Source organism: Sphingopyxis sp. PET50, from assembly GCF_025244705.1.
Classification (GTDB): Bacteria; Pseudomonadota; Alphaproteobacteria; order Sphingomonadales; family Sphingomonadaceae; genus Sphingopyxis.
In genome coordinates this window covers 1016294-1072299 of sequence record NZ_CP104207.1, presented here as the reverse complement: position 1 = coordinate 1072299, position 56006 = coordinate 1016294, and the positions used below count along the sequence as shown (strand labels likewise).

Here is a 56006-nt window from a genome sequence, read left to right as displayed (position 1 = left end):
CCGCCGAACACCTGCTGCGCGTTGGTCGCGACCTCATAGCCCTTGTCGGTGCCATAGCCCTTGATGACGGGGGTGAGCAGGCTGACGAGGTCATCGGCCTGCTGGCGTTCCTCTTCGGTTTCGGCGACATGCGCGAGGTCGACCTGCAGCGCGCCCCACAGGCAGAGCGCGCGCAGCCCCTCGACCGTCGCCTTGCCGTCCATCAGCATGCGGCGGACGTCGGGGTGAACGAACAAGGGATCAGCCTTTTCCTGCGGATCGGCGGGGCCGGTCAGCGCGCGGCCCTGGCGGCGGTCCTGCGCATATTGCACGGCGTTCTGGAACGCGATTTCGGCCTGCCCCAGCCCCTGGATGCCGACGCCGAGCCGCGCGGCGTTCATCATCACGAACATCGCGGCGAGGCCCTTGTTCTCCTCGCCGACCATCCAGCCGGTGGCGCCGTCGTAATTCATCACGCAGGTCGAATTGGCGTGGATGCCCATCTTGTGCTCGATCGAGCCGCATTGCAGCGTGTTGCGCGCGCCGAGCGAGCCGTCCGCATTGACGAGAAACTTGGGCACGATGAACAGCGAGATGCCCTTCACGCTGTCGGGCGCGTCGGGGGTCTTTGCCAGCACGAGGTGGACGATATTGTCGGTGAGGTCGTGCTCGCCCGACGAGATGAAGATCTTCGTGCCGGTCACCGCATAGCTGCCGTCGCCGTTCGGCACCGCGCGGGTACGGATGAGGCCGAGGTCGGTGCCGCAATGCGGCTCGGTCAGGTTCATCGTCCCGCCCCATTCGCCCGAGATCATCTTGGGGACATAGGTCGCCTTCTGCTCGTCGCTGCCCTTGACCAGGATCGCCGCGACCGCAGCCTGCGTCAGCCCCGGATACATGGAGAAGGCCTGGTTCGCGGCCATGCGGAACTCCTCGACCGGGAAGCCGACGACATGCGGCAGGCCCTGCCCGCCGAATTCTTCGGGCTGGGTGAGCAGGGTCCAGCCGGCGTCGCAATAGGCCTTGTACGCTTCCTTGAAGCCCTTGGGCGTCGTCACGCTGCCGTCGTCGTGGCGCGTGCAGCCTTCCTGATCGCCCGAATAGTTGATCGGGAACAGCACTTCCTCGCAGAATTTGCCCGCTTCGGTCAGCACCGCCTCGACCATGTCGGGGCTGGCGTTGGCGAAGCCGGGCAGATCCGCATAGCGCTCGATCCCGAGCACTTCGTTGATGAGGAACAGCGTGTCTTGGACGGGAGCGCGATAGACGGGCATACGGAATCTTTCCGAAAATCAGAGGGGTAATGACATCTTTGCCGGGGAGGCCGGAATCGAAGGGTCAGTTCGCCTTCTGGCGGGCGTCGACCTTTTTCACCATGTCGATGAAGCGTGACAGCTCATCTACAGCGCTGTCAATATCGTCGCGCTGGCGGCGCAGCAAGGCGATGCGCTGCTGGCATTTCTCGATCGTCACCTGGCGCTGGGTCTTGCGCCCGTCGCCGACGTCGTAAAGGTCGATCATCTCGCGAATGTCGGCGAGGCTGAAACCCGTGCGCTTGGCGCGCAGGATCCAGGCGAGCCGGGCGCGGTCGCGCTTCGAATAGATGCGCGACAAGCCCTTGCGCGAGGGGCTGATCAGCCCCTCGTCCTCATAGAAGCGCAGCGCGCGCGCCGTGACGCCGAATTCGGACGACAGATCGGTGATGCTGAACTGTTCGCGCCCCAAATGATCGGGCGTGTCGATATGGGCGTGGCCGTAATCGTCGGTCATCGGGGCAGAATAGTTTCCGTTGACGTGAACGTCAAGCGGGCCAAAGGCGAGAAAGGACGGCGGATCAGGAGCCGCACGGCATCGTCATATTGCCGTCATCCCCCTTCATCCGCAAGCGCTTTGCATCGCCCGCGGACCAGCTCGCGCGAGGCAGGCGCAGCCCCGACAGTGACGCCCGGCTCGGGCACAGGCTGTCGCATTGCGACGGCAGGCTGCCAGGCAGGCGCAGCTCGTCCTCCTCCTCATGCACCAGCGCATTGCACCCTTCGACCCCGGCGAAATCGAGCCGCCACCCTTCGCCGTCGCGCACGATCGTCCCGCGCGCCTCGCACGACAGTCCGGCGCCGAAGGCGGCGGTGAGCGCAAAGCGCCACTTGCCGTCGCCGTCGGGCACGACGCACATCGCGTCGCGCCCCAGATCGTGGCGGCGCTCGAACACGCCGGTGGGCTCGGCCGCCTCGGGCCGCACGATCCCGCGCTCGCGCGCGGCCGTTTCGAGCGGGTTGTCCTCGTCGACCGCCGCATCGGGTGCGGGCCGTCCGCACGCCGCGAGCAGGAGCACCAGTCCGAACGCGGCCCTATGCATCGTCATCGAGAAAGATCAGCCGCCCGTCGGGCTCGACCCGGCGATAGAAACAGCTGCGCCGCCCGGTGTGGCACGCCGGTCCCATGCCGGCTGTCACGCGCAGCAGCAGCGCGTCCTGATCGCAATCGACGCGCATCTCGACCAAGGTCAGCCCGTTGCCCGACGTCTCGCCCTTGCGCCAAAGCGACTGGCGCGAGCGCGACCAGAAATGCGCCTGCCCGGTTTCCTGCGTCAGCCGGATCGCCTCCGCGTTCATATGCGCAACCATCAGCAAAATCCCGCTGCCGGCATCGGTGACGATCGCGGTCACCAGCCCGGCGGCGTCGAAGCGCGGGTCGAAACGGTCGATGCTGTCGCGGGGATCGGTCATGACGCGCGCTTTAGAGCAGGTCGAAGGCCGCTGTCACGCAAGAGTCAAATTGGGGGGGCGACAATCGCGATTCCCCTCCCTATATGCGCCGCAGTCACTGCCCCGCACAGCTGGACCAAAATGCTCACCACCAACCCGTTCGATGACGACAAGCTCCGCGAGGAGTGCGGCGTCTTTGGTATTCATGGCGCCGAGAGCGCCGCCGCGGTGGTCGCGCTGGGGCTCCATGCGCTCCAGCATCGCGGCCAGGAAGCGGCGGGCATCACCGCCTTCGACGGCAAGGAATTCCACACCCACCGCGCAATGGGTCATGTCGCGGGCAATTTCGACCGCGACGATATCATGCGCCAGCTCGGCGGCGCGTCGGCGATCGGGCATGTCCGTTACTCGACGACCGGCGAAACCGCCCTGCGCAACGTGCAGCCGCTCTACGCCGACCTGTCGACCGGCGGCTTCGCGGTCGCGCACAACGGCAATATTTCCAACGCCACGGCGCTGAAGAAGGTCCTCGTCCGCCGCGGATCGATCTTCCAGTCGACCAGCGATACCGAGGTCATCATCCACCTCGTCGCGACGTCGAACTATCGCACCCTGCTCGACCGCTTCATCGACGCGCTCAAACAGCTCGAGGGCGCCTATTCGCTGATCTGCCTGACCGCCGAGGGCATGATCGGCTGCCGCGATCCGCTCGGCATCCGTCCGCTCGTCATCGGCAAGCTCGGCGACGCGCATATCCTGGCGTCGGAGACGGTCGCGCTCGACGTCGTCGGCGCCGAATTCGTCCGCTCGGTCGATCCGGGGGAACTGGTGATCGTGCGCGACGGCACCCTCACCTCGCACCGCCCCTTTGCCGAGCGTCCCGCGCGCCCGTGTATCTTCGAATATGTCTATTTCTCGCGCCCCGATTCGATCGTCGACGGCACGAGCGTCTATTCGGTGCGCAAGGCGATCGGCGCCGAACTGGCGCGCGAGAATGGCGTCGAGGCCGACCTGGTCATCCCCGTCCCCGATTCGGGCACGCCAGCAGCGATCGGCTATGCGCAGGAATCGGGCATCCCGTTCGAACTCGGCATCATCCGGTCGCACTATGTCGGACGCACCTTCATCCAGCCGGGCGACAAGGTCCGCCACCTGGGCGTGAAGCTGAAGCACAACGCCAACAAGGCGCTGATCGCGGGCAAGCGCATCGTGCTGATCGACGATTCGATCGTGCGCGGCACGACCAGCCTGAAAATCGTCCAGATGATGCGCGATGCCGGCGCCGCCGAAGTCCACATGCGGATCGCCAGCCCGCCGACCCAGCATAGCTGCTTCTATGGCGTCGACACGCCCGAGCGCGCCAAGCTGCTGGCGGCGCAGATGACGATCGGGCAGATGACGAATTTCATCAACGCCGACAGCCTCGCCTTCCTGACCATCGACGGGCTCTACCGCGCGCTGGGCGAGGCCGAGCGCAGCGACCGCGCGCCGCAATATTGCGACGCCTGCTTCACCGGCGACTATCCGACGACGCTGACCGATTTCGACGAGCATAGTCTGGAAGATCAATTTTCACTGCTTGCCGAACGGGTTGTCTGACATCATGACTATCAGGTCTGAAAAACTGGCGGGCCAGGTCGCGCTCGTCACCGGGGCGAGCCGCGGGATCGGCGAAGCGATCGCCGAGGCGCTCGCGGCGCGCGGTGCCCATGTCGTCATCACCGCGCGCACCGCGGGCGGGCTCGAAGAGCTGGAAGACCGCATCCACGAAGCCGGCGGCAGCGCGACGATCGCACCGCTCGACCTCACCGACGGCGACAGCATCGCCCGCCTCGCGAGCGCGATGGCCGAACGCTGGCAAAAGCTCGACATGCTGGTGCTCAATGCCGCGATGCTCGGCACGCTGACCCCGGTCGCGGCGATCGACGGCAAGGAATTCAACCGGCTGCTGACGCTCAACCTGATCGCGCAGCAGGCGCTGATCGCCAATTTCGACCCGCTGCTGCGCCGCGCCGCGAGCGGCCGGCTGGTCGCGCTGTCGACCGGTGTCGCGCGCGAACCCCGCGCTTATTGGGGCGCCTATGCCGCGACCAAGGCGGCATTCGAGACGCTGGTGACGAGCTATGGTGCCGAAATGCGCAATATTTCGGGCGTGCGCACCGCGATCCTCGACCCCGGCGGCACCCGCACCCAGATGCGCGCGCGCGCCTATCCGGGCGAGGATCCGCAGAGCATCAAGGAACCCGCGGCGGTCGGTGCCTTCGTCGCGCAGCTGATGGTCGACGGGTTCGACAGCACCGCCTACCATGCGTTGCCCAAGGTGATGGCGGACGCTTAACGCGATCTTTGCTTTCGCGTTCTAGAAGGTCCGGCCATACGGATTTTCACAAGGGCGCCCAAATGACCCAGGGACTTGTTCGGTCGATCATCGCGACCATCGTTGGCATCGTCGTCGCCTTCGGCCTTGTCTATCTCTTCCAGATCGGGGGAAACAACCTGTCCCCCGCCGAATATGATCTGGAAACCGGCGAAATCCTGATCCCGCTCGGCTCGACGATCGCGCTGATCGTCGGGTGGTTCGTCGGGACTTTCGCCGGAAGCTGGCTCGCGATGCGCGCGTCGGGCGGCAACGGCGCGGGCTGGATTGTCGCGGGCGCCGTGATCGGCGCCGCGCTCTATCGCGCCATCACGCTTGCCGACGCCTGGTGGATCATGGCGCTGGCGGTGCTGCTGCCCGCGGCGGCGGCCTGGATCGCGCAGCGCGCGACTGGGATGGCGGAGCCGGTGACGGCGTAACACGCCCCCTATTCCATTGGATAATGTTCTCTCCCCTTCAGGGGAGAGATACGCAGGCTTGGCAGTCCTGAGCTTGTCGAAGGGCTGCCTAGCCGGAGTTGAGAGGGGTTTCCGCACGCTGGCGGCCTTGCCCCTCTCCAAGCTTCGCTAGCTCCTGACGGAGCAAGCTGCGCTATCCTCTCCCCTGAAGGGGAGAGGGCAAAAGGCCGATTCCTGACAAGCGACGCTATTCCGCTTCCCTGTCCACCGCCGCCTGCACCGCCTTGTAAAAGGCTTCCCGCGCCGCGCCGACGCCTTCGGGGTCGGTGGCGGTCGGCCAGTTGCCGTTCGACGCGATCACCAGCTTGCGTTTGGGATCGATGAAGATCCCCTGCCCGAAAATGCCCTGCGCGGCGAAGCTGCCGTCGTCATTGGTCCACCATTGATAGCCGTAACCGCGGCCCGGCCAGTCGATATCGGCCTGTTTGGTCGTGCCCATGCCGGCAACCAGTCGTCGGGCAGCACCTTCTTTCCGTCGGCGACGCCGCCGTTCAGGATGAACTGGCCGAAGCGCGCATAATCCTTCAGGCTGGCCGACATGCAGCAGCCGCTGATCTCGTGCCCGGTGGCGCCGAGCATCCACACCGCGTCCCGCTCCATGCCGAAGGGTTTCCAGATCTTTTCGGACAGATAGGCCGACAGCGTCTTGCCCGTCGCGCTCGACACCAAAACGCCGATCAGATTGGTCTCGCCGGTCTTGTACACCCACTTCGACCCGGCGGGCGCTTCGCGCGGCAAGGTCTTCATATAACTGACCGTTATATCCTCGCCCGCAACCGGTTTCTGAAGGTTGAACAGCGCGACGTCGGATTTGGGGTCGGTATAATCCTCGTTCCATTTGACGCCCGAGGTCATCGTCAGCAGCTGGCGCACCGACACATCGTCATAGGCCGAGCCCTTGAGCGTCGGGATATAGGTCGTGACCTTGTCGTCGAGGCTCTTGATATAGCCGTCCTTCACCGCCGCCCCGACGAGGGTCGAGGTGAAGCTCTTGGCGACCGAAAAGCTGGTCCAGCGGTCAGCGGCGCCATAGCCGAGCGCATATTTTTCGAGCCGGACCTTGCCGTCCTGAACGATGATGAGCCCCGCGTTGCGCTGTTTCGCCATATAGGCGTCGATGTCGGTTCCGACGTCGATCGGCTGCCCCTGCGGCAGCGGATAGATATTGCCCCCGGCCTCGATCCTGTTGACGACCACCTTGGGCATCGTCTCCATCGTGCGGAAGGCGGCGTCGCGTTGATCCTGGGTCCAGAACAGCACATTCAGATCCTTTGGCAGAGTGTCGGTCGTGGTTTGCGCGAGGGCAGCGCCCCCGGTCGCCGTGCACAGCAGTGCCGCCGCCAAAAATCTTCGCATCTGATCCTCCCCTGTTTGGTATTGTCAGGCCGGTTTTTCGAGCGTGACCTGCGCGACGTCGATGCCGCCGCCGCGAAAGCCCCCCTCGCAATATTGCAGATAATAGCGCCAGAGCCGCACGAAACGCTCGTCGAAGCCGTGCGGCAGCCCGCCTTCGCCGACCGCGGCGTCGAAACGTTCGCGCCATTGCCGCAACGTCTCGGCATAATCGCGCCCGAAGCGGCGTACGTCGCGCCAGACGAGCCCGCGTTCCTCGGCCAGCGCGCGGAACCGGCTTTCGGAGATCAGGCAGCCGCCCGGAAAGACATAGGCCTGGATGAAATCGCTGCTCGCGGCATAGCGTTCGAACAGCGCATCGTCGATCATGATGTACTGGATCGCCGCGCGGCCGCCGGGGCGCAACAGCCGTGCGATCGTGTCGAGATAGGCGGGCCAATAGGCTTGGCCCACCGCCTCGACCATTTCGACGCTGGCGATCGCGTCATAGGGGCCCCTGGCGTCTCGATAGTCGCAGAGTTCGATCGTACCGCGCCCCGACAGATCGACCGCCGCCAGCCGCGCGTCGGCAACCTCGGCCTGTGCGGACGACAGGGTGATACCGGTGTAGAGCACATCGTGCCGCTCGACCGCGCGTTCGGCGAGCGCGCCCCAGCCGCAGCCGATTTCGAGCAGTGCGGCTGCCCGAGCGCAGATCGAGCCGGTCGAGGATCGCGTCGAGCTTTTCGGTCTGCGCCTCTTCGAGCGACTGGCCGGAGTCGGTGAACAGCGCGCTCGAATAATTCATCCCCGCATCGAGCCACAGGCGATAGAAATCATTGCCCAGATCATAATGGGCGTGGATGTTTCGCCGTGCCCCCCGGCGGCTGTTGCGGTTGAAGAAATGCGCCGTGCGGTTGACCCAGCGCCACGGCCCGCGCGCGCGCGCCGCATTTCCCAGCGACTCGCCGTTGCGCATGAACAGGTCGAACAGCGGCACCGGATCGGGCGACGACCATTCGCCATTGTCCCAGGCACGGTACCAGCCGACCGACCCGGAGAGCGCGAGGCGCACCAGCGCCGCCCAACTGTGGACATGGACGACCGCCACCGGCCCCTTGCCGCGCCCGCCGAGGATCCGCACGCTGTCGTCGGGCAAATGGCCTTCGAGCGTGCCGTGCTCCAGCCCGGCGTCGATCTTGTCTAGACGGCCGTGAAAGAAAGCCGCGGGCGCGCGCGCCATCAGCCGCGCCAGCAGACCGCCCGACCGAAAGGCCCGGTCGGCCTGCAGCAGCCGTCGTCCCCGTCCCGTCCTGACATGCGTGTTCATAGTGCCATCACTGCCGCAAAGCGCCGCGCCTGACAATCAATTGTCGTGCGCCTTCATGACGTCGCGCGACCGCGCCCGTACCGGCACCGCGCGTGGTCTTCGCCGCGCGTCGGTTTCCCGAAACCGGCTGGCCTACACTGCCGTCAGGGCACGGGCTCGACGATAAGTTCAAACTGCCCACGGCTGAGCGGGTTCCCGAACCGCTGGTCGGAGAGGATCAGGCGGCCCCTGGCGTCGAACCCGGCGACGGGCATGCGCGACCAGAACAGAAAGGCCTTTGCCACCGGGCTGGCTTCGACCATCGGCGCGACGCGCGGGTCATCCATTCCCGTCGGCGCACCCGTGATATCGACCTCACCGCCCGAACCGATGTCGAAGCTTGCGCTGCCGTAGCGGTCCGCGGTGCGCCAGAAGACGTCGCGTTTCCAGAACATCAGCGGCGGCGGGCTGGCGACGACGAGCGCGTCGGCATGGCCGCCTCCGCGCAGCACCGCGCCGATCTCGCGCTCGGCAATGCCGGTGATCGCCCCGTTGAAGAGGATATAGCCGCACACTGCCGTGAGGCCGACCCATGCGGGACGCGTCCATCGGGCGACCTTCGCGCGCTCGCGGCGGAGCGAGAGCCAGACCGACAGGCCGAGCGCGATCCAGATCCACAGGTCGATGATGAAGATGCTGTCGCCGTAGAACCAGCGATGGCTGAACGGTTCGAGAAGGCGAATGCCGTAATTGTTGAGCCAGTCGAGCGCGGGGTGACTGAGACAGCCGATATAGGCGAGCGCGAGCAGCCAGCCCTTGTGGACGGCCAAGCGATTTTCGGGGCGCTTGCCGCGTCCGGTCTGCCAGCGGTCGAAGCCAATCATCACGGCCCAGAGCAGGATCGGCAGCAGGATCAGCGCGATCGGGCCGTGGGTGATGCCGCGGCGCATCGACAGCGAAAGCTGGCCATAGACGGTGCAGGCGGCGTCGATATCGGGCAGGTTCGCGGCGATGATCAGCGTCGGCATCGCGAGCCCGGTCTTTTTCTTGAGCCCCATCTGGCCGAGCACGGCACCGACGAGGCTGTGGGTCAGGTTGTCCATGGTTTTCGCCGCTGGGAAAGAAAAAGAAGAAGAAACTGTTTCGCGCAAAGACGCAAAGGCACAAAGAAGAAAAGAAAATCAGGTACTTTGGACATAGTTGTTCACGACGCGGCGAACTCCTTCCTTGAAGGTCGCCGTTCCGAAATTCATGAGCAATCCGAGCGGCATGCGCATCAGTCGCAGATAGGTGAGCAACTGCTTCGCATGGACAGGAGCATGCTGCTCGGTCGATTTGACTTCGATGAGCAGCGTGTGATCGACAATCAGATCGGCCCGAAAGGCATTGTCGATGACAATGCCATTGGCGCTGAGCGGAACCGAAACCTGACGCTCGACGGACAATCCTCGCGAAGCAAGGCTTTCAGCCAGCAGCAATTCATATGCCGATTCCAGCAACCCTGGCCCGATGTCACGGTGGATATGAAAACCACAATCGACCGCGACATTTGCCAAGGACTCGATATCGACCGGCAATCCCCACCCTCCTTCGTGTCTTTGCGTCTTTGCGCGAAACTCTTTTTAGCGCGACGCTAAAGCTCCGGACCGCCCTCGGTCACCGTCCAGGTCTGGCCCTTGCTGAGCAGGCTTTGCAGGTCCGCCTTCTTGCCCTCCGCCGCGGCCTTGTTCTGGCGCCAGACATCGGCTTCGAAGGTCGGGCGCGGGTCGTCGTAGAGGACGCCGAGCGCCATCGGGAATTCGCCGAAGCGCATTTCGACGAGCATGTGCGCGACGCTGCGGTTGGTGACGTCATGGACGATCACGCCCGCCGCCTGCCAGTCGCCGTCGACCACGTCGACGACCTTGAGGTGCAGCTCCTCCTTGTCGAGCGCGATACCCTTGGCGCCCTTGGCGAAGAGCATCGGTTCGCCGTTCTGGAGCCAGAGCTGGCGGTCCTCGGCGCCCTTCGGCGCGGCGAAGTCCTGGAACACATCCTTGTTGTAGACGATACAGTTCTGGAAAATCTCGATGAAGGCCGCGCCCTTGTGGGCATGGGCAGCCTTCAGCACGTTCGGCAGTTCCTTCGACACGTCGAAGCCGCGCGCGACGAAGCGGGCGCCGGCGCCGAGCGCGAAGGCCAGCCGGCTGCGCGGGGCGATCGACCGAGCCGTAAGGCGTCGAGGGGCTGGAGGTGCCGACGCGGCTGGTCGGCGAATATTGCCCCTTGGTCAGCCCGTAGATCTCGTTGTTGAACAGCATGATCTGGCAGTCGAGATTGCGGCGGATCAGGTGCATCGTGTGATTGCCGCCGATCGACAGGCCGTCGCCGTCGCCGGTGACGATCCAGATGTCGAGGTCCGGATTGGCGAGCTTCAACCCCGTCGCGAACGCCGGCGCGCGGCCGTGGATCGTGTGGAAGCCATAGGTTTCCATATAATAGGGAAAGCGCGACGAGCAGCCGATGCCGCTGACGAACACGGTGTTCTCGGGCGTCGTGCCGATCTCGGGCATGGTGCGCTGCACCGCCTTCAGGATCGCATAGTCGCCGCAGCCGGGGCACCAGCGGACTTCCTGATCGGTTTCCCAATCCTTGAGCGTCGTCGGGCGAGCGATGGTGGTCATCTCGTTCATTATGCGATCCCTAAAACCCGTTCGCCCTGAGCTTGTCGAAGGGCTGTCTTTTTCTGCGGACGTTGAAAGGAAGTACGGTCCTTCGACAAGCTCAGGACGAACGGAAAAAGAGTGGGCGTCATCATTGCAGCGCCTCCTCGATCGCGGCTTCGATTTCGGCGATGGTGAAGGGCTGGCCCGACACCTTGTTCACCGGCTTGGCGTCAACCAGATACTGGTCGCGCAGCACGGTCTTCAATTGGCCGGTGTTCATTTCGGGCACGATCACCCTGTCATAGCTCTTGAGCAGGTCGCCGAGATTGGCGGGCAGCGGCCAGATGTGGCGGATGTGGATATGGCTGACGTCCGCCCCCTCGGCGCGCTTGCGGCGCACCGCCTGGTGAATCGGGCCGAAGGTCGAGCCCCAGCCGACGACTGCGAGCCTGCCGCCCTCGGCGCCGAGTTCGACGAGTTGGCCGGGCACCTTGATGCCGTCGATCTTGTCCTTGCGGATGTCGGTCATCGCCTGGTGGTTGGCGGGCGCATAGTTGATGTGGCCGGTGTCGACCTCCTTCTCGATCCCGCCGATGCGGTGGAGCAGGCCGGGGGTGCCGGGCTTGACCCACGGGCGCGCGAGCTTTTCGTCGCGGCCATAAGGCTTGAAGCCGCCCTCGGGCACCTCGGTCAGGAACTGGACCGGGAAATCCGCATGGCTGGTAAGGTCGGGAACCGCCCAGGGTTCGGCGGCGTTGGCGATATAGCCGTCGGTGAGCAGCATCACCGGGGTCATATACTGGACCGCGATGCGCACCGCCTCGATCGCGCATTCGAACGCGTCGCCGGGCGAGCGGGCGGCGATGACCGGCATCGGCGCGTCGCCGTTGCGGCCGTAGACCGCCTGATAGAGGTCCGACTGTTCGGTCTTGGTCGGCAGGCCGGTCGAGGGGCCGCCGCGCTGCGAATTGACAATGACGAGCGGCAGCTCGGTCATGATCGCGAGGCCCATCGCCTCGCCCTTCAGCGCGATGCCGGGCCCCGACGAGCTGGTCACGCCAAGCGCGCCGCCGTAGCTCGCGCCGATCGCCGAACAGATGGCGGCGATTTCGTCCTCGGCCTGGAAGGTCGTGACGTCATATTCCTTGAGCCGCGACAGGTGATGCAGGATCGCCGACGCGGGCGTGATCGGATAGCCGCCGAAGAACATCGGCAGCTTCGCAAGCTGTGCGCCCGCGACAAGGCCGAGCGCAACACCCTCGGCACCGGTCAGCGTGCGGTACAGGCCCGGCGCAACGGGCGCGGGATCGACATGATGCTGCTTAAGCGGCCCAGCGAGTTCAGCGGTCTCGCCATAGGCGTGACCCGCGTTGAGCGCGGCGACGTTCGCGGCGGCGAGGTTCGGATCCTTGGCGAATTTCGCCTCGAGCCAGTCGATCAGCGGCTGGCGGTCGCGGTCGAACATCCAGAGCGCGAGCCCCAGCGTCCACATATTCTTGCAGCGCAAGGCTTCCTTGTTGCCGAGCCCGAAGGGCTTGACCGCATCCATGGTGAGCTGGCTGATGTTGAGCTTCAGAAGCTGCCATTTCGCGAGGCTGCCGTCCTCGAGCGGATTGCCGTCATATTTCGCCTTGGCTAGGTTGCGGTCGTTGAACTCGCCCTCGTCGGCGATGATGAGGCCACCCTGCTTGAGCGCCGGAACATTGGTTTTCAGCGCCGCCGGGTTCATCGCGACGAGCACATCGGGGGCGTCGCCCGCGGTCTCGATCGCCGACGAGCCGAAATTGATCTGGAAGGCTGAGACACCGAAGAGCGTCCCCTGCGGCGCGCGAATCTCGGCCGGAAAGTCGGGGAAGGTCGCAAAGTCGTTGCCCGCGAGCGCCGACGAAAGAGTGAACTGACCGCCGGTCAGCTGCATCCCGTCGCCACTGTCGCCTGCAAATCGAACCACCACTGCGTCGGAAAGGGGGGACTGCCGCTCGTCGGCCCGGTCCTCTACCGCTGTCGCCATTTTCTGTATCTGCCTTTGAATCTTGCGAACCTGTCACTTTGGCCTAGGCCCCTCGCGCCAAAGCCGCAATTCAGAAAAAATTGTGCGCTGCAAAGGACAAGCGCGCGAATGCCCGCCCGATCGGTTGTCAATTGCCATTGAATTATCGCCGCCGATGCCGAATAGCAGCGGCAACAACAAACGCGCAAAGAGCAAAAGGGACCCACAGGATGACCGACGGCACCACCCATTATACCCGCCCCGATGTGGCGGCCTTTCTTGCCTTCCTGAACGCGCAGGAAGGTCCGAAGATGGAGGAACTGCCCGCAGAGGGTGCGCGCGAGATGTTCCGGGTGATGACGCAGATGGCCGACAGCCCGCGGGGCGAGATCGCGCATGTCGAGGATCGCGTCATTCCCGGCCCGGCGGGCGACATTCCGATCCGCCTCTATGACAATCGCCCCGATCGCGACGTGGGACCGGTGCTGGTCTTTTACCACGGCGGCGGCTGGGTGATCGGCGACCTCGACACGCACGACGGCTGGTGTGCCGAGGCGGCGCGCCAGCTCGATCTGCCGGTGATCGCGGTCGATTACCGGCTGGCGCCCGAGCATCCCTTCCCTGCCGCGCCCGAGGATTGCGAAGCGGCGACGCGCTGGGTCGCAGACAATGTGCCGTGCACCGGGCTGGTGCTGGCGGGCGAGAGCGCGGGCGGCAATTTGACCATCGTCACGGCGCTGACGCTGCGCGACAAACCGGCGTCGAAGCCGGTGCTGGCGATCCATCCCATCTATCCCGCGGTGACGACGCACGACGACTGGCAGAGCTATCGCGATTTCGGCGAAGGGCATTTGCTCACCGAGGGCAGCATGACCTGGTTCGGCAATCATTATGCCGCCGATCCGGCCGACTATCGCGCCTCGCCGCTCGATTTTCCGGCCGAGGGCCTGCCGGCGACGGTGCTGGTGACCGCGGGGCTGGACCCGCTGCGCGACCAGGGCCGCGCCTATGCGGCGAAGCTGGTCGAGGCCGGGGTGACCACCGTCTATCGCGAAGGCGCGGGAACGATCCACGGCTATATCAACCTGTCGCAGGCGATCCCGAGCGCGAAGGACGACATCAAGGGCGCGCTGACGATCCTGAAGGCGCTGGTCGCCGAGGCGGCCGCGGCGGCATGATCGACCACAGCACCCTTCCCTATCGCCCCTGCGCGGGCGTGATGCTCGCGAACCGCGACGGCCGCGTTTTCGTCGGCCAGCGGCTCGATACGACGAGCGAGGCGTGGCAGATGCCGCAAGGCGGGATCGACCCCGGCGAGAGTGCCGAAGAGGCGGCGATCCGCGAACTGGGCGAGGAAACCGGCGTGCATGGCGGGCTGGTCGAGATCATCGCGCGCAGCCGCGAGGAATATTTCTATGACCTGCCCGATCATCTGATTGGCAAGATGTGGGGCGGCCGATATCGCGGGCAACGCCAGCACTGGTTCCTGATGCGCTTCATGGGGCAAGACAGCGACGTCAACATTCACACAAAGCACCAGGAATTCCGCGCCTGGCGCTGGGCCCAGCTCGATGAGATCGAGAAGCTGATCGTGCCGTTCAAGCGGGTGCTTTATCGCGGATTGGTCGAGGAATTCGGGCCGCTGGTCTGATCGCGGAGCGCCACCGCCGCCCGAAAGACGTCGCGGAACATTTCGGGCGTCAGTCGCCCGGTATTCGTGTTGTAGCGCGAGCAATGGTAGCTATCGACAAGATGGGAGCCGAGCGGGCAGCAGGTGAACTGCGCCATGCGCAAAAGGATAGGCCGCCAACCTTCCGCCGAACGACCGAACCGCCGCGTCATGCGCAATCTTGCCGAGCGCGATGACGACGCGCATCTTGGGCAACACCGCCATCTGTTTTTCGAAAAAGGGGCGGCAGGCGGCAATTTCCTTCGGCGCCGGCTTGTTCTGCGGCGGCAGGCATTTGACGCTGTTGACGATGATCGCGCCGTCGAGGGTCAGGCCATCGTCGATCCGCGCATCGTAGCAGCCCCGAGTGAAGCCGAATTCGGCGAGCGTCGCGAACAGCAGGTCGCCGGCATAGTCGCCGGTAAAAGGCCGTCCGGTGCGGTTGGCGCCGTGCTTGCCGGGGGCGAGACCGGCGAGCGCCAGCCAAGCGTCCGGATCACCGAACGCATAGACCGGCGCATTCCACCAGTCCGGATATTCGGCGCGGCATTGCTCGCGGAACGCGACCAGCCGCGGACAGCGCAGGCAATCGCGCGGCGGCTCGGTGCCGGGCAAGGGGCTGTCAATCTCCACCGCGCTGCGTTAGGCGCTCGCGCATGGCAAATGCAACGCCCCTGCCCCTTTACGCCATCGGCCTCGGCTCGAACCGCCGCCACGCGCGCTTCGGCGATCCGCGCAGGGTGCTGCTGGCGGCGCTCGCCGCGCTCGAAAGCGACGATATCGAGCCGGTCGATGCGAGTCCGATCATCGCGAGCGACCCCGTCGGCCCCTCGCGGCGGCGCTACGCCAACGCCGTCGCGCTCGTCGCCTCGCCGCTGTCGCCGCCCGAGATGCTCGACCGGCTCCAGACAATCGAAGCCGCATTCGGCCGCCGCACCGGCCAGCGCTGGAGCGCGCGCACGCTCGACCTCGATATCCTGCTCTGGTCGGGCGGGGCGTGGAGCGATGGCGCGCTGACCATCCCGCACCCCGCGATGGCGACGCGCGCCTTCGTGCTCGGCCCCTTGCGCGCGGTCGCGCCCGGCTGGCCGCACCCGCTGCTCGGCCGCACCGTCCGCCAGCTTGCCGCACAGCTTGTACGGGCAAAGCCGGTTGACCGCAGCGCATCGGCGCACTAGGGCGGCGGCTCACTTCGAGGGCGCCCTCCGCAGCGCCGCGATGGGCCCTTAGCTCAGTCGGTAGAGCAACTGACTTTTAATCAGTAGGTCGCTGGTTCGAACCCAGCAGGGCTCACCACTTCACCTTTCGTCACCCAGGAAATATCGGCGCCTTGCTGACCATTGCGGGCAATGGGCGGCCCATGACACCGGTGAGCCACGACGCGGCATCGATGACGGCGGACAGATCCAGCCGCGTCGCCACGCCGCCGCGTTCGAGCATGTAGACGACATCCTCGGTCGGGACATTGCCCGCCGCGCCGGGAGCGAAGGGACAGCCTCCGAGACCGCCGAGCGAGGCGTCGACCGTGGCAGCACCCTCGGCGACCGCCGCCCAGACATTGGCAAGGCCCGTGTTGCGCGTGTTGTGGAAATGAACGCGAACGGGGAGATCGCCGACGGCCTCGCGCACGCGGCCGACCGTTTCGGCGACCTGTGAGGGAACGCCGACGCCGATGGTGTCGGCGAGCGCGATTTCGCGCGGGCCAGCATCGGCGGCGCGTTTCGCTATTTCGACGACGCGGGTGAGCGCGATCTCGCCCTCGAACGGGCAGCCGAAGGCGGTGGCGATGGTGATCTGGCTGCTGCGGCCCGCCGATTTCGCGAGCGCGACGATGTCGATCGCGGCAGCGAGCGAATCGTCGGCGCTCTGGCCCTGGTTGCGGATGCCGAAGCTGTCGCTGGTGACGCAGACCGCGCCGAGTTCGTCGATCCGGCCCATCGCGAGCGCACGTTCGGCGCCGCGCCGGTTGAGGACGAGGCCGATGTAGGTGACGTCGTCGCGATCGGGGAGCCCCAGGGCCAGATCCTCGGCGTCGGCGAGTTGCGGGACCTTTTTCGGGTTGACGAAGCTGGTCACCTCGATGCGGCGCGCGCCATAGGCGATGGCGCGTTCGATCAGCGCGAGCTTGTCGGCGGTGGCGACCGCGAGCGATTCATTCTGCAGGCCGTCGCGGGGGCCGACTTCGACGATTTCGATGCTGTTTCGCTTCACGATCTTGCCTATCTTCGCGCATATCCGAGATTGCGGTTGATAATTACATAGCATTCTAAGTATATTATGGCCACAGGGATCGGGATGCCGGACCGTATGCGGCCCGTTTCTATGCGAAAGACACGCCCGAAGGGAATGATTATGGTGAACGCAGGCGGCGGGGGAGCGCTGGAGGGCATCCGGGTCGTCGAAATGGGGCAACTGATCGCGGGCCCCTTTTGCGGCCAGTTGCTCGGCGACATGGGCGCCGAGATCGTCAAGCTCGAACCGCCGGAGGGCGGCGACCAGATGCGCAACTGGGGCCAGGGCGAGCGCCCAAGCTGGTGGCGCGTCATCGCGCGCAACAAATATTCGGTCGCGCTCGATTTGCGCGGCGAAGAGGGCCAGCAACTGGCGCGCGAACTGATCGCCAAGGCCGACATATTGATCGAGAATTTTCGCCCCGGCACGCTGGAGAAATGGAATCTCGACCCGGCCGAACTGCGCAAGGCCAATCCCGGCCTTATCGTCGTGCGCGTGTCGGGATACGGCCAGACCGGTCCCTATTCGTCGCGCGCGGGGTTCGGCGGGATCGGCGAGGCGATGGGCGGATGGCGCGGCATCGTCGGCTATCCCGAGCTGCCGCCCGCGCGCATGGGGGTGTCGATCGGCGACACGCTGGCGGCCACTTACGGCTGCCTGGGCGCCCTCGCGGCACTCCATCATCGCGGCAAGACCGGCGAAGGCCAGGTCGTCGATTCGGCGCTGTACGAGGCGGTGCTGCAGGTGATGGAATCGACCGTGTCGGATTATTCGGCGAGCGGCACCAAGCGGCGACGGACCGGATCGACCCTGCCCGCGATCGCACCGTCGAACGTCTATCCGTGCCGGGATGGCGAATATCTGATCGGCGCCAACCAGGACGGCGTCTTCGCGCGGCTGGCGGCGGCGATGGGGCAGCCCGAACTGGCGAGCGACCCGCGCTACGCGACGCACCGCGCGCGCGGGGAACGGCAGGAGGAGCTCGACGCGCTGATCGGCGAATGGACGAGCACGCTGACCATCGCCGAACTGGAGACCAGGATGGTCGATGCGGCGGTGCCCGCGGGGCGCGTCTATGACGCCGAGGACATGATGGCCGATCCGCATTTCGCTGCACGCGAGGCGCTGGTGACGGTGGCCGACGCCGAGCTGGGCGAAATCACGATGCAGGGCGTGTTCCCGAAACTGTCGGACACACCGGGCAGCGTCCGCCGCCCTGCCCCGCTGGTCGTCGGTCAGGATGGGGATGAGGTGCTGAAACGATGGCTGGGGCGGGAGGGCTGAGGCGCGCTAGGCAGGTGGATGATGGGCGATACAGGTTTCGCGGTGAAGTGCGGGCGTTGCCGATCCTCCCCGGCACGGGGAGGGGGACCAGCGAAGCTGGTGGGGGGGCACAGTCGGTTTGCGTTGCCGGCGAGATCGTGAACGCCAGACTTCTTTGCCGGAAACGAGAGTCCTCACGATCTGGCGCCGTGTGAACCTCGCGTGCCCCTCCACCACCCTTCGGGTGGTCCCCCTCCCCCGTTGGGGGAGGATCGCTTTTGGCCGCCCTCGCCCGAAGCCGGCAGCACCGCAATTCATCAGACGATCTCGTAGATCCGGTGCCGCACGCCGAAGTCGGTGCGTTCGCCGACTCCCACCGCGAGCAGGCCGTTGAGCCAGTCGTATCTGGCGCTCGCGGTTTCGAACACGGGCGCGATTCGCAGATAGTAGCGCGACGGATCGACGGGCGGCGCAGCGGGATCGGCGAATTCGGCGCGGACATCATCGGGGACGATGCTGCGGCCGCTGTAGCTCAGATAGACGAGGTCGTCATCGTCGGTCCGCCATACCGCACGGGCATCGAAGGTACCGACCGCCGCGCCCGAGGCGAGACGGCCGAGCGCGCGACCAGTTGCCGCCGCCCGGCAACACCACACCATTGATTCGCGGACCGAAAAAGCGGCCGCCCGAGATATAGCCGACACGCTGGTCGCCGAAAGGCGACGCGCCGACCGCAAAGATGCCGCCGCCGACCTCGAACTCCACCGTGCACAGGAAGCGGCTCGAAAGCCCGGCTAAGCGCGTCTGTTGAAAAATCCTGCTCCACATTTCGACTCCTGCTTGTGAGGCTCTGGACAAGCATAAAACAATTAGTATACTAAGGGTCAATCAGATTGACGGATGCGGTAGGCGTTTTCGACGCCCGCTACCGTCGGCATAATCACTCAAGGGAGGGTGCGCATGAAGGGCTTCCATCAATTTCTGCTGTCGGGTGTCGCGGTCGCCGCGATGATCGGCTGCGCCGCGTCGGCGATGGCGCAGGATGCGCCGGTCGCCGACGAGGGCGGCAGTGACGAAATCATCGTCACCGCGCAGAAGCGCGAACAGAGCTTGCAGGATGTTCCGATCTCGATGGAGGTGGTGAGCGGCGAGCGCCTCGCCGATTTCGCCGCGGTGGATTTCAAGGCGGTGCAGAATTATGTCCCGAACGTCTTTGTCCAGCAGACCAACGGCAACGACACCATCTATATCCGCGGCTTCGGGTCGCCGCCGCAGAATTTCTCGTTCGATCAGGCGGTCAGCGTCTATATGGACGGCATCTATGCCGGCAAGATGCGCCAGGCGCTCAACCCCTTCTTCGACGTTGCGCGCGTCGAGGTGATGCGCGGGCCGCAGGGCGCGCTCTATGGCAAGAACACGCCCGCGGGCGCGGTGAGCGTCGTCAGCGCCAGCCCGACCTCGATCTTCGAGGGCGCGGTCACGGCCAATTACAACTTCGACCTCGAAGGCTATGACCTGACCGCCTATGTCTCCGGCCCCGTTTCGGACACGCTGAGCCTGCGCCTCGCGACGCGGTTGCAGAATCAGGACGGCTATATCGAGAATCTGGGCACCGGCCGCGACGATCCGCGCAACAAGCTGCAGCTCGTCCGCCTGAGCGCGCTGTGGGAGCCCGCCGACGGCTTCGACCTGTCGGCCAAGCTCGAATATTCCAATTACGACCGCATCGGCGGGCTGGGCGTGTCGAGCCCGGTCGACACCGGGCAGCAGCCCAAGCTGACGCGCTTCACCGAGGAGAATCCGCTCGGCCGCGAAGGATACAGCAACGAGTCGGTCCTCGCCTCGGTCAACGCCAATGTCGAGATCGGTTCGCACACGCTGACCTCGATCACCGGCTATAGCTGGTTCAAGGGCCATGTGACCAATTATTTCGACCAGCAGACGCCGACCGGCACCATCGTCGAAAATTCGGTCGCGAACAAATATCCCGAGAATTTCCGCCAGTTTTCGCAGGAGGTCCGCCTGCTGTCGCCGACCGGCGGCACTCTGGAATATGTGGTGGGCGCTTATTACGACACGGCGCGCTACAATGTGAATCCGTTTCTCTATTACAATGTGCTGGCGTTCAACATCGTCTCGCTGAACCAGCTTTATTTCCACCAGGAATCGCGCACGTTGTCGGCGTTCGGCCAGGCGACGCTGCGTCCGTTCGACGGCCTGCGCATCATCGGCAGCCTGCGCCACACCAACACGCACAAGGACGGCACGTTCAGCGGCAAGCTGATCAGCGGGCAGATCTTCCGGGCGCTGACCTCGGCGAGCGGGTCGATCCGCGAGAGCCTGACCGATCCGTCGATCACGGTTCAGTACGATCTCTCGCGCGACCTGATGGTCTATGCGGTCTATGGCCGGGGATCGAAATCGGGCGGCTTCGTGTCCAACACGCTCGGCACGATCAATTCCACCTTCATCTACAAGCCCGAACGCTCGCGCAACTGGGAGGCGGGCATCAAGTCGACGCTGTGGGACGGGCGGGCGACCTTCAACGTGTCGCTGTACAACACGAAATTCAAGAATCTCCAGACCTCGGGCTACGATCCCGATACCTCGTCCTACATCACCAAGAATGCGGCGTCGGCGACCGCCAAGGGGATCGAAGGATCGCTGCGTATTGCGCCCAGCCGCTATTTCGACATCACCGGGTCGGCCGCCTATCAGGACATCAAGTACGACAGCTATCCCGACGCGCCATGCCTTGCCGGCATGACCGGAACGATCTGCGACCAAAGCGGCGGTCGCCTGCCCTACACGTCGAAGTTCACCGGCAATGTCGCGGTCCACGGGCGCGTCGACGTCAGCGATTACAAGCTCGACGGAACGGCGGTGCTGGGCGGGCGGTCGGGGTTCTTCGACTCCGACGACCAGAGCCCGCTCTATGGTTATCAGAAAGGCTATGCGAAACTCGACCTGCGCATCCAGTTCGCGCCGCAGGACGAACGCTGGCACGTCGCGCTGGTCGGCAAGAATCTGACCGACAAGCTGACCACGGGCAGCGCCTTCCGCCTGCCGGTGCCGATCACCACCTCGACGCGCGCGATCCTGTTCGTCGAACCGCCGCGCAACATCGCGATCGAGGCGGGGGTGAAATTCTAGGGGTCCCACGACGGCGGGCCGCTCGAAGCGAGCGGTCCGCCGCAATTTCATATGCCGCGGAACGGGCGATACAGCCGCCGCGGCCACAAAGGAACGACATGACGCAAGCCTCCGCCTCTCCCCTCGACGGCGGCGCCATGACGGCGGGGCTGGCGCTCCGCCGCAACGTCGCGCTGGCGATGCTGTTCCTCGTCGGCACGATCAATTTCGTCGACCGGCAATTGCTGTCGGTGCTGGTCGAGCCGATCCGCGCCGAGATGGATTTCAGCGATACCCAATTCGGGCTGCTGACCGGCTTCGCCTTCGCGCTCTTCTATGCCGCCGCCGGGGTGCCGGTGGCGATGATCGCCGACCGCTGGAACCGGGTGAAGCTGATCGGCATCGCCTGCGTCGTGTGGAGCGGCTTCACCGCGGCTTGCGGCATGGTGTCCAATTTCTGGCAGCTCGCGGCGATGCGGTTCGGCGTCGGCGCGGGCGAAGCGGGCGGCACGGCGCCGTCGCTGTCGGTGCTCGCCGACTATTATCCGCCGGCGCAGCGGCCCCTGATCTCCGGCATCTTCACGCTCAACGGCCCCTTCGGCGTCTTCGTCGGCACCGCCTTTGGCGCCTGGGCGGCGGCGGCGATCGGGTGGCGCAGCGCCTTTCTGGCCGTCGGGCTGGCCGGGCTGATCGTCGCGCCGCTGCTGGTGTGGCTGGTCCGCGAGCCGCCGCGCGGGCAGATGGACGCACGAGCGGCGACGGAAGAAAGCCCGGGCTTTCTCGATTGCTTCGCCGCCTTCGTCCGCCTGCCCTCGCTGCGGCTGGTGATGATCGGCAGCGGCCTCGCGGCCTTCGTCAGCTATGGGATGCTCAACTGGATTCCCGCCTTTCTGATGCGCACGCAAAAGATGCCGCTGGAGGCGATGGCGAGCTGGTATGCGGCGAGCGCTCGGCATCACCTATGGCATCGGCATAGTGGGCGGGGGATGGCTGGTCAGCCGCTTCGCCGCCCGTTCGCCGCGCGCCTATGGCGCCATGCCCGCGCTCGCCACCGCGGTGCTGGTGCCGAGCCTGATCGCCGCGCTGCTCGTCGACAGCTGGCAGCTCTCGCTGGCGCTGATGCTCGTGCCGATGGTGGCCTGCACCGTCTATATCGCTCCCGCCCTCGCGCTGGTGCAGAATTTGACGCAGCCGCGCTCGCGCGCCACCTCGGTCGCGCTGCTGATGCTGATGTTCAACATCGTCGGATTGGGCGGCGGGCCGCTCTTCGCGGGGGCGGTCAGCGATGCGCTGAAACCCCTCCATGGCGACGACAGTTTGCGTTGGGCGCTGATGGCGCTGGTTCCCGTCGCCGTGGCGGCGGGGCTCGCGCAGTTCGCGATGACGCGGCATCTGGAAAATGATTTCGCGGGACAGGCGGGAGAATAGGCATATGGACGGCGAAGCCGATATCCGCGCGATGGCGACGCGCTTTTTCGACGCGATCGAGGCGGGCGATATCGAGACGATGCGCGAGAGCTTCGCGCCCGGCGCCGAGATCTGGCACAACACGGACGAGACGATCGTCACGCGCGACCAGACCGCAGCGACGCTGACAGGCATGGTGGCGCGGATCAGGGGCCGCGAATATGCCGACCGGCGGCTGACCGTCTTTCCGGGCGGTTTCGTGCAGCAGCATGTGCTGAAAGGCTAAGCGCACGCATGACGATGTCGCGGTGCGCCTGCCCTGCGCGATCGTCTGCAAGGTCGAGGATGGCAGAATCGTGCGGCTCGACGAATATTTCGACAGCGCGCATGTCGCCGAGTTCCGCAAGTTCGCCAGTGCATGAGGAGTTTTTGATGCCCGTCCTGCGCCAGGTTCCCCGTTCGGACGTCACCGACGAGACCGTTCTCGCCTATTACAACCGGCTGTTCGGCGACCGCGACCCCGTCGCCGAGCCCGGCACCGCGACCGGCACGCCGGGCGACTGGTGGACGGTGTTCGCGCTGTCGCCCGACATTTTCGACCATGCGGTCAAGGGCTTCGCCGTCTATCGCAATCCGGCGCGCACGATCGATCCGGTGCTGCGCGAGCTGGGCCAGACGCGCGCGGGCTGGGTCAAGGGCAGCCAGTTCGTTTTCTCGCAGCATTGCAAGTCGCTGCGCGGGCTGGGCGTGGGCGAGGAGAAGATCGCGGCGATCGCTTATTGGACCGTCGCCGACTGCTATGACGAGCGGGAGCGCGCGGTGCTGGCCTATGCCGACTGCCTGAGCCAGGCGGGCGGGCGCGTGCCGCTGGAGGTGTTCGACAAATTGAGGACCTTCTGGAACGACGAGCAGATTTTCGAATTCACCTACATCACCTGCCTGTACGACATGCACGCGGTGATCACCCGCGCGCTGCGCCTGGAATATGACGCGCGCGAGGACCCGATCGTCGAGGTCGCGGCGCCCGAGGGATTCGATGCCGCCGACTTCCTGAGCGCGCCGCGCCCGGCGGCCGGGAAACCGTCAACTTAATTGACCATTATCGCGATCGGTGATAGGAACGACAGCATAAGGAAAGGCGGGAACCCTGAGGGTCCGCCGGGGACTGAAAGGAGAAGGATCATGGCAGCGACGAACAGCGAGTTCGAATTCCGCGGCGTCAACCATCTGGCGCTGGTGTGCAAGGATATGGCGAAGACGGTCGAATTCTATCGCGACATATTGGGCATGCCGCTGGTCAAGACGATCGACCTGCCGGGCGGGCGCGGGCAGCATTTCTTCTTCGACCTGGGCAATGGCGACAGCCTCGCCTTTTTCTGGTTCCCCGAAGCGCCCGAGGCGGCGCCCGGCATCGCGGCGCCCGCGGCGCTGCCGACGCGCGGCAATTTCATGTCGGCGCATGGCTCGATGAATCACATCGCCTTCAACGTGCTCGGCGAAAAAGTTCGAGGAATATTATCAGCGGCTGGTCGCCAAGGGCATCGACGCGACGCCGATCATGAACCACGACAATTCGCCGAACCAGGCGTCGCCCGAAATGAACGACGACGTCTATGTCCGGTCGGTCTATTTCTTCGACCCCGACGGCGTGTGCCTCGAGTTCGCGGCATGGACGCGGGCGCTCGACGAAAACGACATCGCGCACGACCCGGTGCAGGCCGACGGCACGAAGCGCGAAGGCATGATCCTGCGCAACACGGCGTTCGCCGCCAACGACGCGGCGCTGGCGGGCACGATGGCGCCGGCCGAATAGAGATTCATCGAGAGGGACCCTCATGGCCCGGTGCGTGCGCCGGGCTTTTTTGTGTCGATGCCAGTTCGTGTGCTGGCGACGGCTTTGGGGTGGATTGCAGTCATTCCCCTCCCTTTTAGGGAGGGGTTAGGGGTGGGTAGCGAGCGCAGCGAGCAAGAAGGAAGAGCGCCGCCTTCGGCGGCCACCCACCCCCAGCCCCTCCCTTGCAGGGAGGGGAGATAAATGACCGCAACCGCCCGAAATCCGCTGACCGCCATCAATAGCGGTCGTCGGCACCGCCGCCGCCGCCCGAACCGCCGCCGCTGTCGAAACCCGAATCATAGCCACTGTCCCAACCGCCGCCGCCCGAATCCTGATTGTAGCGGTCGTACCAGTTCGACGACGGCTCGTTCGAATATCGCGAGGCGCGCAGCCGTTCCTGCTCCTCGATCGCGCGCTGGTTGGCCGCGGCGATTTTGGCGATCTTGCGGTCGCGTTCGGCGAGCTTTTCGGTTTCGTGCAGTTCGAGGATGCGCTTCTCGAACGGGCACCAGCGCGGGTGCCGGTCATAGCCCTTGCCATAGCGTTCGCGCAGCGCGGCGCGCTCGGCCCTTTCGGCCTTTTTCCTTTCGGCCTCGCGCGCCGCCCATTGCTTGCGCTCGGCCTCCGCTTTCGCGGCGGCTTCGGCGGCGCGCTGCTTTCGCCCCGCCTCCTCCTCCGCGCGCCGTTCGCGCTCGGCCTGCCGCCTGGCGCGCGACCGCGCCGCCGGTTCCGGAAAGAGCAGCGGGAGCGGCCACAGATAGACCCAGTAGCGGTCGCAGAGGCGCGCGAAAAAGCGCGACACCGCCACGACGCCGCGCCACAGCCCGCGCGCGATCGCGATCAGCATCCGGCCGCCCCACCACAGGAGAAGACCGGTCACCGCGAGCAGGAAGAGCAGAAAGACCACGCCGATGATGCTGTTGGTGAGACTGAAGCCGGACTCCGGCGGCGGCGACACCAAAGGCACGGGCGCTTCTGGCGCCGCGAGCACGGCCATGATCCGGTCCGCCCCCGCACCGAGCGCGCCGGCAATGTCGCCCCGGCGCAGCGCGGGCCGGATCGTTTCGGCGATGATCCGCCCCGATGCGGCGTCGGTCAGTTGCGCTTCGAGGCCATAGCCGACCTCGATCCGGACCTCGCGTTCGGTGGGCGCGAGGAGGAGGATGACTCCGTCGTCGGCATCGGCCCGCCCCAAGCCCCAGTGCCGGAGCAGTTGATAGCCATAGTCGGAAATCGGCCGTCCCTGCAGGCTGGGGACGGTGGCGACGACGAACTGGTGTCCGGTCGCGCGGTTCCAGGCGACGATGCGGGCATCGAGCGCGGCCTCGGCGTCGTCGGGGATGACCGCGGCGGCATCGACGACCGCCCGCCGCTCGCGATCCGGAAAAGCGAGCGTCGCCATCGCCGGTACCGCGAGCAACGGAAACAGGATGCAGATGGCCGCCAACCAGCCGAGCGCGCCGGCGACGATAGGGCGGGAAGCCCGATTCCGACCGCGCCGGACCGACCGCACGGGAGATTCGAAGCCCTGCATCTCCTTCCCCTCAAGCCACCGCGACGTCCGCCCCTTGCCGCGGCGGGATCCTAGTGCCGCTCAGCCGCGCATTGTCTTGGCCTGTGGCGCAGCGGCGATTGCCCGGAAGCGAAAGGCGGGGCCTTAGGCATCCCTATTCCTCGTCATTGCAAGCGAAGCGAAACAATGACGAAGGGACAGGACCAACGGGATCGCCGCCCATCCCAAAGGGCTGGCGGATTTCCATGCCCCGCGCGCCCGGCCGATTTCGTTTGCCGACAAACCATCGTTGCGCGGTGGACCAAGACGGCCCGCCGCCCACCGGTTCAAGATGATGGCCGTTCGAGGATTGTCATCCAAGGGGGATTTTGTCCGATGTCGCGACTTATGCTCATTTCGATCACGCTCGCCGCCGTGGCGACGCTCACCGCCTGTTCGGGGTCCACGGACAAGGAGGCGGGGGACGGCGCGAAAGGGGCGACCGATGCCGCCCCGTCGGCGCTGTCGGGCGAGTCGGGCCTGGCGCTCGCCGCCGATTGCTCGGCCAAGCTCAAATCGGTGTCGAAACTCTATGGCATCCTCGCGAAGCAGAGCAGCGGCAGCGATGCCGAAGACCTCGCCACCCGCGCGACCCAGCGCGAGGCCGCGGCGACGGCCTTTGCCGGGATGGCCGAGCAGATCGCCGGCACGATCGGCAAGACCCCCGGCGATGCCGCGCAGGCGGTCCGCGACGCCGACGCCGCGGTGCAGGCCGAGTTCGACAAGCGCGAGTTCGAGGATTTCGCGACCTGGGTTACCGGCGAGGTCGACGGCAAGTGCCGCGAGGCGCTGGCAAGCCAGAGCTGATCCGCCTAGCGGCGCCCGCCCATCGCTTTGTGGCGAGCGTCCGACGGCGTCTCGCCATAGGCGGAGCGAAAGCTGCGCGTGAAATAGCTGAGGTCGCCGAAGCCGCAGCCATAAGCGATTTCGCTGATCGTCCGCCCCGCGAAACCCGGCGCCGCGAGACGATGCCGGGCGAGCGCCAGCCGCTCGCGCAGCACATAGGCGGTGAAGGTTGTTCCGTCCTGTTCGAACAACAGCTGCACCGACCGGGGGCTGAGCCGCACCGCCGCCGCCGCCTGCGCGACGCCGAGGTCGGGCGAGGCGAGCCGGGCGAGCACCCAGCGCTTCACCGCGTCGAGCCGCGCCGCGCGCAGGCCGCGCCGCGAAGCCTGTTCGGCGGCATCGCGGTTCGTCCCGACCGCCAGCGCGACGAGATCGACGATGTGCGTCGCCACGACATGGTCGAGTTCCGGCGCCGGGCTGTCGAGCGACCGGAAGCTGGCGATATAGGAGGCGAGCAGGCGCAGCGCGTCGTTGTCGGCGGCGACCGGCCGGGTGAGCATCGCCTCGACGTCGGGAAGCAGCGGCGACAGCGCCGCGCGCTGCATCTTGACGGTCACATGATGAAAGGTCTCGCGCGTATCGGCGGTCATCCGGTCGGCGCAGGAAATCAGCACCCCGGATCCGTCGGCGGGATGATCCTTGCCGAACTGGCTCATCATCCCGCGCGCGGGCGAACTGCTCCAGACAAGCGCGAAATCGTCGCTGTCGCGCGACCGGTCATAGCCGGTATCCGCCCGGTGCCCCGAAATCCATGCGTCGGTGATCGTCACGCCGGGCAGCAGCCGTCCTTCGATCTCCATCGACAGGCTCTCGGTGAAGGGCACGAAATCCATGTTCATCATGGCGCGCCCGACGACCTCCCGCATCGTTTCATGACGCAGGGGAGCCGGCACGTCCCGGAGCGAGAAGCGGAAGGATCTGGACGGCATGGCGCGACCTCCGGCTCAATGGGGATCGCCGATTGATGACGCAGTCGAGGCCGCGACGCAAGGCGCCGGATATCAGCCCACCGCCCGGCCCTTGCCCTCCCAATAGGGCGCGCGCAGTTCGCGGCGGAGGACCTTGCCCGACGGATTGCGCGGCAGCGCGTCGATGAAGTCGATGCTCTTGGGCGCCTTGTACGCCGCGATGCGTTCGCGCGCCCAGGCGATGACGGCGGAGGGATCGGGAGAACCGTCGGCGGACGGCACCACCAGCGCCTTCACCGACTCCCCCCATTTGTCGTCGGGGACGCCGATCACCGCGACGTCGGCGACGCCGGGACAGCCCATGATCGCGCTTTCGACCTCGGCTGGATAGACATTCTCGCCCCCCGACACGATCATGTCCTTGATGCGGTCGTGGACGAAATAGAAGCCGTCGGCGTCGCGGTAACCCACGTCGCCGGTGTGGAGCCAGCCGCCCGCGAGCGTTTCCTCGGTCGCGGCGGCGCGGTTCCAATATTCCTTCATCACGATGCCGCCGCGGATCGCGATCTCGCCGATCGCGCCGTCGCCGAGTTCCCTGCCCTCGCCGTCGAGGATCGCGAGGTCGACGCCGGGCCAGGCCTTGCCGCACGAGGTGAGCTTGCCGGGCAGGTCATGCGCGCTCGGCGAGAGATAGGAACCCCCGCCGGCGGATTCGGTCATGCCGTAGAATTGCACGAAATCGCAGCCGAAGGTCGCCCGCGCGCGGCGCAGCACATCCTCGGCGATCGGCGAGGCGCCATAGGCGATCGACTGGAGCGCCGGATAGGAGCCCGAATTCGCGTCGGGCTGCATCAGCATCATCTGGATCATCGCGGGGGCGAGGAAGGCGTGGGCGACCTTTTCCTCGCGCAGCATGCGTATCGCATCGGCGGGCGTAAAATCCTTGACGAGTAGTAGGCGGCCGCCCTGCGCCAACCCCGAAAAGCTGACATTGGTGCCCGCGACGTGGAACAGCGGCATGACGATGATGACCGTCTCGTCCTCGCCATAGGCGAAGCCGTCGACCTCGGTCGCGGCCTCGAGGAAGGCGCGGTAATTGCGGTGGGTCAGCACGACGCCCTTGGGCTTAGCCGGTGGTGCCGCTGGTGTAGAGTTGCAGCACGTCGTCGGTCAATTCGGGACCGGGCAGCGCCGCGTCGGACGCTTCGCCGAGCCACTGGTCGAAGGGCTCGAACGCGGGATGCTCGCCGTAGAGCGCGACGAGGCGCGGCGGGTTCGCGAGGCCCGCGACGGCGGCGAGCGCGCAGTCGAAGAAATCCTCGCCCACGAAGAGATATTTCGGCGCCGCGTCGCCGACGATGAAGCCGACTTCGGCCGCGACGAGGCGGTTGTTGATCGGCGCGAAACAGGCGCGGGAAAGCGCGGTGCCGAAGAAGAGCGGGTACCAGGCGTCGTGGTTCTTGGTGAGCGTCGAAATGCGGTCGCCGGGCCGGATGCCCGACGCGATCAGCGCGTTCGCGACGCGGTTCGATTGCCGGTCGAGATCGGCGAAGCTCGTTTCGCGGTCGCCGAACTTCACGGCGATCGCGTCGCCGCGCGCACGCGCCTGCGCGCCCGGGATATGGGCCAGGGTCCGGATGGCATCCAGATCGATCATTTCGCTCTCCATCAGGTCGATTTCTGGTCAATTTCTCTTGAATTAGATAGAATACTAAGCAAATGTTTGGCCAGCCCAAAAATCGAGAGGATTGGCCTTGTTCGACCACCCCATATTGCCGACAACGATCGTTGGAAGCTACCCCCAGCCCGACTGGCTGATCGACCGCGAGCGGCTGAAGGCAAGCCTGCCGCCGCGGGTCCGCGCCGAGACGCTGTGGCGCATCCCCGAACCCTGGCTGGCCGAGGCGCAGGAGGCCGCGACGCTGATGGCGATCCGCGATCAGGAGGAGATCGGCATCGACATCGTCGGCGACGGCGAGATGCGCCGCGAAAGCTATTCGAACCGGCTGGCGACCGCGCTGTCGGGGATCGATACGGAGAAGCACGGGACGGCGATCGACCGCACGGGCAACGCCAATCCGGTGCCGCTGGTGTCGGGGCCGATCCGGCGCGTGGCGCCGATCGAGGCGCAGGACGCCGCCTTCCTCCGCCGCCATTCGACGAAGCCGGTGAAACTCACCCTGCCCGGCCCCTTCACGATGACGCAGCAGGCCGAGAATGGCTGGTACCCCGACGCCAAATCGCTCGCGATGGACTATGCCGATGCGGTCAATGCCGAGGTGAAGGATCTGTTCGCGGCGGGGGTCGATGTCGTCCAGCTCGACGAACCCTATCTGCAGGCGCGCGCCGACGAGGCGCAATATTATGCGATCGAGGCGATCAACCGCGCGCTCGACGGGGTCGGCGGGACGACCGCACTGCACGTCTGCTTCGGATATGCGATGGTGCACCACGGCGCGGGGGCGACGGGGCCCAAGCCCAAGGCCTATGACTTCCTCGCCGAGTTGGAAGCCTCCAACATTGACGTGATCTCGATCGAGGCGGCGCAGCCGGGGCTCGACCCTGCGATCCTGGCCGAACTGCCCACCAAGACGATCATGTACGGCGTGCTCGATCTGTCGGTCCCCGAGGTGGAGACACCCGAGGTCGTCGCGGGGCGCATTCGCGAGGCTTTGCGTTACGTCGATGCGGAGCGGCTGTGGATCGCGCCCGATTGCGGGATGAAATATCACAGCCGGGAGCATTCACAGGCCAAGCTGCAAGCGATGGTCGACGGCGCGGCGATTGTGAGGGGGGAGTTGAAGTAACTCTCTCCCGTTTCCGTTCGTGCTGAGCTTGTCGAAGCACCGTCCTTCTTTTGGCAACGCTGAAAGAAAGAACGGCCCTTCGACAAGCTCAGGGCGAACGGGATTTCTTGCTGGCTATGAAGCGATAAATTCCGTCAGCAACGGCACCACCAGCTCCGGCGCCTCGACCGTCGGCAAATGCCCTGCCCCGGCGATCACCTCGAGCCGGGCACCGGGGATCGCAGCCGCAATCTCGTCATGATGCGCGCGGCTGGTGATGCCGTCCTTTTCGCCCCAGATCAGCAGCACCGGCACCGCGATCTCGCCGAGGCGCGGGCGGCTGTCGATGCGCGCCATGATCGCACGCTGCTGGGCAAGGAAGGTGTCGGCGCCGGTATCCGACGCCATCTGCCGCGCGATGCCGAGCAGGCGTTCGTCATTCCGTTTCTCTTCCGGGAAGAGGATCGGGATGCGCTCCTCGACGACCTGGTCGAACTTCCCGCTCTCGACAAGGTCGATATAGCCCTGCCGCCGCGCGGTCTGCGCGGGGCCGTCGGCGGAGGCGAGCGTCGCGATGAGTGCGAGTTTGGCGACGCGCTCAGGGGCGCGGCGCATCACCTCGAAAGCGATGAAGCCGCCCATCGCATGACCGACGAGGATGAATTTGGGCGGCGCATCGGCGAGCAGGCGCTCAGCGAAGCCCTCGATCGTGTCGTCGCTTTGATTGTCGGCGACGATGACCTCGCGGTCGAACCAGGCGTCGAGAAGCGGCCGCCAGACGGCTTTGGTGAGGAGCTGGCCGGTGATGAGGACGATGGGGAGCGACGACATGAGAGCACTTTCGTTTCGGTCATCCGTTCGCCCTGAGCTTGTCGAAGGGTCGTCCTTGCTCTGCGGCAAGAAAGACCAGTGCTTCGACAAGCTCAGCACGAACGGCAAAGAGGGTAGCGCTTAAACCACCCGATGCAGCAGGTCTTCACCGGCAACGAGGCGGCGGCAGTTTTCGTGCGCGACGGTCAGGCTGCGCACGAGCGTTTCGGGGGTGAGCCAGGCGATGTGCGGCGCAAGCACCGCATTGGGCAGGCCGAGCAGCGGATTGCCGGGCGGGAGCGGTTCCTCGGCGAAGACGTCGAGGCCGGCTGCCCCGCAAATGGCCCGAGGCGAACGCGTCGGCCAATTTCGCCTGATCGACCAGTTCGCCGCGCGCGGTATTCACCAGCACCGCGCCCTTCTTCATCGCGAAGGGATCGATGCTGGCGCGCGTTTCGTCGGTCAAAGGCATGTGCAGCGATACGATGTCGCTTGTGGCGAGCAGTTCGTCGAGCGGCAGAAATTCATAGGGCACGTCGCGCGGGCCGCGCGCGGTATAAACGATCCTCGCGCCGAGTGCCGCGAGCGCGGGGGCGAGCAGCCGCGCCGAATGGCCGAAGCCGACGAGGCCGATGGTGCGCCCGCCGATCTCGCCTACCTGATCGAGTTCCGACGGGTCGGCGGTCCAGCCCTCCCCGGCGCGCGTGCGCGCATCGAAGAAGCAGGTGCGGCGCAGCACCGCCATCATCAGCGACAGCGCCATTTCGGCGACCGCCTGACTGTTGGTGCCGGGCATGTTGCACACCGCGACGCCATGCTCCCGCGCCGCGCTGAGCGCGATAGTGTTCACCCCGACGCCGAGCTTCTGGATCAATTTGAGGTTCGGCGCCGAGGCGATGAACTCGGGCGTCACCGGGGTCAGCACATGGAGCAGCGCGGTGATGTCGGGCGCGACCGCGTCGAGCGGCGCGGCCTCGTCGACATGCGTCACGACGCCCGGACCGAATATCTTATCGACCGCCTCGCGGAATCCCGGGCTCGGACGCGCGTGGAGGACGATCATGCCGCGACCGCGCCGATCGAACCCGCGAAGGCCGAGAAGCCGGCGAAAATCGCGTCATCGCCCATGGCTTCCTCGATGCGCAGCATTTCGTTCCATTTCGCCATGCGTTCGGAGCGGGTGAAGCTGCCGACCTTCAATTGCCCCGCGTTCCAGCCGGTCGCGAGATGCGCGATGGTGACGTCCTCGCTCTCGCCCGAGCGCGCCGAGACGATCGCGCCCCAGCCGCGCGCCACGGCGGCGTCGAGCGCGGCCTTGGCTTCGGTGACGGTGCCGACCTGGTTGACCTTGATCAGCGCCGCGTTGCACACCCCCGCGTCGCCCGCGCGGGCGACGCGCTCGGCATTGGTGACGAGCACATCGTCGCCGATGATCTGGACGCGGTCGCCGACCGCGGCGGTGACCGCGGCCATTGCGGTCCAGTCGTCCTGCCCCGCGGGATCCTCGATCGACAAGATCGGATAGCGGCCCGCCCATTCGATGATGCGCGCGGCCATCGCTTCACTCGTCAGGCGCCCGTCGTCGAGCGCGAGGCTGTAGCCCGAGGAGTCGCCGAGTTCGTTGGCGGCGATGTCGAGCGAGATGAAGACATCCTCGCCGGCGCGGTGGCCGCTCGCCTCGATCGCTTTCGTCAGTGTATCGAGCGCATCCTCGTTCGACGCGAAATTGGGCCACCAGCCGCCCTCGTCTGCGACGCCGGACAGCGGCCCTTTGGCTTCCATCAGCCTGCCTGCGGCGCGATAGACATCGTCGGTTATTTCGAGCGCGCGGCGAAAGCTGCCTGCATTCGGGCACATGATCATGAAGTCCTGCACGTCGGTGCGCCGCCCGGCATGCGCGCCGCCGCCGAAAATCTGGATTTCGGGGAGTGGGATGCGGACTTTCGCGTCGCCCGCGAGATAGCGCCACAGGGGCAGCCGCGCATCGGCGGCGGCGGCGTGGAGCACCGCCATCGAGACGGCGACGACGGCGTTGGCGCCGAGGCGCGCCTTGTTCGGGGTGTTGTCGAGCGCGCAGAGCGCCGCGTCGACCGCGGCCTGATCGTGCGAGTCCATGCCGATGATCGCAGGCGCGATCTCGGCGCCGATGCCCGCGACCGCGCGCGCGACGCCATAGCCGCCGAAGGCGGTGCCGCCGTCGCGCAGGTCGATCGCCTCATGCGCGCCGCGCGAGGCGCCTGCGGGCGCGATGGCACGGCCGATGGCGCCCGAGGCGAGCGTGACCTCGGCCTCGACCGTGGGGCGGCCGCGCGAATCCCAGAGCTGGCGGCCGGTGACGGAGGCGATGGGCGATGGCATTCTATGTCCTTTTCCAATTGGCGACGAGCGCGTCGATCGGTTGCGGCGCGCGGATCAGCGCGCGCGCCTGATCGCGCACGATATGTTTGTGATCGGGGTCGGTGAGATAGGGTGCGGGCGACTTGCCCTCGACGCGCGCGAGGAGCAGCGCGGCGGTGAGCTTGCCCGCGCGGAGCAGCACGTCCTCCGCATCCTCCCAGTCGATGCCGGGACGATAGGCCGCGACGAGCGCGGCGGCCGCCGCGTTCAGCCGCGCGTCGCCCGACCACACCGCCTTGAGCAGCAAATGCGTGGTGCAGAAGGCGAGGTCGAAGGCGGGGTCGCCATAGACCGCGCATTCGGCGTCGAGGAAGACCGGGCCGTCGGCGCTGACGAGGATATTCTTGGGGCTGACGTCGCCATGGACGAGCGCGATCTTGCGCGCCGAGAGATCGCCGGCGAGCGCGGTCAGCGCGGGCGCGAGTTCGGCGTCATGCTGCGCAACATAGAGCAGGAAGGGGTCGACGCGCAGCGCGCGGAACATCTCGTCATTGGGGAAGTCGGCGCGGTCACCATCATTATACGCGGTCGCGGCGTGGACCGCGGCGATTCCCTTCCCCACCTGTGCAGCAAAGTGGCTATCGATGTGGCTTGGCCATCAGCTCGTCCTTCCACACCGGGCAGCCGGGGAGGAAGCGCATCGCGAAGGCGTGGCCGGTCGGCAGTTCGGCGAGCACTTCGGGCGCAATATGCGGATCGACGCCGCGCGCGCGGCGCAGCCAGCGCACCTCGCTGGTCCCGCGCTCGACGGGGGCGAGCCACTCGGCGGCGACGCGGAGTTGCGGCAGCGGACGCTTGACGACGATCGGGCCGGACGGCGTCTCGACCTTCCACACGTCGCACGATACGCCGCCGGTCAGCGGCTGGAGGACGATCTCGCCCTCCCCCGCCAGCCCGGCGTCGCGCAGCGCGTCGATGATGTCGGCTTCTACCGTTTCCATTTGCGGCTATCCTGGCGTGTTCAAGACAACTCCACCTTCACCCTTCCCACCGGCTTTGCCGGCGGGCCCCTTCCCTCTCCCCGTGGGAGAGGGAGGGAGGCGCGCAGCGCCGGAAGGGTGAGGGTAGCAGGTGGTGGATCAACCCTATCCCGCACTATAATTTTTCCTTGATCCACGCGCCGACAAGATCGGCGGCATTCTGACGTTCGGCGATCGAGTCCTCGAAATAATGCGCGCCGGGGATCAGTTCGATCTTTTTGTCGGTCGAGCCGAGGAAGTCGAAGATCTTGCGCGCGTCGCTGGGGAAGACGCCGGTGTCGGCGAGCCCCTGAACCACGAGCGCGGGCGTGTCGTGCTTGGCGAGATGCGGTTCGCCCTGGCACGGCGAAGTTTCGAGGCTCCACATGTTGAGCCAGGTCTTGAGCGTGTTGGCGCGGCCGATGCTGGGGGTGCGGTTGGCGATGGCGGGATCGCCGCGATAGCACCAGTTGGGCTTGCGATCCGACGGGTCGATCGCCGGATCGACGCAGCGGATGTCGCCCCAGCAGCGGAACATCGGAAAGATGCGGTCGGGGATGCCCGCGGCGTTGAGGCGCGCGAGTTCGGCCTTCGCCCAGTCGGTGATGCGCTGGTTGCGGGCGCGCTGCGCGGCGCGATATTTTTCGATGAAGGCTTCCGAATAGGGCGGACCATTGTCGGGATTGAACGGGTCGAGTTCGGGGTCGGTGGCGACCGGATCATTCTCGTCGAGCACCGAGGCGTCCATCCAGTCGGTCAGGACTTCGGGGCGGCCCTGGTGGGCGTTGAAGCTGATGTAGAGGTCGCCCTTCACGAGGCTTGCGAGCGCATCTTGACCGACCGATGGTAGCCGGTCGGTGAGCGTCGGCGCGATGGCTTCGGCCTGATAGGCGCCCATCAGCGAGCCACCACCCGAATTGCCGAGGATGACGATCTGCTCGACCCCGGCCTCTTCCTTCAGCCATTTCATGCCGACGCCAATGTCGAGCACCGCATGTTCGAGCAGGAACTGGTCCTCGAAACCGCGATAGCGGGTGTTCCAGCCGAGGAAGCCGAAGCCCTGGCGCGCAAAATAGGGCGCGATATAATGTTCGGAGAAATCGACGTTATAATGGGTGGCGATGATCGCGACCTTGGGCCGCTTGCCCGCCTCGGTCCAATAGATTCCCTGGCACGGGTGACCGCCCGCCTGGATGCGCGGCGCGGTCGGCGGCGCACGACCGATGAATTGCGCGTCGAGTCCCTCGATGCCGTTGGGGTCCATCAGTTTCTCTCCTGTTTGTCATGTCTCATCGTCGTCATCCCGGACTTGATCCGGGATGACGACAGCGGGGAACATATTAGCGGCTGACCTCGAAGGGCAGCTTGTACCCCTCCAGCCCGGCGCGAATCGCCTTCTTGTCGATCTTGCCCGTCGGGCCGAGCGGGATGTCGTCGACGAAGAGGACGTCGTCGGGCATCCACCATCTGGCGATCTTGCCGTCGAGATATCGGGTCAGGTCGGCTGCCGTGGCGCTGGCGCCGGGCTTGAGCTGGCAGAGCAGGATCGGGCGCTCGTCCCATTTGGGGTGCGCGACGCCGACGACCGCGGCGTTGGCCACCGCGTCATGCCCCATGGCGATATTTTCGATCTCGATCGAGCTGATCCATTCGCCGCCCGACTTGACCACATCCTTGGCGCGGTCGGTGATCTGCATATAGCCTTCGGCGTCGATCGTGCTGACGTCGCCGGTGTCGAAAAAGCCCTCGGCATCGAGCACGTCGCCGCCCTCGCCGCCGAAATAGGCACCGGCGATCGTCGGGCCCTTGATCATCAGCTCGGCCCGGGGTCCTGCCGTCGTGCGGCAGGCGGTTGCCCATATCGTCGACGAGCTTCATCTCCAGCCCGCAAAGCAGGCGCCCCTGCTTGAGCTTGTATGCCATCTGCTCGGGCTCGGATTTCGCCGCGACCGAGGCGTTGGGAACCGACACGGTGCCGAGCGGCGAGGTTTCGGTCATGCCCCAGCCCTGGATGACATCGACGCCATAATCGTCGCGGAAGGTGCGGATGATCGATTCGGGGCATGCCGAGCCGCCGATCGTGACGCGCTCCAATGTCGTGAAGCGCTTGCCATTCTCCTGCATGTACTGGAGCAGCATCTGCCACACGGTCGGCACCGCCGCCGAGTAAGTAACGCCCTCCCGCTCGATCAGATTGTAGATCGATTCGCCGTCCATGCGCTGGCCCGGCAGCACGAGCTTGGCGCCGACCGCGGGCGCCGAATAGACGACGCCCCAGGCGTTGGCGTGGTACATCGGGACGACGAGCAGCACCGTATCGCGCGCTGACAGGCCGAGCGCGTCGCGCTGGAGGGTCATCAGCGCGTGGATATAGTTGGAGCGGTGCGAATAGAGCACGCCCTTGGGATTGCCCGTGGTGCCGCTGGTGTAGCAGAGGCCGCAGGCGGCGTTCTCGTCGAAGCCGCCCCAGGCGTAATCGGCGGCCTGCCCGGCAATCCAGTCGTCAAAGGCGATGGCGGGAAAGCCGGTCTTGGGCAGCGAGGCGGTGTCGCAGAAGAAGATCACCTTTTCGATGCCCGGCACTTGCGGCAGCAATTCTTCGACCAGGTCGGCGGTCGCGGGATCGGCGATCAGCAGCCGATCGCCGGCGTGGTTGGCGATATAGGCGATCTGTTCGAGGAACAGCCGCGGATTGAGCGTGTGGAGCACGACGCCCATGCCCGCCGCGCCGTACCAGGCCGCCAGGTGGCGCGCGCTGTTCCAGCCCATCGTCGCGACACGATCGCCGGGCCGGATGCCCTCGGCGGCGAGCGCGTTCGAGACGCGCTTCGCATCGGCGTGGACGTTGGCATAGGTCGATCGGGTAACACGGCCTTCGGCATCGCGCGAGACGATCTCGCGGCCGCCGTGCCAGTTCGCCGCATGGTCGAGGATACGGTCGACCGTCAGCGGCACATCCTGCATCAGCCCCATCATCGTCGATTCTCTCCCTTGCCTTGCGCCCGCCTGTACAGTCGGTTTCGCACAAAAGATAGTATACTAAGCATTATGACATTGCAACGGCGGGCCACCTTGCTTCGCTTCGCCCCTTCTTCTAGCGTGAGCGGCGGCAAACGGGGACTTTTCAAGCGATTATGCGCACCAACGAGTTGATCATCGCCTTGTTCCAGCGTTTCTGCTGGCTCGACGAAGGCCTGCAGGCACGGCTGCACGACCGCGGCTGGCCCGATGTCAGCCGTCCGCAGTCGATGATCATGACCAATATCGTCAGCGGCATCGTGCGCCCGTCGGACATCGCGCGCAACATCGGCGTGTCGCGGCAGGCGATCCACAACACGATCGGCCAGATGGTGAAGCTGGGGATCGTCCAGCTCGAGCCCGACCCCGACGACCGGCGCCACATGATCGTTGCGCTGACCGACCTCGGCGCGCGGATGCGCAAGGACGCGCAGCGCGCGATGGACGCGCTGACCGCGCAGATCGCCGACGTGCTGGGACAGGACAAGTTCGATACGCTGCTCGCCGCGCTCGAGGCCGACTGGGGCGACAATATCGCACGGACGCCGAAACCGGCGAGGAAGAAGCGCGCCTAGGCCTTCACGTCGGACAGGACCGACAGGTTGCGCGTCTCGTCGGCGAGGTTGCCGATCACACGGCGCATCAGCGTCTGCAGTTGCTCGACCTCCTCGTCGCTCATTCCGCGCGTCGCGATCTCGTGAATGTCGGCGTTCATCGGGGCGAGCACGAGTTCGAGCTTCTTGGCGTGCGGGGTCAGGAAGATGAAGGTCTTGCGGCGATCCTCGCTCGTCTTCTTGCGGGTGATGAAGCCGACCTTTTCGAGCCCCTTGAGCGCGACGACGGTCGTGGGCTCGCGCATGCCGACCCGTTCGCTGAGCTCGCGCTGGGTGATGCCGTCCTCGCGCCAGAGCTGGCGAAGGAATCGCCATTGGCTCAGCAGACACGTCGTGCGTCAGCGTGCGGCGCTCGAGCAGCCGCGAAAAAGAGCGGAACACGACCCGCGCGAGATAGCCTATGCTGTTTTCGGGGTTGGTGTAATATTCGGCGGGGTGCCGAAACCGCTCTTTTGTCCTGGCCAATGCACTGCTCCCCTGCGGCCGCCGCGGCGGCGCTGAACCTCAATTCTTAGAGGCCGAAGATTCAGGCGGCAACCTCTATCGTCTCCGTTCCGGCGGCAGGCGGCAATAGGATTGGACAAACGGCCTTCGCGCATTTACTTAGATTACTAAGTTATTGGAACGGAGACCGTGGTGAGGGAATTCATCCGGGTGCGCGGGGTCGCGGCGCCGCTGCCGCTGGCGAACGTCGACACCGACATGATCATTCCGGCGCGCTTCATGAAGGCGCTGACCCGCGACGGGCTGGGCACCCATCTCTTCGCCGAATGGCGATTTGCACCCGATGGAACGGAGCGCAGCGATTTCATCCTGAACCGCCCGGCCTGCCGCGACGCGCGAGATCCTGATCGCGGACCGCAATTTCGGCTGCGGTTCGTCGCGCGAGCATGCGGTGTGGGCCTTGAGCGATTTCGGCGTCCGCTGCGTGATCGCGCCGAGCTTCGGCGACATTTTCGCGAGCAATGCGCGCAAGAACGGCCTGCTGCTGATCCGCCTGCCCGAAGCGCTGTGCGAACGGCTGCGCGCCGAGGTGGAACTGGCCCAATATGCGCCGATCGAGGTCGATCTGGCGGCGCAGGAGATCCGGCTGGCGTCGGGCGAGATCGTCGGCTTTGCCGTCGACACCGGCGACCGGCGGGTGTTGATGGAGGGGCTCGACGACATCGGGCGAACGCTGCGCCATGAGGCGGCGATTAGCCGGTTCGAAGGGTGATTTAGGGGCCGCTCCGGGGTAGATGGCGGACGTTTATCTCCCCTCCCGCAGGCGGGAGGGGCTGGGGGTGGGCAGCGACGTCGCGGATGCCCACCCCGCTGCGACTAACGAGCAAGCTCGTAAGTCTCGCTGCCCCTCCCGTTTGCGGGAGGGGAAAGCAGTTCAGCCTTCTAACGTCCCCGTCCGCCCCCAAACCGCCTAATCCAGCATATCGGGCGAGGCGATGGCGCCCGCGATCGCGCTCGCGGCGGCCAGCGCGGGGCTCATCAGATGGGTGCGGCCGCCGCGGCCCTGGCGGTTCTCGAAATTGCGGTTCGAGGTCGAGGCGCAGCGCTCGCCCGGCGCGAGACGGTCGGGGTTCATGCCGACGCAGAGCGAGCAGCCGGGTTCGCGCCAGTCGAAACCCGCCGCGCGGAAGATCGCGTCGAGCCCTTCGGCTTCGGCCTGTGCTTTCACCAGCCCCGAACCCGGCACGATCATCGCGCGGACGTGTGGTGCGACGCTGCGGCCGCGCGCAACGGCGGCGGCCAGGCGCAGATCCTCGATGCGGCTGTTGGTACAGCTGCCGATGAAGACGCGGTCGAGCCGCTGGCCGACGAGCGGCCGACCGGGAATAAGGTCCATATAGACGAGCGCGCGCTCGGCGCTTGCCCGCGCTTCGGCGCCGGGCAGCGTCGCGGGGTCGGGAATCGCCTCGTCGATCGCGACGACCTGCGACGGGTTGGTGCCCCAGCTGACCATCTGACGGACGGACGCGGCGTCGATGTGGAGTTCGCGGTCGAAAGCGGCGCCGGGATCGCTCGCGAGCGCGCGCCAGCGATCGACCGCCCTGCCCCATGCCTCGCCAGCCGGCGCCGAAGATCGACCCGCGAGATAGGCGAAGGTCGTCGCGTCGGGCGCGATGAGGTCGGCGCGCGCGCCCATTTCGATGCTGAGGTTGCAGAGCGTCATCCGCGCCTCCATCGACAGGGCGCGGATCGCCGCGCCGCCATATTCGACGACATGACCGGCGGCGCCATCGACGCCGATGGTGCGGAGCAGATGCAGCGCCAGGTCCTTGGCCGAGACATGCGGCGCCAACTCGCCGTTCACGGTGATCCGCATGCCCCGCGACTTGCGCTGGCGGATCGTCTGGGTCGCCAGCACATGTTCGACCTCGCTGGTGCCGATGCCGAAGGCGAGCGCACCGAACGCGCCGTGCGTCGAGGTATGGCTGTCGCCGCAGACGATCGTCATGCCGGGCTGCGAGCGCCCCTGTTCGGGACCGACGACATGGACGATGCCGTTGCGCGGATCGCCCATCGCGAAAAATTCGACGCCGAAACGGCCGGCGTTGGCGGCAAGCGCCCGCAACTGCGCGCGCGCCTCGGCATCGGCGACGCCGTCGGGACCCGCCGCCTGCCCTTCGGTCGGGACATTATGGTCGGACAGCGCGAGCGCGCGTTCGGGGCGCCGCACTGTCCGGCCGGCCTTCGCCAACCCGGCGAAGGCCTGCGGCGACGTGACCTCGTGGAGCAGGTGGAGATCGACGTAGAGAATCGATTCGCCGTCGTCCTCTGCGACGACATGCGCGTCCCAGATCTTGTCGTAGAGCGTTCGGCCCCTTGCCGTGCCTGCCATGCTGTCTCGCCCTGCCGAGCGCCCGCATGCGGAATCGCCAAAAATCCTTAGATATCTAACTATATGATCGCGTAGCCGTCTTGCGCAAGCGGTTTTGCGTTGATTTTCGGCGCCCGGGAAAAATATACTTAGTACTTGAAGTATTATTCCATAGTGATATGGCTAAGCGCAGGAACGAGGAAAAGCCGACGGCGCGAGCCGAGGATACGTCAGATATCCCGCGTCGACGGCAGCACGGCCTGCGCCGAAATTCACATTCGTTCCGTGACTGAAGAGGTCAGAAGCGCCCGCCGCAGTTCCGCCGCCGATGACGCACGGACACGGTACGCCGACGACCTCCCCGTGGGAGGATTTATGAAAACCGCTTTGCTTTTGCTTTCGACCGCCGCGATCGCGCTGACGGCCGCCCCGGCCATGGCACAGGATGCCGACACCGCCGATACGGCCGCGCCTGAGGATAGCGCCGGCACCGACGAAACCTATGGCGAGATACTGGTCACCGCGCAGCGCCGGTCCGAGAGCGTGCAGGACGTGCCGATCGCCATTTCGGCCTTCAACAGCGAGATGGTCGAGGCGAGCGGCAGCACCAACATCACCAGCCTGAACGGACTGGCCCCCAACGTCGTGCTGCAGACGCAGGGCCTGGTCGCCAACGTGCCGATGATCGCGATCCGCGGCATGAGCACCGCCGACCCCGACCCCAATGCCGACCCCAAGGTGAGCACGATCATCGACGGCGTCTATATCCCCTTCGTGTCGAGCACGATGCTCGACCTGTTCGACGTCGAGCGGATCGAGGTGCTGAAAGGCCCGCAGGGCGTGCTGTTCGGCAAGAACAACCTGGCCGGCACGATCAACGTCATCACCGGGCGCCCCGCCGACGATTTCGGCGGCGAAGCGCGTGTGACCCTCGGTTCCTATGGGCTGAAGCAGTTCCGCGGCAAGATCAACACCGGGCGCTTCGCGGGCGACGCGCTTGCCGCCAAGGTCTCGGTCAATTTCCGCGACTATGACGGCTACAGCCGCAACGTGATCACCGGCAATCGCCTGAACGGCGCCAATGTGAAGTCGGTGCGCGGCGCGCTGGAATTCGACAATGGCGGCGCGTTCGATCCGACGCTGGTGCTCGACTGGCTGAAGCAGGACACCACCGGCCCGGCGCCGCATGTGCTCGACAATGGCGATCCGAATTGGGACCTGCTGCCCGACGTCGTGAAGACCGACGTGCGCAAGTCGGCGGTGCTGTTCGACCCGATCGCCAACACCGAAACCTATGGCGGGTCGTGGTCGTCGAACCTCGATGTGGGCTGGGGCACGGTGAGCTCGGTGGTCGGATATCGCCACCTGACCTATCTGACGCGCGGCGATTTCGACGGGCTGATCACGCCCGCGCCGCAACTCGACGTCACCCGCGATTTTTCGGGCGAGTCGAAGAGCGGCGAGCTGCGTTACGTCTCTCCGGCGGGCGAGCCGGTCGATTTCGTCGTCGGCGCCTATTACCAGACCGACCAGTGGCGCCAGTTCAACACCGTGCTCGCGACGCCGACCACGACGACGCTGGCGCAATTGCACCAGGACACCGAAAGCTATGCGCTGTTCGCGCTGGTCAACGCGCATCCCGCCGACGGGCTGACGCTGTCGATCGGCGGCCGTTACAGCCACGACAACAAGAAATACGACATCGCGACGCAGGTGCTGGTCAACGGCGTCCAGACCTCGTCCTTCGCGAGCAGCCTGGAGGCGAGTTGGTCGGAATTCACGCCGCGTCTGACGGTGAATTACGAAATCAACACCGACGTCATGGTCTACGCCAATTATTCGCAGGGCTACAAGGCCGGCGGCTATAATTCGCGCGGCACCATCCCGGAGAATGTCGGGCCGTATAACCCCGAGCGCGTCAATGCGTTCGAGGTCGGCGCCAAGACCGACCTGTTCGACCGGCTGCTGCGCCTGAACGTCGCGGGCTTCGTCAACAATTACCGCGACCTGCAAAGCGCGGTGACCAAGATGGGCGCGGTGCGCGCGGAAAATATCACGACCAATGTCGCGGCGGCCAAAATCTATGGCTTCGAGGTCGAGAGCCTGCTCCGGCCCGCCGACGGCTTCACGATCGGCGCCAACCTCGCCTATCTGCACGCGCGCTACACCGACTTCTGCGCCGACACCAACGGCGTGTTCACGAACGGCGCGCCCGAGCCTGGCCAGTGCGGACCGGCGACGCCCATCCTGATCAACGGCGTACCCAACGGCACCTTCGCGGTGCCGACCGATTCGACCGGGCTCGACCTTGCCAATGCGCCGAAGTGGAGCGGCAGCCTGTCGGCCGACTATGCGATCCCGGTCTCGTTCGGCGAGATCAAGCTGCACGGCGATGCCCGTTATTCGGCGCGCTTCAACACCTGGGGCCGCAGCAACGCCGATGGCTATTATCGCAACGAGGTCGTGCTGCTCAACGCCAGCATCGCGCTCGCGGGCGAGGAAGACCGTTGGAAAGTCACCCTCTATGGTTCGAACCTGACCGACCAGGAGGTCATATCGGGCGCGACCAATGCCGGCGCGACTCCGATCAGCCAATATTATCAGCCGCCGCGCGAATTCGGCGTCGACCTGTCGTTCAAATTCTGACGCCCATCGTCCGCGGCGCCCTTGGGCGGGCGCCGCGGATCGTCTAAACGGATGCCGGGAGAATGAGATGAGCTGGAATGTCGATCGCCGCACCTTCGTCGGCGGCATGGGAGCGATGGCGGCGGCGGGGTTGGCGATGCCGGCGCTGGCGAAGAACGGAAAAAAGCTCAATGTCCTGATGATCGTTACCGATCAGGAGCAGAGTGTTGCCAGCTATCCCGCCGGGCTGCTCGAAAAGCTGCCACATCACCGCGAGTTGATGGAGCGCGGGATGCTGGTCGAAAATTATCACGTTCACACGACCCCCTGCACCCCGTCGCGCTCGACGATCTTTCAGGGGCACCACACCCAGCAGACGGGGCTGTTCCTCAACAGCGACAATGCGCCGAACCCGGTCGCGGCGGAGGATATGCCGACGCTGGGCCATATGATGCAGGCGGCGGGCTATTACACCAGCTACAAGGGCAAGTGGCACCTCAGCCGGATGAATTTCGAGCGCAACTGGAACCGCGTGCCGGGCGGCATCTATCCGAGCACCGAGCGCGCGATGGAGAAATACGGCTTCCACGACTATGGATTCGACGGCGAGGAGCTGGGGCTGACCTGGGACGGCTATCGCGCCGACATGTTCGTCGCGGGCGACGCCGCGCGCAGCATCTTCGACTTCGTGCGACGCGACAAGGCGGGCGGCAAGCCCTGGTTCCTGGTCGTCGGGCTGATCAATCCGCACGACATCATGTTCTATGACGCGACCGGCGAGCAGGCGAAGCATCGCACCCATCCCGACATATTGGGCCCGCTGCGCCGCGAGCCGGGCGACCCGATTTACGAGATCGACAACAAGTTCGACCTGCCCGAAAGCTTCTACAAGGACGACCTCAGCACCAAGCCCGAGGCGCATCGCGGCATCCAGCGGCTCAACGACCTTTTCTATGGCCCGATGCCGCTGACCGATCTCGACAGCTGGCATCGCTTCAACAATTATTATTACAACTGCCTGCGCGACGTCGATCGGCGGCTGGGGCAATTGCTGTGGGCGCTGAAAGAGAGCGGCCAGATCGACAACACGATCATCCTGTACACCAGCGACCATGGTGAGCGCGCCGCGGCGCACGGGCTGCGCCAGAAGGCCGGCACCATGTACCGCGAGGAAACCAATATCCCGATGATCATCGCCCACCCCGACGTGAAGGGCGGTCAGTCGACGAAGGGGCTGATGGGCGCGATCGACATCGCGCCGACGCTGATGACGCTCGCCGGGCTGTCGGCCGACGAAGGGCGGAACCGCTTTCCCAATCTGCCGGGCGTCGATGTATCGGCTTTGCTGTCGTCACCGGCGGCGCCGACCGAGCGCGACAAGCGCGGCCATTTCTTCAACTACGCCGTCGCGCATATGTGGGAGCCCGCCTCGGCCAAGACTGTCGGTCCGCGCCCGCCGGGCGAAAACATCCCCGACTATTCGAAAATCTATGACCTGGAGAAGCGCCGCCTGCATCGCGGGGTGCATGACGGGCGCTGGAAATTCGCGCGCTATTTCGCACCCGCGCACCATCACCAGCCCAAGGACTGGAAGACGCTGAGCGCAAGGAACGATCTCGAGCTTTACGACACGCACGCCGACCCGAAGGAGATCGTCAACCTCGCGAACGATCCGAAGCATCGCAAGGAGGTGATGCGGCTCAACGCGATGGTGAACGCGCTCGCCGATCGCGAAATCGGTGTCGGCCTCGACGACGGCCGCGAATATCCGGGGCCGACCGAGATGTACAACCGGCCGGGCTGACGTCCCCTTGCCGTCAGGCGACGGCGAGTTCGCCGCGCGCCTGGCGGAAGACTTCGAGGCTGCCCCAGATGGCGAGGCCGGCCATGATCGCGGCGACCACGAGGTCGGGCCATCCGCGCCCCGTTCCGAACACGCCGAGCGCGGCGGCGAGCACCGCGAGGTTGCCGATCGCATCGTTGCGCGAGCAGATCCACACCGAGCGCATATTCGCATCGCCCGTGCGCCAGCGGTACAGCATCAGCGCGACGGCGGCGTTGGCGACGAGCGCCGAGACACCGATGATGCCCATGGTTTCGGCATGCGGCGCCGTGCCGCTCATGAAGCCCCAGATCGTCGCGGCGAGGACGCCGAGGCCGAAAGCGAGCATCGTCGCCGCCTTGAACAGCGCGGCGCGGGCGCGCCAGGCGAGCGCCATGCCGGCGACGCCGAGGCTGATCGCATAATTGGCGGCGTCGCCGAGGAAATCGAGCGCGTCGGCCTGAAGCGAGCGCGAGTCCGCCGCGACGCCCGCGACGATCTCGACCGCGAACATGCCCGCGTTGACGATCAGCGCGATCCACAGGACACGGCGCCATTTGGGGTCGTTGAGCGCAGTCGTTCCGCTCTTACCGGCACAGCATTGATCGGACACTTGCCGAATCTCCTTGGGGTTTCGAGTCGACAGCCTATATGCACCCTGTAGCAACTACAGGGTCAAGGCATGAAAATCGGCGAACTCGCACGTACCACCGGCGCCAATATCGAGACGATCCGCTATTACGAGCGCATCGGGCTGCTGCCCGCGCCGCATCGCACCGCGGCCAATTATCGCAGCTATGGCGAGGCGCACCGCTCGCGGCTCGCCTTCGTGCGCCATTCGCGCGACTTGGGGTTCACGATCGAGGAGATTCGGTCGCTGCTCGACCTGTCGGATCATCCCGAGCGCGAATGCTCTGAGGCCGACCGGATCGCGACGGGCCATCTGGAGCAGGTCGAGGCGAAGATCGCGCAACTCGAAGCGTTGCGCGGCGAGCTGTCGCGGATCGTCGGGCGCTGCCGCGGCGGGCTGGCGGGCGACTGCCGGGTGATCGAGGCGCTGGGCGATCATGCGCTGTGCGAAAGCCCGCACGCATGACTGCGCCGCTGGCGACGATCGGCTGGTACATCCTCGCGGCGCTCGGCGAGATCGGGGGCTGTTTCGCTTTCTGGACGGTGCTGCGGCTGGACAAGTCGCCCTGGTGGCTGGCGCCCGGCGCGCTGGCGCTGGCTTTTTTCGCCTTTGCGCTGACGCGGGTCGAGGCCGAAGCGGCGGGACGCGCGTTCGCGGCCTATGGTGGGATTTACATCGTCGCGTCGCTGGTATGGCTGAGGCTGGTCGAAGGCGTGTCGCCCGACCGGTGGGACCTGCTCGGCGGGCTGATCTGCCTTGGCGGCGCAGCGCTGATCCTGTGGGGACCGGGGCGGACATAGACCAAGTTCGTCATTGCGAGCGCAGCGAAGCAATGACGATGTGTGAGAGATCAGAACCAGAGCCGCACCCCCGCAACGAAGCTAGCGCCCCCGACGCCCTCGCCCGCCGCGCGCGCGAAGCGGGCGGTGTCGCCGATCTTGCGGGCATATTCGACGCCGACATAGGGCGCGAATTCGGGAACGATCTCGTAGCGCAGCCGCAGGCCGAGTTCGACATCGGAGAGGCCGCCGCCGATGCCGAGTTCAGGGACGTCCTGCAACGCGGCATTCGCCTCTACCCGCGGCTGCAGGATCAGGCGCTGGGTGATGCGCTGATCGTAGCTGCCCTCGGCGCGCAGGTGAACGTCGCCTTTGGTCGAGACGAAGGCAGTGCCTTCGAGGTGGAACCAATAGGGCGCGACGCCCTCGATCCCGATCGCGGCATAGGTGCGCGACGGGTTCGGCGCGATGTCGTAGCGGATGCCGGCGCTGACGTCCCACCAGGGATCGATCGCCCGCGAATAGCGCGCCTGCACCTCGGCATGGCCGGGCGCGCCGCCCCATTCGCCCTCGCCTTCATATTTGAGCTTGAGCCGGTCGATGTCGCCGCCGAACCAGGCCTCGCCTTCCCAGCGATAAGCGTCCGCGCCGTCGCGGATCTGCACCTCGGCGAGGTCGAGCGTGATCTTCGAGAAAGACATGCCGCCGCTTTCGCGCGTCAGCATTGCCCGGGCGCGTTCCATCGCGGCGCGGTCGTAGACGGCATCGGCGGCGTGGTCGGTCGGCGGCGTGGGTGCGGGGGCGTCGCCGACGGGCGTGTCGGTCGGCATCCGATGACCGGCATGCGGGTCGGCGGTGGGCGCCTCGGGCATGACATGGCCGCTATGGTCCTGCGCGGCTGCGGGCGAAGCGAGCGCCAGCAGCGGGAGGAGAAGGAGGGCGCGCATCACTGATGCCCCCCATGCTCACCGTGGCCGCTGTGACTGGAATCGCCTTCGTGCCGCACGGTGACGACACGGAACATCCCCGTATGCATGTGCATCAGCATATGGCAGTGGAAGGCCCAGTCTCCGAGCGCATCGGCGGTGAGGTCGAAGCTGACCTTGCTGCCCGGAAGCACATTCACCGTGTGCTTCATCGGGTGATGGCCGGGGTTGCCCGTCACCACCTCGAAGAAATGGCCGTGGAGGTGGATCGGATGCGGCATCATCGTGTCGTTGATCAGGTTCACGCGCACGCGCTCGTTGTGCCGGAAGGCGATCGGCTCGGGGTTCTCCGACAGCTTCACGCCGTCGAACGACCACATATAGCGTTCCATGTTGGCGGTCAGATGGACGTCGATCGAGCGCGACGGCGCGCGGTCGTCGGGGCTGGGATCGCGCGACCTGAGATCGCGATAGGTAAGGACGCGGTGCGGCACATCCTCCAGCCCGGTCGGCCGGTCGCCGAGCCGGTCCATCGGCATCGGCGAGACGGTGGCGACGCCGGGACCATAGGCGATGTCCGGCGCGGCCGATTTGTCGCGCATCTTCATCGCGCCATGGTCCATGCCGGCCATGTCATGCCCCATCGCGGCATGATCCATCATGCCCATGTCCTTCATGGTCAGCAGCGGGCGGTCGCGAAGCGCCGGGATCGGCGCCACCATGCCCATCGCGGGGGCGAGCGTCGCCCTCACCTGCCCCGAACGGTCGAGCGCCTCGGCGATGAAGCCATAGGGCCGCGCTTCGGGGGGCATGACGATGACGTCATAGGTTTCGGCGACCGCGATCTGGAACTCGTCGGTCTCGACCGGCTGCACCGCGAGGCCGTCGGCCTGCACCACCGTCATCGGCAGGCCGGGGATGCGGATGTTGAAATTGGTCATCGCCGAGGCGTTGACGATGCGAAGCCGCACCCGCTCGCCGGGTGCGAACAGGCCGGTCCAGTTGCCGTCGCTGTCGTGGCCGTTGACCAGATAGGTGTAGGTGCTGCCGGTGACGTCCGAAATGTCGGTCGGGTCCATGCGCATGCCGCCCCACATGCGGCGGTCGGCGCCCTTCTGGTCCTTGCCCGCAAGCTGGCCCGCGAGCGTCTGTTTCTGCCGGTTGAAATAGCCGCCCTGCTGCTTGAGCTTTTTCAGCAGGACATGCGGATGGAGGAAGCTCCAGTCGGCGAGCACGAGCATATGTTCGCGGTCGTAGGGCGCATAGTCTGCCCCGGCGGGATCAATGACGAGCGCGCCATAGAGGCCCATCGCCTCCTGCATGTTCGAATGGCTGTGGTACCAATAGGTCCCCGCCTGCCGCACCGGAAATTCATAGGTGAAGGTCTCGCGCGGGCGGATGCCGGGGAAGCTGATGCCGGGGACGCCGTCCATCTGGAAGGGCAGCAGCAGGCCGTGCCAGTGGATCGACGTGTCCTCGTCGAGCGTGTTGGTGACGTGGATGCGCGCGGTCTGCCCCTCGCGCAGGCGGATGAGCGGTCCGGGCAGGCTGTCGTTGACGGTGACGGCATGGCCGCTGCGCTTCCCGAGCCGGAAAGGCATGTGCCCGATCGACAGGCGGATATCCTTGCTCGAGAGGGTGCCCGGACCGGCGAGATGGCCGGCATGGCCCGATTGCGCCCAAAGCGGCATGGCAAGCCCGCCGCCGAGCGCGGCGGCGCTGGCCACAAAGCCGCGCCGCGTCAGTTGGTGATGCATGGGTTTCGTCCTGAATCCATGGCCCGAACCATCGGCCGATGGCCGATGCTTTCAAGCGAATAGTGAGAAGTGGCGGATTCAGGCCGCGCGCGGAGGGGGAATGGCGGGCATCGTTCGGCCGCCGTGACGTGAGGCGAGAATGGTCGCCGCGACGAGCTCGGGAGAAGCAGCAGGCTCCGCAACGAGCGCCGACGGCGCCGGGATGGCGGATAGATGGCAGCTATGCTTGCAGTCGTGCGGCGCGTCGCCATCGGGCGTCTGGCGATGCGACGTGTCGGTGGACCGGGCCGCGGCCATTTCGGCGCAATGGTCGCTCGCCGATGCCGCGATCACGGTTTCCGCCATGGCGCAGCCGGTCATGCCCTGAAAGGCGAAGGCGACGGCGAGCATCAGGCCGAGCAGCGAGCGGATCATATGGGGCAAAATAGGCCGATTGATCGAGGCTGCAAGATGGTTTGCTCGAAGATCAAGCTCGAACCGCACTAGTCTCGTCACCCCGGACTTGATCGGCGTTTATATCGTTGAGACAAGTAGCGGTGTGTTCCCCGGCGAAAGCCGGGGTCCAGATGGCCCAGCGCCGCGCCGCGTGGACCCCGGCTTTCGCCGGGGAGCGGTCCCTTGGCTGAAAGGGATAATCGCCGACTTGATCCGGGGTGACGATGATGATGATGAATGCCGGCCCCGCATCTGGAAGCCCCTTCGGCGCCCTAACCCATGCGGCCAATAACGCTTACGCACCGCCTGCTTGTACAGCTTCCCCGTATCATGCCTGGGCAGCGCGGGGTCGAAATCGACCGAGCGCGGGCATTTGATCGGGCTGAGATGCGCGCGGCAGTGCGCGATCAGCCGCGCGGCGAGGTCGGGGCCGGCTGTCGGTCCACTTCTTCGGCTGGACCACCGCCTTCACCTCCTCGCCCATCTCGGCATTGGGCACGCCGATGACCGCGACGTCGGCGACCTCGGGATGCTGGATCAGCAGATTTTCGGCCTCCTGCGGATAGATGTTCACCCCGCCCGAGATGATCATGAAGCTCTTGCGGTCGGTGAGGTAGAGATAGCCGTCCGCATCGACATGGCCGATGTCGCCGAGCGTCGACCAGCCGGGATGGCGCGGGTGGCGCGCGTCGCGGGTCTTTTCGGGGTCATTGAGATACTGGAAATCCCAGCCGCCCTCGAAATAGACGAGGCCGTCGGTGCCGGGCCCGACCTCTTCGCCGTCGCCGCCGCAGATGTGAAGCGTTCCCCAGTCGGCGCGGCCCACCGAACCGGGATGTTCCAGCCATTCTTCGGGCGTGATGAAGGTCGAGCCATTGCCTTCCGACCCGCCATAATATTCATAGACGATCGGGCCGAGCCATTCGATCATCCGGCGCTTGACCTCGACCGGACACGGCGCGGCGGCGTGGACGATCTTTTCGAGCGAGGAGATATCGTAGCGCGCGCGGACATCGTCAGGGAGCGCGAGCAGGCGGATGAACATCGTCGGCACCATCTGCATGAAGGTGACGCGGTGCTTCTCGATCAGGCGCAGCACCTCTTCGGCATCGAACCGCTCCATGATGACGACGGTCGCGCCGAGGCGGTGCGCACACATGCCATAGGCGAGCGGCGCGGTGTGATAGAGGGGAGCGGGCGAAAGGAGCACGCTGTCCGGGCCGACACCGTAACGCGCCGCCATGCGCTCGGCGAGCATGTGCGGGGCATCGGCGGGCTCGCCCGAGAGCGGCAGGCGGATGCCCTTGGGCTAGCCGGTGGTGCCCGAGGAATAGACGAGGTGATAACCCGCCGATTCGTCGGCAATGCGGGTCGCGGACTGCCCGGCGACGGCGGCTTGCCATGACGGCGCGAGGCTTGGCGCCGACGTCGTAGATATGCGCGACGTCGGGAATCAGGTCGGCGCGGCCTTCGAGCAGCGCCGCGGCGGCGGGCACGTCGGCGTGGGTGACGAGCGACTTCGAGCCGCTGTCGTTCAATATATAGGCGGCTTCCTCGGCGGTGAGCTGGCTCGAGATCGGGCAGAGGTAGAGCCCCGCCCGCTGCGCGGCCCAATAGATTTCGAAATATTCGCGCACATTCTTGAGCCAGACCGCCACGGTGTCGCCCGGTCCGATCGCGAGCGCGCGGAAAAGCTGCGCCCCGCGGTTTGCGACGGCCTCGAGTTCAGCGTAGCTTGTCGCCGCGCCGCTCGCCGCCATGACAATCGCCGGGCGATCGGGCGCCGCCTGCGCAAAATGCCGAGGATGCATGGCTCTCCCTTTGCTGTTTTGAGTTATATAACTACGTTTACTTTCTATGTCGATTGACATATTGGCGGAGCAAAGACGACAGACGGCGCCACGGGAAAGGATCGAGTGACATGGAGTTGAAGCCGGGTTCGCGTTGGAAAAGCGCGGTGTGCGATGCGCAGCTGGTGGTGGTGCGGCCGCCCAGCGCCCCCGGCGAGTTGCAGTGCGGCGGGGCCCCCGTGGTGCCGATCGACGATGCGAGCGCGCCGGGCGGCGCGGTGCATCCCGATTTCGCCGAGGGAGTATTGATCGGCAAGCGCTACACCGACGAGGCGAGCGGGATCGAGGTGCTGGGCGCCAAGGCGGGAAAGGGATCGCTGGCGTTCAATGGCGTCGCGATGACGATCAAGGGCGCGAAGCCGCTTCCCGCTTCGGATTGACGCCATGCGCACGCCGCTGCTTCTCGATATCGCTGCCGATGCCTGTTGCGACCGGCAGGCGCTCGGCGGACGCGCCGACGGGGTCGACTTCGACGGCTATCGCGCGCGGGCGACGCGAGTTGCGGCGTGGCTGGCCGGCAAGGGCAAGGCGAATACGGCGTTCCTGGGCATGAACGGCACCGCCCTGCCGCTGCTGCTGTTCGCGAGCGGGATGGCGGGAACGCCCTTCGTGCCGCTCAACTATCGGCTGGCCGATGCCGACCTGAACAAGCTCGTTGCGCGCAGCGCGCCCGCGGTGCTGATCGCCGACGACGATATGCTGGCGCGCATCGCGCCGGTCGAGGGCGTTGAGCTGGTCGCGCGCAGCGATTTCGAGGCGGAGTTCCTGGGCGACGAGACGCCAGAGAAGGTCGAGCTGCCGGAAGCCGATAATGATATCGCAGTGCTGCTGTTCACCAGCGGCACCACGGGCGAGCCGAAGGCGGCGGTGCTGCGCCATGGCAACCTGACCTCCTATGTCATGTCGACGGTCGAGTTCCTTGGCGCGGACGAGGAAGAAGCGGCGCTGGTCAGCGTGCCCAGTTACCATATCGCGGGGATTTCAGCGATTTTGACCGCTGCCTATGGTGGACGGCGGATCGTCTACCTCCCCGCCTTCACCGCCGAGGATTGGGTGGCCACGGCGGCGCACGAGGGCATCACTCATGCGATGGTGGTGCCGACGATGCTGGATCGCATCCTCGACGTGATGGCAGAGACGGGCGAAACGCTGCCGGCGCTGCGCGCGCTGTCCTATGGCGGGGGCAAGATGCCCGAGCCGGTGATCGCCCGCGCGCTGGAAATGCTGCCGCAGGTCGATTTCGTCAACGCCTATGGGCTGACCGAGACGAGTTCGACGATCGCGCTGCTCGGCGCCGAGGATCATCGCATCGCCTTCGCCTCCGACGACCCGCAGGTTCGCCGCCGCATCGCGTCGGTCGGCCAGCCGCTGCCGAGCGTCGAGCTGGAAATCCGACGCGAGGACGGCAGTTGCTGCGCGCCCGGCGAGCAGGGCGAGATCCATGTGCGCGGCGAACAGGTGTCGGGCGAATATCTGCACAAAAAGGCGATCGCCGACGACGGCTGGTTCGCTACCAACGACGCGGGATGGCTCGACGAGGGCGGCTATCTGTTCGTCGAGGGGCGGCTCGACGATGTGATCGTGCGCGGGGGCGAGAATATCTCGCCGGGCGAGATCGAGGATATGCTGCGCACCTTCGACGATATCGCCGATTGCGCGGTGCTGGGCATCCCGTGCGAGAAATGGGGCGAAAAGGTTGTGGCGGTGATCGTGTCGCGGTCGGGCCACCCCGACACGACAGCGATGGCGGCCACGATCCGCACCAAGTTGCGCTCGACCAAGACGCCGGAGCAATGGTTCGTCCGCGACGCGCTCCCCTATAATGAAACCGGAAAGCTGCTGCGCCGCATCCTAAAGGCCGAACTGGCGGAAGAGGTCTGCGCCGGGTAGGACGGCGCGATGACGACGCCCGACCATCTGGATGCCGACCGCCTGTCCGCGCCGGGCGGCGAGCCGGTGCTGGTCGTCGATGCGGCGCGGTGGACGCGGCCCAAGGCGCCGATCCAGGCGGTGGTGATCGGGGTGGATCGCGAGGACGCGCTGCCCGACATAGCCGTCGACGATTTCGACCTGCTACTGACGCTGGCCAAGGACCCGCCGCGACCATGGGTCTCGATGGATGTGCGCGATATCGACGGGCAGGTCGCGCGGCTGGCGGACGCGGCGCGGACCAACCCGCTGGCCGCGACGATCGCCGCGCAGGTGATGCGGACCACCGAAAGCCTGTCCCTCACCGATGCGCTGACCGTCGAGTCCTTCGCCTATTCGACGCTGCTCGGCGGCGGCGAGTTCGCGCGGTGGCGGGCGCAGCCGGAGACCGGCGACGCCGTGCCGACGCCGCCCGACCCGGTACAGGTGCAGCGCGACGACGACCGGTTCGTCTTGACGCTGAACCACCCCGACAATTTCAACGCGATGACGGCGGCGATGCGCGATGCGCTTTACGAGGCGCTGGCGAATGCGCTCGACGATCCGAGTGCGCCGGACGTGCTGCTGCGCGGTGCGGGGCGCTGTTTTTCGACCGGCGGCGACCTGCCCGAATTCGGCACGGCGCGCGACCTCGCCGAAGCCCATGCGGTGCGGACGCTGCACAGCTGCGCGCGCGCACTCGACGCGCTGGGATCGCGGGCGACGGTGCGGCTGCACGGCGCGTGCGTCGGTTCGGGGATCGAGGTGGCAGCGGGGGCGTATCACCGCATTGCTGCGCCCGACGCCTGGTTCCAGCTGCCCGAAGTGGCGATGGGGCTGATTCCCGGCGCGGGCGGGACCGCGACGGTTGCGCGCGCGATCGGGCGGCACCGCACGCTGTGGATGCTGCTGTCGGGCAAACGGATCGGCGCGGCGCAGGCGCTGGACTGGGGGCTGGTGCATCGGATCGAGGGCGGGTCGTGACCGCCTTGCTCGACACCGTCGCGGCGGCAGGCCACCGGCTGATAGCAGCGTCGGGCGGGCGCATCGCCTTCGACGCGCGGCGAGCGCTGTCGCGAGACGACGATCTGGCGCTCGCCGAGCCGGGCGAGTGGTCGCCGAACCGGCATTGCCGGATGGCGCGCTGCCGCGACGGATGGATGGCGGTGTCGCTGGCGCGCGACGAGGATCGCGATCTGGTCCCGGCCTGGACCGGCGCCGGGTTCGACGACGATCCGTGGGACGCGATCGCGAGCGCGGCGGCTGAGCGCGATGCTGCAGCGATGGTCGAGGCGGCGGCGGAGTTGCATATGCCGGTAGCGCGGATCGGCGAGGCGGAGCCGCTGGCGCCATCGGAGTTGCAGCCCTGGACCGCAGGCGACGGAATCGTCGTCGATCTGTCGGCGCTGTGGGCCGGGCCCTATTGCGGCGCGCTGCTCGCCGAGGCGGGTCACGCGGTGGTCAAGGTCGAGAGTAACGGGCGCCCCGATCCAACGCGGCTGCACACGCCGCAGCTCGACGCGCGGCTGAACGGCGGCAAAAAGCTGGTGTCGATGGACCTCGACACCGCCGAATTGCTGGCGGTGATCGGCGCGGCGCGGGTGCTGATCACCTCGGCGCGGCCACATGCGCTGGCGCGGCTGGGGCTCGACGAGGCGGGCCTGTTCGCGATCAATCCCGGCCTGCTGTGGATCGCGATCACCGCGCACGGCTGGACCGGCGACGCTGCGATGCGCGTCGGCTTTGGCGACGATTGCGCGGCGGCGGGCGGGCTGGTGCGGTGGGAGGGCGAAGCGCCGCGCTTCCTCGGCGACGCGCTGGCCGATCCGCTGACGGGTATGACGGCCGCGACGCTGGCGCTCGAAGCACTGGCGGACGGGCGATGCGGCTTGCTCGACGTTTCGCTTGCGCGGACCGCCGCGAGTTTTGCGAAAGCGATGGCGTGAGCGAGCGGTTCGACCTGATCGTCCGCAACGCGCGCGGGGCCGAGGGCGCGGCGCTGGCGGTGGGGGTGCGCGGCGGGCGGATCGCGGCGATGGGCGCGGCGGTCGAGGGACATGGGCCGGAATATGATGCACGCGGGTTGGCGCTGGGCGCGGGGCTGCACGATCATCACCTGCACCTGCTCGCGACGGCGGCGCGGATGGAGTCGGTCGATCTGGCTGGCTGCGGCTCGGTCGATGCGGTGATCGCCAGGCTGCGCGCCGCGGCGGGAGCGCCGGGAAGCTGGGTGCGC

Annotated in this window: 54 protein-coding genes, 1 tRNA gene and 7 pseudogenes (2 of these 62 running past the window's edge); 27 read left to right on the top strand and 35 right to left on the bottom strand. The window is 66.3% G+C overall.

Annotated elements, in window-relative coordinates:
* The 4 genes and pseudogenes from N0A20_RS05535 to hisI all read right to left on the bottom strand — a co-directional run.
* Window positions 1–1253 (bottom strand): annotated as a pseudogene (locus tag N0A20_RS05535) (acyl-CoA dehydrogenase C-terminal domain-containing protein); it reaches 551 nt to the left of the window's first position.
* Window positions 1254–1317: 64 nt separating this feature from the next.
* The gene (locus N0A20_RS05530) at window positions 1318–1749 is read right to left on the bottom strand and encodes a MerR family DNA-binding transcriptional regulator (RefSeq protein ID WP_260582971.1); all 432 of its coding nucleotides are present in this window, start codon (window positions 1747–1749) and stop codon (window positions 1318–1320) included.
* A 64-nt stretch (window positions 1750–1813) separates the two neighbouring features.
* Window positions 1814–2341, bottom strand: a complete 528-nt coding sequence (locus N0A20_RS05525) for a hypothetical protein (protein WP_260582970.1) — start codon at window positions 2339–2341, stop codon at window positions 1814–1816.
* The gene (hisI, locus tag N0A20_RS05520) at window positions 2328–2705 is read right to left on the bottom strand and encodes a phosphoribosyl-AMP cyclohydrolase (RefSeq protein ID WP_260582969.1); all 378 of its coding nucleotides are present in this window, start codon (window positions 2703–2705) and stop codon (window positions 2328–2330) included. The genes N0A20_RS05525 and hisI overlap by 14 nt, the downstream gene beginning before the upstream one ends.
* Window positions 2706–2825: 120 nt before the next feature.
* On the opposite strand from hisI, the gene purF reads away from it, so the two are divergent.
* The 3 genes from purF (at window position 2826) to N0A20_RS05505 (ending at window position 5480) form a co-directional block, all read left to right on the top strand.
* Window positions 2826–4283, top strand: coding sequence for an amidophosphoribosyltransferase (gene purF, locus N0A20_RS05515; protein ID WP_260582968.1), 1458 nt, complete (start codon window positions 2826–2828; stop codon window positions 4281–4283).
* 4 nt (window positions 4284–4287) lie between these two features.
* Window positions 4288–5022: an SDR family NAD(P)-dependent oxidoreductase gene (locus N0A20_RS05510; protein WP_260582967.1), complete on the top strand. Its 735-nt coding sequence runs from the start codon at window positions 4288–4290 to the stop codon at window positions 5020–5022.
* A 62-nt stretch (window positions 5023–5084) separates the two neighbouring features.
* Entirely contained in the window at window positions 5085–5480 is a 396-nt protein-coding gene (locus N0A20_RS05505; RefSeq protein ID WP_260582966.1) for a hypothetical protein, read from the top strand.
* Window positions 5481–5816: 336 nt separating this feature from the next.
* On the opposite strand, the gene N0A20_RS05500 is transcribed toward N0A20_RS05505, so the two are convergent.
* The 6 genes and pseudogenes from N0A20_RS05500 to N0A20_RS05475 all read right to left on the bottom strand — a co-directional run bounded on the left by N0A20_RS05500 (window position 5817) and on the right by N0A20_RS05475 (window position 12816).
* Window positions 5817–6779, bottom strand: coding sequence for a serine hydrolase domain-containing protein (locus tag N0A20_RS05500; protein WP_260582965.1), 963 nt, complete (start codon window positions 6777–6779; stop codon window positions 5817–5819).
* Window positions 6780–6899: 120 nt separating this feature from the next.
* Window positions 6900–8181 (bottom strand): annotated as a pseudogene (locus tag N0A20_RS05495) (class I SAM-dependent methyltransferase).
* A gap of 143 nt (window positions 8182–8324) precedes the next feature.
* Entirely contained in the window at window positions 8325–9263 is a 939-nt protein-coding gene (locus N0A20_RS05490; RefSeq protein WP_260582964.1) for a metal-dependent hydrolase, read from the bottom strand.
* A gap of 78 nt (window positions 9264–9341) precedes the next feature.
* Window positions 9342–9737 (bottom strand): GxxExxY protein, encoded by a 396-nt coding sequence (locus N0A20_RS05485; RefSeq protein ID WP_260582963.1) that lies wholly within the window; start codon window positions 9735–9737, stop codon window positions 9342–9344.
* Between the two features lie 56 nt (window positions 9738–9793).
* A pseudogene (locus N0A20_RS05480) lies at window positions 9794–10832 on the bottom strand (2-oxoacid:ferredoxin oxidoreductase subunit beta).
* A 121-nt stretch (window positions 10833–10953) separates the two neighbouring features.
* Window positions 10954–12816 carry a 2-oxoacid:acceptor oxidoreductase subunit alpha gene (locus N0A20_RS05475; protein ID WP_260582962.1) on the bottom strand — a complete coding sequence of 621 codons (1863 nt, stop codon included), beginning with the start codon at window positions 12814–12816 and terminating at the stop codon, window positions 10954–10956.
* Window positions 12817–13025: 209 nt separating this feature from the next.
* On the opposite strand from N0A20_RS05475, the gene N0A20_RS05470 reads away from it, so the two are divergent.
* Both N0A20_RS05470 and N0A20_RS05465 read left to right on the top strand, forming a co-directional pair.
* Window positions 13026–13973 (top strand): alpha/beta hydrolase, encoded by a 948-nt coding sequence (locus N0A20_RS05470; RefSeq protein ID WP_260582961.1) that lies wholly within the window; start codon window positions 13026–13028, stop codon window positions 13971–13973.
* Complete coding sequence (locus tag N0A20_RS05465) at window positions 13970–14446, top strand: RNA pyrophosphohydrolase (protein ID WP_260582960.1); 477 nt, start codon at window positions 13970–13972, stop codon at window positions 14444–14446. The genes N0A20_RS05470 and N0A20_RS05465 overlap by 4 nt, the downstream gene beginning before the upstream one ends.
* Here N0A20_RS05465 and N0A20_RS05460 read toward each other — a convergent pair.
* Window positions 14407–15097 (bottom strand): annotated as a pseudogene (locus N0A20_RS05460) (uracil-DNA glycosylase). The gene N0A20_RS05465 and the pseudogene N0A20_RS05460 sit on opposite strands and share 40 nt — an antisense overlap.
* A 23-nt stretch (window positions 15098–15120) precedes the next feature.
* Here N0A20_RS05460 and folK point away from each other — a divergent pair.
* Window positions 15121–15642, top strand: a complete 522-nt coding sequence (gene folK / locus N0A20_RS05455; RefSeq protein ID WP_260582959.1) for a 2-amino-4-hydroxy-6-hydroxymethyldihydropteridine diphosphokinase — start codon at window positions 15121–15123, stop codon at window positions 15640–15642.
* A gap of 42 nt (window positions 15643–15684) precedes the next feature.
* Window positions 15685–15760: transfer RNA gene (locus N0A20_RS05450), tRNA-Lys, on the top strand.
* 12 nt (window positions 15761–15772) lie between these two features.
* On the opposite strand, the gene N0A20_RS05445 is transcribed toward N0A20_RS05450, so the two are convergent.
* Entirely contained in the window at window positions 15773–16675 is a 903-nt protein-coding gene (locus N0A20_RS05445) for a hydroxymethylglutaryl-CoA lyase (protein ID WP_260582958.1), read from the bottom strand.
* Window positions 16676–16816: 141 nt separating this feature from the next.
* Here N0A20_RS05445 and N0A20_RS05440 point away from each other — a divergent pair, with 141 nt between their 5' ends.
* The gene (locus N0A20_RS05440; protein ID WP_260582957.1) at window positions 16817–17980 is read left to right on the top strand and encodes a CaiB/BaiF CoA-transferase family protein; all 1164 of its coding nucleotides are present in this window, start codon (window positions 16817–16819) and stop codon (window positions 17978–17980) included.
* A 296-nt stretch (window positions 17981–18276) separates the two neighbouring features.
* Here the strand turns inward: N0A20_RS05440 and N0A20_RS05435 are convergent, their stop codons facing one another.
* Together N0A20_RS05435 and N0A20_RS20570 are read right to left on the bottom strand one after the other, a co-directional pair.
* Window positions 18277–18615, bottom strand: a complete 339-nt coding sequence (locus N0A20_RS05435) for a DUF3237 domain-containing protein (RefSeq protein ID WP_260582956.1) — start codon at window positions 18613–18615, stop codon at window positions 18277–18279.
* Window positions 18509–18787, bottom strand: coding sequence for a DUF3237 family protein (locus N0A20_RS20570; protein ID WP_409574731.1), 279 nt, complete (start codon window positions 18785–18787; stop codon window positions 18509–18511). Before N0A20_RS20570 ends, N0A20_RS05435 begins: the two co-directional genes overlap by 107 nt.
* A 132-nt stretch (window positions 18788–18919) precedes the next feature.
* Between N0A20_RS20570 and N0A20_RS05430 the strand changes: the two genes are divergently transcribed.
* The 6 genes and pseudogenes from N0A20_RS05430 to N0A20_RS05405 all read left to right on the top strand — a co-directional run bounded on the left by N0A20_RS05430 (window position 18920) and on the right by N0A20_RS05405 (window position 24311).
* The gene (locus N0A20_RS05430; RefSeq protein WP_260582955.1) at window positions 18920–21112 is read left to right on the top strand and encodes a TonB-dependent receptor; all 2193 of its coding nucleotides are present in this window, start codon (window positions 18920–18922) and stop codon (window positions 21110–21112) included.
* A gap of 98 nt (window positions 21113–21210) precedes the next feature.
* Complete coding sequence (locus tag N0A20_RS05425; protein ID WP_260582954.1) at window positions 21211–22494, top strand: MFS transporter; 1284 nt, start codon at window positions 21211–21213, stop codon at window positions 22492–22494.
* Window positions 22495–22523: 29 nt separating this feature from the next.
* Window positions 22524–22784, top strand: coding sequence for a nuclear transport factor 2 family protein (locus N0A20_RS05420; RefSeq protein ID WP_260582953.1), 261 nt, complete (start codon window positions 22524–22526; stop codon window positions 22782–22784).
* Window positions 22785–22930: 146 nt separating this feature from the next.
* Window positions 22931–23590, top strand: a complete 660-nt coding sequence (locus tag N0A20_RS05415) for a carboxymuconolactone decarboxylase family protein (RefSeq protein ID WP_260582952.1) — start codon at window positions 22931–22933, stop codon at window positions 23588–23590.
* A gap of 90 nt (window positions 23591–23680) precedes the next feature.
* Window positions 23681–23929, top strand: a pseudogene (locus N0A20_RS20565) (VOC family protein); the annotation flags it as partial.
* Between the two features lie 127 nt (window positions 23930–24056).
* Window positions 24057–24311, top strand: a complete 255-nt coding sequence (locus N0A20_RS05405) for a hypothetical protein (RefSeq protein ID WP_260582950.1) — start codon at window positions 24057–24059, stop codon at window positions 24309–24311.
* A gap of 256 nt (window positions 24312–24567) precedes the next feature.
* On the opposite strand, the gene N0A20_RS05400 is transcribed toward N0A20_RS05405, so the two are convergent.
* Complete coding sequence (locus N0A20_RS05400; RefSeq protein WP_260582949.1) at window positions 24568–25779, bottom strand: TPM domain-containing protein; 1212 nt, start codon at window positions 25777–25779, stop codon at window positions 24568–24570.
* A gap of 441 nt (window positions 25780–26220) precedes the next feature.
* Between N0A20_RS05400 and N0A20_RS05395 the strand changes: the two genes are divergently transcribed.
* Complete coding sequence (locus tag N0A20_RS05395) at window positions 26221–26691, top strand: hypothetical protein (protein WP_260582948.1); 471 nt, start codon at window positions 26221–26223, stop codon at window positions 26689–26691.
* Window positions 26692–26696: 5 nt separating this feature from the next.
* Here the strand turns inward: N0A20_RS05395 and N0A20_RS05390 are convergent, their stop codons facing one another.
* From N0A20_RS05390 to N0A20_RS05380, 3 genes are all read right to left on the bottom strand, one after another.
* On the bottom strand, window positions 26697–27659 hold the full coding sequence (locus N0A20_RS05390; protein ID WP_260582947.1) for a helix-turn-helix transcriptional regulator: 963 nt from the start codon (window positions 27657–27659) through the stop codon (window positions 26697–26699).
* A 72-nt stretch (window positions 27660–27731) separates the two neighbouring features.
* Window positions 27732–28751 (bottom strand): AMP-binding protein, encoded by a 1020-nt coding sequence (locus tag N0A20_RS05385; RefSeq protein WP_260582946.1) that lies wholly within the window; start codon window positions 28749–28751, stop codon window positions 27732–27734.
* A 13-nt stretch (window positions 28752–28764) separates the two neighbouring features.
* Window positions 28765–29295 carry an AMP-binding protein gene (locus N0A20_RS05380; RefSeq protein WP_260582945.1) on the bottom strand — a complete coding sequence of 177 codons (531 nt, stop codon included), beginning with the start codon at window positions 29293–29295 and terminating at the stop codon, window positions 28765–28767.
* 91 nt (window positions 29296–29386) lie between these two features.
* Between N0A20_RS05380 and N0A20_RS05375 the strand changes: the two genes are divergently transcribed.
* Window positions 29387–30445: a uroporphyrinogen decarboxylase family protein gene (locus tag N0A20_RS05375; protein ID WP_409574730.1), complete on the top strand. Its 1059-nt coding sequence runs from the start codon at window positions 29387–29389 to the stop codon at window positions 30443–30445.
* 114 nt (window positions 30446–30559) lie between these two features.
* Here the strand turns inward: N0A20_RS05375 and N0A20_RS05370 are convergent, their stop codons facing one another.
* The 9 genes and pseudogenes from N0A20_RS05370 to N0A20_RS05340 form a co-directional block, all read right to left on the bottom strand.
* Window positions 30560–31255 (bottom strand): alpha/beta fold hydrolase, encoded by a 696-nt coding sequence (locus tag N0A20_RS05370; RefSeq protein WP_260582943.1) that lies wholly within the window; start codon window positions 31253–31255, stop codon window positions 30560–30562.
* Between the two features lie 120 nt (window positions 31256–31375).
* Complete coding sequence (locus tag N0A20_RS20560; protein WP_409574770.1) at window positions 31376–31576, bottom strand: NAD(P)-dependent oxidoreductase; 201 nt, start codon at window positions 31574–31576, stop codon at window positions 31376–31378.
* A 55-nt stretch (window positions 31577–31631) separates the two neighbouring features.
* Window positions 31632–32297 (bottom strand): annotated as a pseudogene (locus N0A20_RS05365) (NAD(P)-dependent oxidoreductase); the annotation flags it as partial.
* Window positions 32294–33592 carry a phosphopyruvate hydratase gene (eno, locus tag N0A20_RS05360; RefSeq protein WP_260582941.1) on the bottom strand — a complete coding sequence of 433 codons (1299 nt, stop codon included), beginning with the start codon at window positions 33590–33592 and terminating at the stop codon, window positions 32294–32296. The gene eno and the pseudogene N0A20_RS05365, both read right to left, overlap by 4 nt.
* A gap of 1 nt (window position 33593) precedes the next feature.
* Window positions 33594–34193 carry a phosphotransferase family protein gene (locus tag N0A20_RS05355; protein ID WP_260582940.1) on the bottom strand — a complete coding sequence of 200 codons (600 nt, stop codon included), beginning with the start codon at window positions 34191–34193 and terminating at the stop codon, window positions 33594–33596.
* A 16-nt stretch (window positions 34194–34209) separates the two neighbouring features.
* Window positions 34210–34572 carry a phosphotransferase gene (locus N0A20_RS05350; protein WP_260582939.1) on the bottom strand — a complete coding sequence of 121 codons (363 nt, stop codon included), beginning with the start codon at window positions 34570–34572 and terminating at the stop codon, window positions 34210–34212.
* 154 nt (window positions 34573–34726) lie between these two features.
* A complete protein-coding gene (locus N0A20_RS05345; RefSeq protein WP_260582938.1) occupies window positions 34727–35854 on the bottom strand; it encodes an alpha/beta hydrolase family protein in 1128 nt (375 codons plus the stop codon).
* 76 nt (window positions 35855–35930) lie between these two features.
* Window positions 35931–36287 (bottom strand): AMP-binding enzyme, encoded by a 357-nt coding sequence (locus tag N0A20_RS20030; protein WP_312846637.1) that lies wholly within the window; start codon window positions 36285–36287, stop codon window positions 35931–35933.
* Window positions 36196–37566 (bottom strand): AMP-binding protein, encoded by a 1371-nt coding sequence (locus N0A20_RS05340; protein WP_409574729.1) that lies wholly within the window; start codon window positions 37564–37566, stop codon window positions 36196–36198. The genes N0A20_RS20030 and N0A20_RS05340 overlap by 92 nt, the downstream gene beginning before the upstream one ends.
* Window positions 37567–37724: 158 nt before the next feature.
* On the opposite strand from N0A20_RS05340, the gene N0A20_RS05335 reads away from it, so the two are divergent.
* Entirely contained in the window at window positions 37725–38183 is a 459-nt protein-coding gene (locus N0A20_RS05335; protein WP_260582937.1) for a MarR family winged helix-turn-helix transcriptional regulator, read from the top strand.
* Here N0A20_RS05335 and N0A20_RS05330 read toward each other — a convergent pair.
* Window positions 38180–38500, bottom strand: a complete 321-nt coding sequence (locus tag N0A20_RS05330; RefSeq protein WP_260583830.1) for a MarR family winged helix-turn-helix transcriptional regulator — start codon at window positions 38498–38500, stop codon at window positions 38180–38182. The genes N0A20_RS05335 and N0A20_RS05330 overlap by 4 nt on opposite strands.
* Window positions 38501–39117: 617 nt before the next feature.
* Between N0A20_RS05330 and N0A20_RS05325 the strand changes: the two genes are divergently transcribed.
* The gene (locus N0A20_RS05325; RefSeq protein WP_260582936.1) at window positions 39118–39438 is read left to right on the top strand and encodes a 3-isopropylmalate dehydratase small subunit; all 321 of its coding nucleotides are present in this window, start codon (window positions 39118–39120) and stop codon (window positions 39436–39438) included.
* A gap of 198 nt (window positions 39439–39636) precedes the next feature.
* Here N0A20_RS05325 and leuC read toward each other — a convergent pair whose 3' ends face one another.
* Window positions 39637–41058: a 3-isopropylmalate dehydratase large subunit gene (gene leuC, locus N0A20_RS05320; RefSeq protein WP_260582935.1), complete on the bottom strand. Its 1422-nt coding sequence runs from the start codon at window positions 41056–41058 to the stop codon at window positions 39637–39639.
* A 354-nt stretch (window positions 41059–41412) separates the two neighbouring features.
* Here leuC and N0A20_RS05315 point away from each other — a divergent pair, with 354 nt between their 5' ends.
* Both N0A20_RS05315 and N0A20_RS05310 read left to right on the top strand, forming a co-directional pair.
* Complete coding sequence (locus N0A20_RS05315; RefSeq protein ID WP_260582934.1) at window positions 41413–43683, top strand: TonB-dependent receptor; 2271 nt, start codon at window positions 41413–41415, stop codon at window positions 43681–43683.
* Window positions 43684–43750: 67 nt separating this feature from the next.
* Window positions 43751–45466, top strand: a complete 1716-nt coding sequence (locus tag N0A20_RS05310) for a sulfatase-like hydrolase/transferase (RefSeq protein WP_260582933.1) — start codon at window positions 43751–43753, stop codon at window positions 45464–45466.
* 13 nt (window positions 45467–45479) lie between these two features.
* On the opposite strand, the gene N0A20_RS05305 is transcribed toward N0A20_RS05310, so the two are convergent.
* A complete protein-coding gene (locus N0A20_RS05305; protein ID WP_260582932.1) occupies window positions 45480–46097 on the bottom strand; it encodes a cation transporter in 618 nt (205 codons plus the stop codon).
* A gap of 69 nt (window positions 46098–46166) precedes the next feature.
* On the opposite strand from N0A20_RS05305, the gene N0A20_RS05300 reads away from it, so the two are divergent.
* A complete protein-coding gene (locus tag N0A20_RS05300; RefSeq protein WP_260582931.1) occupies window positions 46167–46580 on the top strand; it encodes a helix-turn-helix domain-containing protein in 414 nt (137 codons plus the stop codon).
* Window positions 46577–46915: a YnfA family protein gene (locus N0A20_RS05295; protein WP_260582930.1), complete on the top strand. Its 339-nt coding sequence runs from the start codon at window positions 46577–46579 to the stop codon at window positions 46913–46915. The genes N0A20_RS05300 and N0A20_RS05295 overlap by 4 nt, the downstream gene beginning before the upstream one ends.
* A 50-nt stretch (window positions 46916–46965) precedes the next feature.
* On the opposite strand, the gene N0A20_RS05290 is transcribed toward N0A20_RS05295, so the two are convergent.
* From N0A20_RS05290 to N0A20_RS20015, 5 genes and pseudogenes are all read right to left on the bottom strand, one after another.
* Window positions 46966–47841, bottom strand: a complete 876-nt coding sequence (locus tag N0A20_RS05290) for a copper resistance protein B (protein WP_260582929.1) — start codon at window positions 47839–47841, stop codon at window positions 46966–46968.
* Complete coding sequence (locus N0A20_RS05285) at window positions 47841–49577, bottom strand: copper resistance system multicopper oxidase (RefSeq protein WP_260582928.1); 1737 nt, start codon at window positions 49575–49577, stop codon at window positions 47841–47843. The genes N0A20_RS05290 and N0A20_RS05285 overlap by 1 nt, the downstream gene beginning before the upstream one ends.
* A 78-nt stretch (window positions 49578–49655) precedes the next feature.
* A complete protein-coding gene (locus N0A20_RS05280) occupies window positions 49656–50000 on the bottom strand; it encodes a hypothetical protein (RefSeq protein WP_260582927.1) in 345 nt (114 codons plus the stop codon).
* A gap of 340 nt (window positions 50001–50340) precedes the next feature.
* Window positions 50341–51270: an AMP-binding protein gene (locus N0A20_RS20020; protein WP_312846602.1), complete on the bottom strand. Its 930-nt coding sequence runs from the start codon at window positions 51268–51270 to the stop codon at window positions 50341–50343.
* Between the two features lie 223 nt (window positions 51271–51493).
* Window positions 51494–51772, bottom strand: a pseudogene (locus N0A20_RS20015) (AMP-binding protein); the annotation flags it as partial.
* A 161-nt stretch (window positions 51773–51933) separates the two neighbouring features.
* Between N0A20_RS20015 and N0A20_RS05270 the strand changes: the two are divergent.
* The 5 genes in view from N0A20_RS05270 to N0A20_RS05250 are tightly spaced (at most 9 nt apart) and all read left to right on the top strand, a layout consistent with a single transcriptional unit that may run on beyond the window.
* The gene (locus N0A20_RS05270) at window positions 51934–52242 is read left to right on the top strand and encodes a hypothetical protein (RefSeq protein WP_260582926.1); all 309 of its coding nucleotides are present in this window, start codon (window positions 51934–51936) and stop codon (window positions 52240–52242) included.
* A gap of 4 nt (window positions 52243–52246) precedes the next feature.
* Complete coding sequence (locus N0A20_RS05265) at window positions 52247–53752, top strand: class I adenylate-forming enzyme family protein (protein ID WP_260582925.1); 1506 nt, start codon at window positions 52247–52249, stop codon at window positions 53750–53752.
* A 9-nt stretch (window positions 53753–53761) separates the two neighbouring features.
* Window positions 53762–54754: an enoyl-CoA hydratase/isomerase family protein gene (locus N0A20_RS05260; protein WP_260582924.1), complete on the top strand. Its 993-nt coding sequence runs from the start codon at window positions 53762–53764 to the stop codon at window positions 54752–54754.
* Window positions 54751–55716, top strand: a complete 966-nt coding sequence (locus N0A20_RS05255) for a CoA transferase (protein ID WP_260582923.1) — start codon at window positions 54751–54753, stop codon at window positions 55714–55716. Before N0A20_RS05260 ends, N0A20_RS05255 begins: the two co-directional genes overlap by 4 nt.
* On the top strand, window positions 55713–56006 hold the beginning of the coding sequence (locus N0A20_RS05250) for an amidohydrolase family protein (protein ID WP_260582922.1). It continues 1041 nt past the right edge of the window; only the first 294 of its 1335 coding nucleotides appear in the window; its start codon is at window positions 55713–55715; its stop codon lies off the right edge, out of view. The genes N0A20_RS05255 and N0A20_RS05250 overlap by 4 nt, the downstream gene beginning before the upstream one ends.

Excerpts from the sequence above, each read along its gene's own strand:
- purF (WP_260582968.1), top strand. The coding sequence starts at position 2,826 with ATGCTCACCACCAACCCGTTCGATGACGACAAGCTCCGCGAGGAGTGC.
- N0A20_RS05440 (WP_260582957.1), top strand. The coding sequence starts at position 16,817 with ATGGTGAACGCAGGCGGCGGGGGAGCGCTGGAGGGCATCCGGGTCGTC.
- N0A20_RS05405 (WP_260582950.1), top strand. The coding sequence starts at position 24,057 with ATGAACCACGACAATTCGCCGAACCAGGCGTCGCCCGAAATGAACGAC.
- N0A20_RS05530 (WP_260582971.1), bottom strand. The coding sequence starts at position 1,749 with ATGACCGACGATTACGGCCACGCCCATATCGACACGCCCGATCATTTG.
- leuC (WP_260582935.1), bottom strand. The coding sequence starts at position 41,058 with ATGGCAGGCACGGCAAGGGGCCGAACGCTCTACGACAAGATCTGGGAC.
- N0A20_RS05260 (WP_260582924.1), top strand. The coding sequence starts at position 53,762 with ATGACGACGCCCGACCATCTGGATGCCGACCGCCTGTCCGCGCCGGGC.
- N0A20_RS05430 (WP_260582955.1), top strand. The coding sequence starts at position 18,920 with ATGAAGGGCTTCCATCAATTTCTGCTGTCGGGTGTCGCGGTCGCCGCG.
- N0A20_RS05335 (WP_260582937.1), top strand. The coding sequence starts at position 37,725 with ATGCGCACCAACGAGTTGATCATCGCCTTGTTCCAGCGTTTCTGCTGG.
- N0A20_RS05315 (WP_260582934.1), top strand. The coding sequence starts at position 41,413 with ATGAAAACCGCTTTGCTTTTGCTTTCGACCGCCGCGATCGCGCTGACG.
- N0A20_RS05310 (WP_260582933.1), top strand. The coding sequence starts at position 43,751 with ATGAGCTGGAATGTCGATCGCCGCACCTTCGTCGGCGGCATGGGAGCG.
- N0A20_RS05525 (WP_260582970.1), bottom strand. The coding sequence starts at position 2,341 with ATGACGATGCATAGGGCCGCGTTCGGACTGGTGCTCCTGCTCGCGGCG.
- N0A20_RS05345 (WP_260582938.1), bottom strand. The coding sequence starts at position 35,854 with ATGGACCCCAACGGCATCGAGGGACTCGACGCGCAATTCATCGGTCGT.
- N0A20_RS05470 (WP_260582961.1), top strand. The coding sequence starts at position 13,026 with ATGACCGACGGCACCACCCATTATACCCGCCCCGATGTGGCGGCCTTT.
- N0A20_RS05380 (WP_260582945.1), bottom strand. The coding sequence starts at position 29,295 with ATGATCGATCTGGATGCCATCCGGACCCTGGCCCATATCCCGGGCGCG.
- N0A20_RS05265 (WP_260582925.1), top strand. The coding sequence starts at position 52,247 with ATGCGCACGCCGCTGCTTCTCGATATCGCTGCCGATGCCTGTTGCGAC.
- N0A20_RS05510 (WP_260582967.1), top strand. The coding sequence starts at position 4,288 with ATGACTATCAGGTCTGAAAAACTGGCGGGCCAGGTCGCGCTCGTCACC.
- N0A20_RS05370 (WP_260582943.1), bottom strand. The coding sequence starts at position 31,255 with ATGTCGTCGCTCCCCATCGTCCTCATCACCGGCCAGCTCCTCACCAAA.
- N0A20_RS05420 (WP_260582953.1), top strand. The coding sequence starts at position 22,524 with ATGGACGGCGAAGCCGATATCCGCGCGATGGCGACGCGCTTTTTCGAC.
- N0A20_RS05270 (WP_260582926.1), top strand. The coding sequence starts at position 51,934 with ATGGAGTTGAAGCCGGGTTCGCGTTGGAAAAGCGCGGTGTGCGATGCG.
- N0A20_RS05290 (WP_260582929.1), bottom strand. The coding sequence starts at position 47,841 with ATGCGCGCCCTCCTTCTCCTCCCGCTGCTGGCGCTCGCTTCGCCCGCA.
- N0A20_RS05285 (WP_260582928.1), bottom strand. The coding sequence starts at position 49,577 with ATGCATCACCAACTGACGCGGCGCGGCTTTGTGGCCAGCGCCGCCGCG.
- eno (WP_260582941.1), bottom strand. The coding sequence starts at position 33,592 with ATGCCATCGCCCATCGCCTCCGTCACCGGCCGCCAGCTCTGGGATTCG.
- N0A20_RS05425 (WP_260582954.1), top strand. The coding sequence starts at position 21,211 with ATGACGCAAGCCTCCGCCTCTCCCCTCGACGGCGGCGCCATGACGGCG.
- N0A20_RS05505 (WP_260582966.1), top strand. The coding sequence starts at position 5,085 with ATGACCCAGGGACTTGTTCGGTCGATCATCGCGACCATCGTTGGCATC.
- folK (WP_260582959.1), top strand. The coding sequence starts at position 15,121 with ATGGCAAATGCAACGCCCCTGCCCCTTTACGCCATCGGCCTCGGCTCG.
- N0A20_RS05350 (WP_260582939.1), bottom strand. The coding sequence starts at position 34,572 with ATGGAAACGGTAGAAGCCGACATCATCGACGCGCTGCGCGACGCCGGG.
- N0A20_RS05295 (WP_260582930.1), top strand. The coding sequence starts at position 46,577 with ATGACTGCGCCGCTGGCGACGATCGGCTGGTACATCCTCGCGGCGCTC.
- N0A20_RS20570 (WP_409574731.1), bottom strand. The coding sequence starts at position 18,787 with ATGTGGAGCAGGATTTTTCAACAGACGCGCTTAGCCGGGCTTTCGAGC.
- hisI (WP_260582969.1), bottom strand. The coding sequence starts at position 2,705 with ATGACCGATCCCCGCGACAGCATCGACCGTTTCGACCCGCGCTTCGAC.
- N0A20_RS05415 (WP_260582952.1), top strand. The coding sequence starts at position 22,931 with ATGCCCGTCCTGCGCCAGGTTCCCCGTTCGGACGTCACCGACGAGACC.
- N0A20_RS05465 (WP_260582960.1), top strand. The coding sequence starts at position 13,970 with ATGATCGACCACAGCACCCTTCCCTATCGCCCCTGCGCGGGCGTGATG.
- N0A20_RS20030 (WP_312846637.1), bottom strand. The coding sequence starts at position 36,287 with ATGCAGATCACCGACCGCGCCAAGGATGTGGTCAAGTCGGGCGGCGAA.
- N0A20_RS05340 (WP_409574729.1), bottom strand. The coding sequence starts at position 37,566 with ATGATGGGGCTGATGCAGGATGTGCCGCTGACGGTCGACCGTATCCTC.
- N0A20_RS20020 (WP_312846602.1), bottom strand. The coding sequence starts at position 51,270 with ATGCTCGCCGAGCGCATGGCGGCGCGTTACGGTGTCGGCCCGGACAGC.
- N0A20_RS05395 (WP_260582948.1), top strand. The coding sequence starts at position 26,221 with ATGTCGCGACTTATGCTCATTTCGATCACGCTCGCCGCCGTGGCGACG.
- N0A20_RS05300 (WP_260582931.1), top strand. The coding sequence starts at position 46,167 with ATGAAAATCGGCGAACTCGCACGTACCACCGGCGCCAATATCGAGACG.
- N0A20_RS05475 (WP_260582962.1), bottom strand. The coding sequence starts at position 12,816 with ATGGCGACAGCGGTAGAGGACCGGGCCGACGAGCGGCAGTCCCCCCTT.
- N0A20_RS05390 (WP_260582947.1), bottom strand. The coding sequence starts at position 27,659 with ATGCCGTCCAGATCCTTCCGCTTCTCGCTCCGGGACGTGCCGGCTCCC.
- N0A20_RS05490 (WP_260582964.1), bottom strand. The coding sequence starts at position 9,263 with ATGGACAACCTGACCCACAGCCTCGTCGGTGCCGTGCTCGGCCAGATG.